Annotated in this window: 49 protein-coding genes and 2 pseudogenes (1 of these 51 only partly in view); 26 read left to right on the forward strand and 25 right to left on the reverse strand. The window is 61.8% G+C overall.

The annotated features are described in order from the left end of the window. Positions 1 to 60: 60 nt before the first annotated feature. Both VSP_RS04955 and VSP_RS04960 read right to left on the reverse strand, forming a co-directional pair. Complete coding sequence (locus VSP_RS04955; RefSeq protein ID WP_009959158.1) at positions 61 to 975, reverse strand: thioredoxin fold domain-containing protein; 915 nt, start codon at positions 973 to 975, stop codon at positions 61 to 63. Positions 976 to 1,033: 58 nt separating this feature from the next. Then, complete coding sequence (locus tag VSP_RS04960; protein WP_009959160.1) at positions 1,034 to 1,528, reverse strand: hypothetical protein; 495 nt, start codon at positions 1,526 to 1,528, stop codon at positions 1,034 to 1,036. A 194-nt stretch (positions 1,529 to 1,722) separates the two neighbouring features. Here VSP_RS04960 and VSP_RS04965 point away from each other — a divergent pair, with 194 nt between their 5' ends. The 4 genes from VSP_RS04965 to VSP_RS40655 all read left to right on the forward strand — a co-directional run bounded on the left by VSP_RS04965 (position 1,723) and on the right by VSP_RS40655 (position 7,506). Further along, on the forward strand, positions 1,723 to 2,976 hold the full coding sequence (locus tag VSP_RS04965; RefSeq protein WP_009959161.1) for a valine--pyruvate transaminase: 1,254 nt from the start codon (positions 1,723 to 1,725) through the stop codon (positions 2,974 to 2,976). A gap of 707 nt (positions 2,977 to 3,683) precedes the next feature. Beyond that, the gene (locus VSP_RS04975; RefSeq protein ID WP_029190190.1) at positions 3,684 to 4,352 is read left to right on the forward strand and encodes a bifunctional 4-hydroxy-2-oxoglutarate aldolase/2-dehydro-3-deoxy-phosphogluconate aldolase; all 669 of its coding nucleotides are present in this window, start codon (positions 3,684 to 3,686) and stop codon (positions 4,350 to 4,352) included. Beyond that, the gene (locus VSP_RS04980; RefSeq protein ID WP_009959164.1) at positions 4,349 to 5,428 is read left to right on the forward strand and encodes a sugar kinase; all 1,080 of its coding nucleotides are present in this window, start codon (positions 4,349 to 4,351) and stop codon (positions 5,426 to 5,428) included. Before VSP_RS04975 ends, VSP_RS04980 begins: the two co-directional genes overlap by 4 nt. 125 nt (positions 5,429 to 5,553) lie before the next feature. Continuing rightward, complete coding sequence (locus VSP_RS40655; protein ID WP_009959165.1) at positions 5,554 to 7,506, forward strand: sialate O-acetylesterase; 1,953 nt, start codon at positions 5,554 to 5,556, stop codon at positions 7,504 to 7,506. Between the two features lie 925 nt (positions 7,507 to 8,431). Here VSP_RS40655 and holA read toward each other — a convergent pair. Next, positions 8,432 to 9,580 (reverse strand): DNA polymerase III subunit delta, encoded by a 1,149-nt coding sequence (gene holA, locus VSP_RS04995; protein WP_009959166.1) that lies wholly within the window; start codon positions 9,578 to 9,580, stop codon positions 8,432 to 8,434. 144 nt (positions 9,581 to 9,724) lie between these two features. Between holA and VSP_RS38925 the strand changes: the two are divergent. Then, positions 9,725 to 10,867: pseudogene (locus VSP_RS38925) on the forward strand (ISAs1 family transposase). A 130-nt stretch (positions 10,868 to 10,997) separates the two neighbouring features. Beyond that, positions 10,998 to 12,986 (forward strand): DEAD/DEAH box helicase, encoded by a 1,989-nt coding sequence (locus VSP_RS05010; RefSeq protein ID WP_232289547.1) that lies wholly within the window; start codon positions 10,998 to 11,000, stop codon positions 12,984 to 12,986. Positions 12,987 to 13,829: 843 nt separating this feature from the next. Here the strand turns inward: VSP_RS05010 and typA are convergent. The 4 genes from typA to VSP_RS05030 form a co-directional block, all read right to left on the reverse strand. Continuing rightward, the gene (gene typA / locus VSP_RS05015; protein WP_009959171.1) at positions 13,830 to 15,668 is read right to left on the reverse strand and encodes a translational GTPase TypA; all 1,839 of its coding nucleotides are present in this window, start codon (positions 15,666 to 15,668) and stop codon (positions 13,830 to 13,832) included. 362 nt (positions 15,669 to 16,030) lie between these two features. After that, the gene (rph, locus tag VSP_RS05020; protein ID WP_009959172.1) at positions 16,031 to 16,840 is read right to left on the reverse strand and encodes a ribonuclease PH; all 810 of its coding nucleotides are present in this window, start codon (positions 16,838 to 16,840) and stop codon (positions 16,031 to 16,033) included. 291 nt (positions 16,841 to 17,131) lie between these two features. Beyond that, complete coding sequence (locus VSP_RS05025) at positions 17,132 to 18,274, reverse strand: ISAs1-like element ISVsp7 family transposase (protein ID WP_053332309.1); 1,143 nt, start codon at positions 18,272 to 18,274, stop codon at positions 17,132 to 17,134. Between the two features lie 109 nt (positions 18,275 to 18,383). Further along, positions 18,384 to 18,839, reverse strand: a complete 456-nt coding sequence (locus tag VSP_RS05030; RefSeq protein ID WP_009959176.1) for a GAF domain-containing protein — start codon at positions 18,837 to 18,839, stop codon at positions 18,384 to 18,386. A gap of 148 nt (positions 18,840 to 18,987) precedes the next feature. On the opposite strand from VSP_RS05030, the pseudogene VSP_RS40660 reads away from it, so the two are divergent. Further along, positions 18,988 to 19,683, forward strand: a pseudogene (locus VSP_RS40660) (ISAs1 family transposase); the annotation flags it as partial. A 99-nt stretch (positions 19,684 to 19,782) separates the two neighbouring features. Here VSP_RS40660 and VSP_RS42910 read toward each other — a convergent pair. From VSP_RS42910 to trmD, 4 genes are all read right to left on the reverse strand, one after another. Further along, entirely contained in the window at positions 19,783 to 21,030 is a 1,248-nt protein-coding gene (locus VSP_RS42910; protein WP_198141457.1) for a glycoside hydrolase family 99 protein, read from the reverse strand. A gap of 74 nt (positions 21,031 to 21,104) precedes the next feature. Then, a complete protein-coding gene (locus VSP_RS38930; protein WP_009959179.1) occupies positions 21,105 to 21,662 on the reverse strand; it encodes a hypothetical protein in 558 nt (185 codons plus the stop codon). A gap of 231 nt (positions 21,663 to 21,893) precedes the next feature. Next, complete coding sequence (locus VSP_RS05055) at positions 21,894 to 22,271, reverse strand: VOC family protein (protein ID WP_009959181.1); 378 nt, start codon at positions 22,269 to 22,271, stop codon at positions 21,894 to 21,896. Between the two features lie 23 nt (positions 22,272 to 22,294). After that, positions 22,295 to 22,981: a tRNA (guanosine(37)-N1)-methyltransferase TrmD gene (gene trmD, locus VSP_RS38935; RefSeq protein ID WP_009959182.1), complete on the reverse strand. Its 687-nt coding sequence runs from the start codon at positions 22,979 to 22,981 to the stop codon at positions 22,295 to 22,297. Here trmD and VSP_RS41940 point away from each other — a divergent pair. Next, positions 22,980 to 23,243, forward strand: coding sequence for a hypothetical protein (locus VSP_RS41940; RefSeq protein WP_157210743.1), 264 nt, complete (start codon positions 22,980 to 22,982; stop codon positions 23,241 to 23,243). The two genes, trmD and VSP_RS41940, sit on opposite strands and share 2 nt — an antisense overlap. Before the next feature lie 644 nt (positions 23,244 to 23,887). Here the strand turns inward: VSP_RS41940 and VSP_RS05070 are convergent. The 3 genes from VSP_RS05070 to VSP_RS33945 form a co-directional block, all read right to left on the reverse strand. After that, positions 23,888 to 24,517 (reverse strand): hypothetical protein, encoded by a 630-nt coding sequence (locus VSP_RS05070; RefSeq protein ID WP_009959183.1) that lies wholly within the window; start codon positions 24,515 to 24,517, stop codon positions 23,888 to 23,890. A 149-nt stretch (positions 24,518 to 24,666) separates the two neighbouring features. After that, positions 24,667 to 25,792 (reverse strand): peptide chain release factor 2 gene (prfB, locus tag VSP_RS05075; RefSeq protein ID WP_157211205.1). Its coding sequence is split into 2 segments (ribosomal slippage): positions 24,667 to 25,728 and positions 25,730 to 25,792, totalling 1,125 coding nucleotides; the frame shifts between segments, so codons are not numbered across the junction. Positions 25,793 to 25,862: 70 nt separating this feature from the next. Further along, entirely contained in the window at positions 25,863 to 26,273 is a 411-nt protein-coding gene (locus VSP_RS33945; RefSeq protein ID WP_009959187.1) for a cupin domain-containing protein, read from the reverse strand. Between the two features lie 159 nt (positions 26,274 to 26,432). Between VSP_RS33945 and recO the strand changes: the two genes are divergently transcribed. From recO to VSP_RS05125, 8 genes are all read left to right on the forward strand, one after another. Beyond that, positions 26,433 to 27,011 (forward strand): DNA repair protein RecO, encoded by a 579-nt coding sequence (recO, locus tag VSP_RS05090; RefSeq protein ID WP_157210744.1) that lies wholly within the window; start codon positions 26,433 to 26,435, stop codon positions 27,009 to 27,011. A 63-nt stretch (positions 27,012 to 27,074) separates the two neighbouring features. Beyond that, on the forward strand, positions 27,075 to 27,959 hold the full coding sequence (locus VSP_RS05095) for a tetratricopeptide repeat protein (RefSeq protein WP_009959189.1): 885 nt from the start codon (positions 27,075 to 27,077) through the stop codon (positions 27,957 to 27,959). A gap of 91 nt (positions 27,960 to 28,050) precedes the next feature. Beyond that, a complete protein-coding gene (locus tag VSP_RS33950; RefSeq protein ID WP_157210745.1) occupies positions 28,051 to 28,773 on the forward strand; it encodes a phosphodiester glycosidase family protein in 723 nt (240 codons plus the stop codon). Between the two features lie 133 nt (positions 28,774 to 28,906). After that, positions 28,907 to 30,049, forward strand: a complete 1,143-nt coding sequence (locus VSP_RS33955; RefSeq protein ID WP_198141317.1) for a glycosyltransferase family 4 protein — start codon at positions 28,907 to 28,909, stop codon at positions 30,047 to 30,049. A gap of 78 nt (positions 30,050 to 30,127) precedes the next feature. Next, positions 30,128 to 30,973 (forward strand): UDP-2,3-diacylglucosamine diphosphatase, encoded by an 846-nt coding sequence (locus tag VSP_RS33960; RefSeq protein ID WP_009959193.1) that lies wholly within the window; start codon positions 30,128 to 30,130, stop codon positions 30,971 to 30,973. Between the two features lie 194 nt (positions 30,974 to 31,167). Continuing rightward, positions 31,168 to 32,181 (forward strand): glycosyltransferase family 2 protein, encoded by a 1,014-nt coding sequence (locus VSP_RS33965; protein ID WP_009959194.1) that lies wholly within the window; start codon positions 31,168 to 31,170, stop codon positions 32,179 to 32,181. Further along, positions 32,178 to 33,602, forward strand: coding sequence for an NAD(P)/FAD-dependent oxidoreductase (locus tag VSP_RS05120; protein WP_029190193.1), 1,425 nt, complete (start codon positions 32,178 to 32,180; stop codon positions 33,600 to 33,602). Before VSP_RS33965 ends, VSP_RS05120 begins: the two co-directional genes overlap by 4 nt. After that, a complete protein-coding gene (locus VSP_RS05125; protein WP_009959197.1) occupies positions 33,599 to 34,765 on the forward strand; it encodes a glycosyltransferase family protein in 1,167 nt (388 codons plus the stop codon). The genes VSP_RS05120 and VSP_RS05125 overlap by 4 nt, the downstream gene beginning before the upstream one ends. Here VSP_RS05125 and VSP_RS05130 read toward each other — a convergent pair. The 8 genes from VSP_RS05130 to VSP_RS05165 form a co-directional block, all read right to left on the reverse strand. Next, positions 34,716 to 35,654, reverse strand: coding sequence for a glycosyltransferase family 2 protein (locus VSP_RS05130; RefSeq protein WP_009959198.1), 939 nt, complete (start codon positions 35,652 to 35,654; stop codon positions 34,716 to 34,718). The two genes, VSP_RS05125 and VSP_RS05130, sit on opposite strands and share 50 nt — an antisense overlap. A 12-nt stretch (positions 35,655 to 35,666) precedes the next feature. After that, entirely contained in the window at positions 35,667 to 36,545 is an 879-nt protein-coding gene (locus tag VSP_RS05135; RefSeq protein ID WP_009959200.1) for a GNAT family N-acetyltransferase, read from the reverse strand. A 6-nt stretch (positions 36,546 to 36,551) separates the two neighbouring features. Beyond that, positions 36,552 to 37,409 (reverse strand): glycosyltransferase family 2 protein, encoded by an 858-nt coding sequence (locus tag VSP_RS05140; protein ID WP_009959201.1) that lies wholly within the window; start codon positions 37,407 to 37,409, stop codon positions 36,552 to 36,554. A gap of 46 nt (positions 37,410 to 37,455) precedes the next feature. Beyond that, positions 37,456 to 38,358, reverse strand: coding sequence for an ROK family protein (locus VSP_RS05145; protein ID WP_009959202.1), 903 nt, complete (start codon positions 38,356 to 38,358; stop codon positions 37,456 to 37,458). Between the two features lie 107 nt (positions 38,359 to 38,465). After that, positions 38,466 to 39,368 carry a methylenetetrahydrofolate reductase [NAD(P)H] gene (metF, locus tag VSP_RS05150; protein ID WP_009959205.1) on the reverse strand — a complete coding sequence of 301 codons (903 nt, stop codon included), beginning with the start codon at positions 39,366 to 39,368 and terminating at the stop codon, positions 38,466 to 38,468. 72 nt (positions 39,369 to 39,440) lie between these two features. Beyond that, positions 39,441 to 39,878 carry an ester cyclase gene (locus VSP_RS41945; protein ID WP_044133990.1) on the reverse strand — a complete coding sequence of 146 codons (438 nt, stop codon included), beginning with the start codon at positions 39,876 to 39,878 and terminating at the stop codon, positions 39,441 to 39,443. 492 nt (positions 39,879 to 40,370) lie between these two features. After that, positions 40,371 to 41,045, reverse strand: coding sequence for an ATPase (locus VSP_RS33975; protein ID WP_009959207.1), 675 nt, complete (start codon positions 41,043 to 41,045; stop codon positions 40,371 to 40,373). Between the two features lie 67 nt (positions 41,046 to 41,112). Beyond that, a complete protein-coding gene (locus VSP_RS05165; RefSeq protein ID WP_009959209.1) occupies positions 41,113 to 41,340 on the reverse strand; it encodes a hypothetical protein in 228 nt (75 codons plus the stop codon). Positions 41,341 to 41,480: 140 nt separating this feature from the next. Here VSP_RS05165 and VSP_RS05170 point away from each other — a divergent pair, with 140 nt between their 5' ends. The 4 genes from VSP_RS05170 to VSP_RS05185 all read left to right on the forward strand — a co-directional run bounded on the left by VSP_RS05170 (position 41,481) and on the right by VSP_RS05185 (position 47,267). Continuing rightward, positions 41,481 to 43,472 carry an ABC-F family ATP-binding cassette domain-containing protein gene (locus tag VSP_RS05170; RefSeq protein WP_009959210.1) on the forward strand — a complete coding sequence of 664 codons (1,992 nt, stop codon included), beginning with the start codon at positions 41,481 to 41,483 and terminating at the stop codon, positions 43,470 to 43,472. Between the two features lie 33 nt (positions 43,473 to 43,505). Next, positions 43,506 to 44,141, forward strand: a complete 636-nt coding sequence (locus VSP_RS33980) for an ABC transporter ATP-binding protein (protein ID WP_009959211.1) — start codon at positions 43,506 to 43,508, stop codon at positions 44,139 to 44,141. Further along, positions 44,138 to 45,316 carry an ABC transporter permease gene (locus tag VSP_RS05180; protein WP_009959213.1) on the forward strand — a complete coding sequence of 393 codons (1,179 nt, stop codon included), beginning with the start codon at positions 44,138 to 44,140 and terminating at the stop codon, positions 45,314 to 45,316. Before VSP_RS33980 ends, VSP_RS05180 begins: the two co-directional genes overlap by 4 nt. Before the next feature lie 226 nt (positions 45,317 to 45,542). Next, the gene (locus VSP_RS05185) at positions 45,543 to 47,267 is read left to right on the forward strand and encodes a DUF4407 domain-containing protein (protein WP_009959214.1); all 1,725 of its coding nucleotides are present in this window, start codon (positions 45,543 to 45,545) and stop codon (positions 47,265 to 47,267) included. 405 nt (positions 47,268 to 47,672) lie between these two features. Here the strand turns inward: VSP_RS05185 and VSP_RS05190 are convergent, their stop codons facing one another. Next, positions 47,673 to 48,845, reverse strand: coding sequence for an LLM class flavin-dependent oxidoreductase (locus VSP_RS05190; RefSeq protein ID WP_009959215.1), 1,173 nt, complete (start codon positions 48,843 to 48,845; stop codon positions 47,673 to 47,675). A 114-nt stretch (positions 48,846 to 48,959) separates the two neighbouring features. Between VSP_RS05190 and VSP_RS05195 the strand changes: the two genes are divergently transcribed. The 6 genes from VSP_RS05195 (at position 48,960) to VSP_RS38940 (ending at position 55,143) form a co-directional block, all read left to right on the forward strand. Beyond that, positions 48,960 to 50,042 (forward strand): Gfo/Idh/MocA family protein, encoded by a 1,083-nt coding sequence (locus VSP_RS05195; protein ID WP_198141318.1) that lies wholly within the window; start codon positions 48,960 to 48,962, stop codon positions 50,040 to 50,042. Positions 50,043 to 50,059: 17 nt separating this feature from the next. Then, the gene (gene sorA, locus VSP_RS05200; RefSeq protein ID WP_009959217.1) at positions 50,060 to 51,268 is read left to right on the forward strand and encodes a SorA family sulfite dehydrogenase catalytic subunit; all 1,209 of its coding nucleotides are present in this window, start codon (positions 50,060 to 50,062) and stop codon (positions 51,266 to 51,268) included. 43 nt (positions 51,269 to 51,311) lie between these two features. After that, complete coding sequence (gene sorB / locus VSP_RS05205; RefSeq protein WP_009959219.1) at positions 51,312 to 51,632, forward strand: SorB family sulfite dehydrogenase c-type cytochrome subunit; 321 nt, start codon at positions 51,312 to 51,314, stop codon at positions 51,630 to 51,632. Beyond that, positions 51,616 to 52,911, forward strand: coding sequence for an MFS transporter (locus tag VSP_RS05210; RefSeq protein WP_009959221.1), 1,296 nt, complete (start codon positions 51,616 to 51,618; stop codon positions 52,909 to 52,911). Before sorB ends, VSP_RS05210 begins: the two co-directional genes overlap by 17 nt. Before the next feature lie 7 nt (positions 52,912 to 52,918). Further along, entirely contained in the window at positions 52,919 to 54,079 is a 1,161-nt protein-coding gene (locus VSP_RS05215; RefSeq protein ID WP_009959222.1) for an ROK family protein, read from the forward strand. Positions 54,080 to 54,309: 230 nt separating this feature from the next. Beyond that, on the forward strand, positions 54,310 to 55,143 hold the full coding sequence (locus tag VSP_RS38940; RefSeq protein WP_009959223.1) for a 4'-phosphopantetheinyl transferase family protein: 834 nt from the start codon (positions 54,310 to 54,312) through the stop codon (positions 55,141 to 55,143). A 237-nt stretch (positions 55,144 to 55,380) separates the two neighbouring features. On the opposite strand, the gene VSP_RS05225 is transcribed toward VSP_RS38940, so the two are convergent. Both VSP_RS05225 and VSP_RS05230 read right to left on the reverse strand, forming a co-directional pair. Next, complete coding sequence (locus VSP_RS05225; protein WP_029190197.1) at positions 55,381 to 57,045, reverse strand: glycoside hydrolase family 75 protein; 1,665 nt, start codon at positions 57,043 to 57,045, stop codon at positions 55,381 to 55,383. Between the two features lie 41 nt (positions 57,046 to 57,086). Then, positions 57,087 to 57,312 carry the final stretch of an SDR family NAD(P)-dependent oxidoreductase gene (locus VSP_RS05230; protein WP_009959224.1) on the reverse strand. Its footprint extends 665 nt past the window's final position, so only the last 226 of its 891 coding nucleotides appear in the window; its start codon lies beyond the right edge, outside the window — the gene reads right to left on this strand; it ends in the stop codon at positions 57,087 to 57,089.

A 57,312-nucleotide genomic window follows, 5' to 3' on the forward strand; every position in this document is an offset into this window, starting at 1 on the left:
TCGAGGTGGCTGCCGCTCTCTCTGATCGTCACCCCTTACCCCCTGAGGACATGTGTAGGCCTACGAGGCGTCCGGCTGCGCTGGCTGGCGCTTGGCCCGCTCGGACTCGATCCATGCCTGGTCCTCCGCGCTGAGGCGGTTCGTAAAGGTGGTGAAAGTCGTTCCCCACTCGGTCGTGAGGTGCAGCATGTTGGCGTCGGCTTTGTCGAGCTTGGCATACACCACCACGCCTTTTTTGTCCGTCCAGGCGCGATAGCCGCCGGGGAGCAGACGCTTGCGGCGGGCTTCGATGGCCCTTTGGCTGGAAGCCACGCTTTCTCGCAGCTTGAGCATGTAGGCCACCTCGTTTTCGTTTTTGTAGCCGCTGAGGCGCATCACTTCCACACCATCTGGCAGTGTGACCAGCACGGTGGGGTAGCCGCGGACGTTCAGCCGGTCTTTGAAGGCCTGGTAGAAGTCACTGTCCGCCGTGGCTTTGTCGGAGAAGTCCATGTAGAGCGGCACATAGTTCTCCTCCGTGAGTTTTTTGAACTCAGGTTGGAGCACCAGCGTGCTCTCGATGGACTGGCCGGGCGGGCTGTTGCGGTTGTTGACGAGGATCAAGAGGGGCTTGCCAGTGCGACGGGCCTGCTCGGTGGCATCCATGGCGCTGCGGATCCACTGGATGCGGCTGGTGGACTGGGTGCTGTTCGCAGTGACGCTGGAGAAGTCGAACAGGCCACCGCCCTCCGCTGAGGCGGGTGCCATGCCCGAGGCTGCGGCACCCGGGGCCATCGGGCTGATGGAGGCGGAACCGGTCACCTTGGGATCGGTCAAGAGGCCCCAGCCTCGTGAGGCGGGCAGGTCGGGCTTGCCCTTGTCACCATCCGCGTGCCGATGGGAAGGCAGGAGCGTGCAGGACGACAGCAGGAGCACCGCTCCACGGAGGGAGGCTGTCTGGAGAGTCTTGAGAACTGCGTGGCAAGGCGTTCGCATGGGGGGAGGGCAAATCACAGCGGAAGTACGGGTGCATCTCCCAGCGCCGGCATCCGGTTTACCGGGAGGCTGCCTGCCCTGCCATCATGCCGGGGGTGAAGCCGTGCCACATGCCGCCCATCGGAGTGCCCAGCGGGTTGTTGTAGTTCATCCCGAAGCCGCTGCCCACCTGGCCGTAGGGCTTGTAGAAGCTTTCTGAGCCCGCAGAACTGGGGACGGATACTTCCTGAGGCCGGTCGCCCGTGGGAATGCCCAGGGCTCGCTTCTGGCTGTCCGCCAGTTCATGGCGGGCCCAGGCCATTTCATTGGCGCGCTGTCCCACGCTGTTCTGCACGTAGGTGACGCGCTGGTCGTACTGCTCCTGGGTGAGCCTGCCTGCGGCCTTTTCCCTGTCCAGCACTGCGATCTGCTCCTGGGCCATTTCTTCCGCCCGCTTGTAGAAGCGGTCCATGTCCGACGCATTGGGCTTCGTGTTGGACGGCAGTCCCCCACAGGAGGCCAGCAGGCACATCAACGCAGGGGCCAGGAGAAGGGGCAGGATCTGAAATTTCATCAAGCAACGAATGTTACGGAGTCTCGGCGGGGATTTCAATGAAAAGCACGATGCCGCACGGCTGGTGGGGACGTGAGACAGCGCCGTGGCGATCCGGCTCAATCTGCGGCTGGTGTGAGGTTTTCGTCCGGTTTTGGTGATGTGAGCAATAATCCTCTTTCCCGGGAGGGCAATCTCCCTTCATTGTGGGAATCATGACGCCTCCATTTTCAGACGTGGGTTTGCGGCTCTCCGGCTCCAGCGGCATCCAGGAGCTGATGGATGACCTGGGCATCTCGCTGACCACGCACCCCGATATGCGCATGCTCGGCGGCGGGCAGCCTGCAGCCATTCCTGCGGTGCAGGCTCTGTGGCGGGAGCGCATGGAGGAAATGGTGGCAGACGGCACCGCCCTGGACCGCATGCTGCTGAACTATGATCCTCCCACGGGCAGTCCGCAGTTTCGGGAAGCCTTTGCGGGATTCCTGAAGCGGGAGTGTGGCTGGCAGGTGACGCATGAAAACATCGCCGTGCTGCCCAGCAGCCAGACGGCGTTTTTCCTGCTCTTCAATCTGCTGGCCGGGGATTCCGGCGGCACGAAGCGGCGCATTCTCTATCCTCTGGTGCCGGAGTACATCGGCTATGCCAACCAGGGGCTTTCAGACGGGATGCTGACGGCCTGCCGTTCCCGGCTGGAGGAGCATGGGGCCCATGAGTTCAAGTACCGGGTGGACTTTGACCGGCTCAAGATCACGCCCGACATCGCTGCCATCTGCATCTCGTGTCCGACGAACCCCACGGGCAACGTCCTGACGGCGGATGAGTTTGCCCGGCTCAAAGGGCTGGCGCGGCAGCATGGCATCCCGCTGATCGTGGACAATGCCTATGGGCACCCCTTCCCCGACGTGCTTTACACGGGCTTCGCACCGCAGTGGGAGGAGGGCATGATCTTCTCCATCAGCATGTCCAAGGTGGGGCTCCCCGGGGTGCGCACCGCCATGGTGGTGGCCTCGAAGGAGATCGTGCGTGCCTTGGGCAACATGAACGCCATCGTCTCCCTGGCGAACGGCAACACCGGGCAGGCGCTCATGACGCCGCTGCTGAAGGATGACACCCTGCCCCGCATCAGCCGGGAGCACATCCGCCCCTTTTACCGTCAGCGCTCGGACTTTGCGGTGGAGGTCTTGCAGGCCTCACTGGCTGACAAGGTGCCCTGGGCTCTGCATGCCCGGGAGGGTGCCTTCTTCCTCTGGCTCTGGTTCAAGGAGCTGCCCATTCCCGCTGCGGAGCTGTATCAGCGGTTGAAGGCCCGCAGGGTGCTCGTGATCCCCGGTCACTACTTTTTCTTTGGCCTGGATGAACCCTGGGAGCATGCGCACCAGTGTATGCGTCTGACCTTTTCCCAGCCGCAGTCAGTCGTGCAGGAGGGGTTGGAGATCCTGGCGGATGAGGTGAATGGACTGCATTGAGTCAGTGCGTCAGTGGGCGGGGGCCAGTGCGTCAGTGGGCAGTGCGTCAGTGGTCAAGGTGTTGGGGATGGCGGGGTTGAGGTGGACGGCGTTGGCTTGCGGGAGGGGATTGGCGTTTTGTGCGTTGAGGCTATGCTAGCGCAAATCCTTGTTCAGTTGCCTGACCGCAGCATGCTCTTGTCTGGACTCCAGCGCCTGTTCCAGACTAACGAGCCTTCGGATCCAGGCGTTGTACTGCGAATAGGCGTTTTCTGGCTGGGTGCGTCCGAGCAGTCGGTAGAGCCGGGTTTCGGCGTCAATCGAGCTTTTCGGAGCCGCAGGCGTGGGAAGCCGGACGCCAGCGCGGCTGAGCCTCGTGCGGCCATCTCAATCAGTAGCGAAGCCACTGATTCGCGGCCCGATTCAAGGTCTGCCAACCCTTCCCAGATAAATTCCGATCCAGGCAGGTCTGCGAATTGAACTGTCTGCTCGCGCTGGTGGCTCATTGATCTTCGGCGTTGCTGAATTTGACAGTGAATTGCAAGGCTCTGTCTGCAAAATTTATGGGTTAGAGGACAGAGATTAGAGCCTTGCCTTCAGCCCTTTGTGCCCTTCCCAGGAGCCCATTCTTTCCGCCCCATCAGGCACCGTTCGTAAATAACGATTAACGAACCACGACCAACTCTTGCACCAAGCGAGAGACGAGCCAACAGTGACGCTCCTCCCGCATGAACCCTCCGCCGACTGAAGAGCTTCACGAACGTTTGTACGGGGCTGGCGTGATCGCCGTCCTGATCCTGGATGATGTGGAGGCGGCGGTGCCAGTGGCGAAGGCGCTGGTGGCAGGTGGGGTGGACGCGATGGAGTTGACCCTGCGTACCCCGGTGGCGCTGGAGTGTCTGCGGCGCATCCGCAGAGAGGTGCCTGAAATGACGGCGGGAGTGGGCACGATCCTGACGACCGGCCAGGTGAATGAAGTGGTGGAGGCGGGAGCCGCCTTCGGCGTGGCGCCGGGCATGAACCCCCGCACGGTGGCAGAGGCGGCCCGGCTCCGGCTGCCCTTTGCCCCTGGCATCTGCACCCCCACGGATATCGAGCTCGCGGTGGAGGCGGGGTGCACGCTGCTGAAGTTCTTCCCTGCGGAGCCCTGCGGTGGCTTGAACTATCTGAAGAGCATCAGTGCGCCGTTTGCCCACCTGGGGTTGCGTTACATTCCTCTAGGCGGGGTGGCGCAGGACAATCTGGAGATGTGGCTGAATGAGCCGATGATCCATGCGGTGGGGGGCTCCTGGCTGGCCCCCAAGGAATTGATTCAGGCAGGTGACTGGGCGGGCATCACGGCCAGGGCCGCCGCCGCCCGTGCCACCGTCAACAAGGTTCGAGGAGAATGGAAATGAGCAGCGGATCACGAGTCGTCGCGTTTGGGGAGATCATGGGACGTCTGGCTGCCCCGGGGTACCAGCGCTTTCAGCAGGCCATGCCGGGCACGGTGGAGGTCACCTTTGCCGGGGCAGAGGCGAATGTCGCCATGTCCATCGCCCATCTGGGTGGGCAGGCCTCGTTTGTCACCGCCCTGCCGGAGCACGCAGTGGCAGATGCCTGTGTGGCAAACCTCCGCGCCGTGGGGGTGGACACCCGCCACATCCTGCGGACGCCGCAGGGGAGGCTGGGGCTTTATTTCCTTGAGACCGGCGTCAATCAACGCCCGGGAAATGTGATCTACGACCGGGAGAATTCCTCGATCTCGGTCACTCCGCCCAAGGACTATCCCTGGGAGGAGATCTTCCAGGGGGCGGGCTGGTTTCATATCTCCGGCATCACGCCGGCCATCTCAAAGAACGCCGCCGCGGTGGCCCTGCATGCGCTGCGGGAGGCTTCCTCCCGCGGTCTGCGCATCTCCTGTGACCTGAATTTCCGGTCCAAGCTGTGGACCTGGAAGGCGGGGCTGCGGCCGCATGAACTGGCCACCCTCGCCATGCGCGAACTGCTGCCCTATGTGCATGTGTTGATCGGAGGGCGGGAAGATGCCGCCGCGATGATGGGCATTCATGCTTCTCCTGGCAGCACGGATCCCGTGCTGGATGTCTCCCGCCAGATCAAGGCGCTGTATCCCCAGGTCACGCACGTGGCCATGACGCTGCGCAAGAGTCTCTCCGCCAATCATCACAACTGGGGCGGCATGTTGTACGATTCCACCCTGGACGAGGTGTTTCTTGCCCCGCTGAACGGCGACCGTTATCAGCCCTATGCGATCACGGACATTGTCGATCGCTTGGGCGGAGGCGATGCGTTTGCTGCGGGTCTTGTTTTTGCGCTGAACTCCCCGGATCTAGCGGAACCGCAAACCGCCTTGAGCTTTGCCGTGGCGGCCTCCTGCCTGGCCCACTCGATTCCCGGTGACTTCAACTTCTCCACGCGTGGTGAGGTGGAGGCCCTCATGGCCGGGAATTCGTCTGGCCGGGTGAACCGGTGAGGTCACAATGATAAATTAGGAATTAGGAATTAGGAATTAGGAATTGAGGTGGAGGCGGGGAGGTTGATCAGATGGAATAAGTGAGATCCGGGTGCGTTTAGCAGGAGTTGATTCTTCCTGCTGCCATGCGTCTGCCTCAATTCGTTTTCCGCTGGAGCCTGCCCTTGGTGGTGGGCATTTCCTCGATCCTGCCTGCTGTCGAGCCGCCGCAGGCCAATGTCATCAGCTCCCCGGGGGCTGCGTATTCTGAGACGGCCCGCGTCTGGCAGGGCATCCCCGGGATCGACCGCACGCCCAAGGGCCGGCTCTGGGCAGCCTGGTACAGCGGAGATGTCGGGGAGGGGAATCTGGGCAATTACGCGCTGGTGGCCACCAGCGGGAACGAGGGTATGTCCTGGTCGAAACCCGTGGCGGTGATCCAGGGCCCCGAGGGTACGGCCATTGCGGACCCCCTCCCGTGGGTGGATCCGCAGGGGAGGTTGTGGATCTTTTACAAGCAGGTGACGCCGAAGACGGCGGGCCAGGCGGAGTCCGGATTTGCGGGCACCTTTGCCATCCGTGCAGATGATCCGGAAAAGGCCGAGCCCCAGTGGACGGTTCCCCAGTTGATCGGTGAGGGCGGGACCCTGTTTGGGAAGCCGCTGGTGCTGCCGGACGGTCGCTGGCTGGCCCCGTTCTTCCTGAGCGCACGCTCCGCCTGGAGGGAGCAGATGGCGGGCAAGGAGACGGGTGTGATCGTCACCTCAGATGCCGGGGCCACCTGGGCCTGGCAGGGGGGCACGTCCATCGCCCCGGAGTTGCGCAACTTCAGTGAGGCCACGCTGGCCCCGCGCAGGGATGGATCGATCCTCATGGCGATCCGCACCCAGAAGGGGCTCTATGAAAGTACATCGCCGGATGCAGGCAAGACCTGGAGTGAGGCGGTGCCCATGGCGGGATTTTCGCCCGGTTCGGCCACGCGGGCCTGCCTGCTGCGGCTCAAGTCCGGTGCCTTCCTGCTGGTGTACCATGAACCTGAGACCACGGCCTCCGGGAAGTATCCGCGGGCGAAGCTGACCGCCTGGTTGTCGGATGATGAGGGCCGCACCTGGTCTCACAAACTGTTGTTGGATGAGCGGGCCCGGGTGTCGTACCCCGATGCGACCCAGGCACCTGACGGCCGCATCTTTATTACCTATGACCTGGGCCGCTATGAGCCTGCGGACAAGGCCATTTTGCTTTCGGTGATCAAGGAGGAGGACGTTCGGGCGGGCAAGCTCGTGAGCGCAGGATCGATGACCAAAAAGGTGATCAACCAGGCCTTCGGCTACGGGAACCACGGCGAGCTGCGTGATGAGGCCAGGGTGGCGGAGTCGATGCCGGAGAAGGAGACTTTTGACCTCTACCTGTTGATCGGCCAGTCCAACATGGCCGGGCGGGGACTGCTGCCGCTGGAGGACCGTCTTTCCCGGGAGCGGGTGCTGAAGTTCTCCGCCCGCAATGCGTGGGCTCCAGGCGTGGAACCGCTGCATACAGACAAGCCGGCGGTCGCCGGGGCTGGCCTGGGCATGAGCTTCGCCAGACAGATGGCGGAGGCGAAGCCCAAGGTGACGATTGGTCTCATCCCCTGCGCGGTGGGCGGCACGCCGCTGGATCGCTGGGTCAAAGGCGGCGATCTCTACGCGGCGGCGCTGGTGCGGGCGCGGGAGGCCATGAAGAGCGGCAACCTGAAGGGCATCCTGTGGCATCAGGGCGAGGCGGATTCCGGCTCGGAGGAAAAGGCCGGGAGCTATGCCCAGCGTCTCGCCGGGATGGTGAAGGATCTGCGAGCGGATCTGGGGGCGGGGGACGTGCCGTTTGTGGCCGGAGAACTGGGCGAGTTCCTGGAAAGAACCAACAAAGAGGGCAGGCCAAGTTTCTGGCCGGTGGTGAATGAGCAGCTGGCCACGTTGCCCGGGCTGGTGCCGAATGCCGACGTCGTGGATTCGGCAGGACTGAAGCACAAGGGCGATGGGGTGCACTTCGACACGCCTTCATTGCGGGAGTTCGGCGTGCGCTATGCGACGGCGATGAAGGGGTTGCAGGAAAAACAACACTGATCGAGTGGGCTGGCAGCATGAAGTTTACCGGGGCGCAGTTGCAGACGTATCGAGTGGGAGTGGGAGTGGGAGTTGGAATGGGAGTTGGAATGGGAGTTGGAATGGGAGTTGGAATGGGAGTTGGAATGGGAGTTGGAATGGGAGTTGGAATGGGAGGGAAGCTTGTGGATGCATTCGTGAGAATGCGTGGGTGCAAGCGGCCGGATGGGGTGGCTTGGTCCTGTGCTGTGCGAGCGACGTCCCTGACCGCGTTTTTACAAACGCAGCCACGAGCTGCCTCTGTGGAGGTGTGGGACGGGGAGGGAAGCTTGTGGATGCATTCGTGAGAATGCGTGGGTGCAAGCGGCCGGATGGGGTGGCTTGGTCTTTTGTCGTGCGGGCGACGCCCTGACCGCGTTTTTACAAACGCAGCCACGAGCTGCTTCTGTGGAGGTGTGGGACGGGGAGGGAAGCTTGTGGATGCATTCGTGAGAATGCGTGGGAGCAAGTGGCCGTGAGGGGTGGCTTGGTCTGTTGTCGTGCGGGCGACGCCCCTGACCGCGTTTTTACAAACGCAGCCACGAGCTGCTTCTGTGGAGGTGTGGGACGGGGAGGGAAGCTTGTGGATGCATTCGTGAGAATGCGTGGGTGCAAGCGGCCGGATGGGGCGGCTTGGTCTTTTTGTCGTGCGAGCGACGTCCCTGACCGCGTTTTGACAAACGCAGCCACGAGAACGCAGCCACGAGGGCCCAATCAGAACCGCGTGGGCTGCGCTTCAGGCACCCGCCTCTCAGCCTCCGCAGGCTGAAGCCTGAACTCCGTACAGCTCCGGACCCAACTCCTTGACGCACTGCCCACTGACGTACTGACGCACTGGAGCGCCGCAGGCTGAAGCTTGGACTCCGTACAGTTCCGTATCCAACTCCTTGACCACTGACGCACTGACCTACTGACGCACCGATTTCCCTGACTTCGTCAGTATCCCCACGAGCAGCCGTTCCAAGACAAGCTGGGGTTCGATGCTGGAGGTGACGAGTTTCAGGTTGGCATCCAGGCAGGCTTGCAGAGCCTGGCGCAGTTCTGCGGCGGTGAAGCGCTGGGTTTCGCCGAGGGCGAGGAAGATGGGATAGACATTGAGGCCGCTGCCGTCTTTTTTGCGAGGGAGGTGTGCGGTTTCCTGCTCGGGTAGCTTTTCCAGAAAGCTGCTAAAGGCGGGATAGCCGTTGCGGGGCAGGCGCGGGTGGCGTTGCATGAGATCCGCGGCCAGCAGCATGCCGCGGACGCGGGGCACAATGGCGGCGAGCAGGATGCCGATGGCGTTTTGGCCCTGATAGATGAGCGTGCGCACCAGTTCCAGGGCGCGGCGGAGGTCGCGTTTGCCAAGGGCGTTGCCCAGCTCAAACACCACGCCGGCGCGGTTCAAGGGAACCAACAGACGCACATCGTCCACGGAGACGCGGCGTCCATCGGTGTAGAGGCTCAGCTTTTCCACTTCGCTGTCGAGCTGGCGGGTGTCTTCACCGGCCAGTTGCACGAGCATTTCCAGTGCTTCGTTTTCAAAGCTCACGCCCAGTTCGCGGGCGCGGCGCTCGACCAGCGGGATGACCTCATCCTCCCAGCCGGTCTTGGAGGTGTCGGGCTTGTCGAAGACCCGCACGTCCGCCAGCTTGGTCAGGCGCTTGTAGGCAGAACGGCGCTTGTCCACCTGGGAGGCGCTGAGCAGGAACTTCACGTCGGGCGGGAGATGCTTCTCCACGTAGTCGATGATGGCCTCGATGCCCTCCACGGCGGCATTGGAGCGCCCCACCACACTGTCCGCCAGGAAGTTGGCGTTCTTCAACCAGACGAGCTTCTCCCCGCCAAAGAAGGGGAGGGTCTGCAGGGCATCCAGCACGCGGCGCACGATCTGGCCGCAGTGCTCGGCGCTCTCGGCGATGCCTTCGATCATGTCCACGCCGAAGTCGCCGGCGTCGGCAGGGGTTTGCTCGCGGGAGAGCTTCAGCGCGGCCTCTTTCATCCGGGCATCGTCCGTGCCCATCACGACGGTGAAGTTCGTGGCGGCTGCGGCGGAGGCGGCTTTCTTGGAGGGCGGCATGAGCGGCCCATTTTGGAGGGGAATTCCGGCTCTGGCAACTGCTCGCCTCCCCGGAACAGGGCTTACGCATGAATGGGGTGAGGAAGTTTAAGGTTTGTTAATTATGTGATTTTTACGAGACTCTCCCTGCTGTAAGAGGGGAGGATGAGTTCCCAGCTCCCTATTCCGGGCGCTTTGCAAGCTTTGCGGGCCAAGTTTTCCACGCTTGCGGACCATCGCCACGCTGGCAAGGTTCGCCATCGGCTTGATGAAGTGCTGCTCATTGCTTTTTGCAGCACGTTGTGTGATGGCGAAAGCTATCTGGACATGGAGGACTTCGCCCGGACCCAGTTGGACTGGCTTCGCACCTTCCTGCCCCTGGCGCATGGAGCTCCTTCTCATGATGTGTTTCGCAATGTGCTCATGGGCCTTGCCCCACAAGCCTTGCTGTAGGTGCTCACCAGTTGGTGTGGAGAGCTCAGAGGCAAGCACATAGCCATTGATGGCAAGGCGCTGCGGGGAACCCACAGTGCCGAAGCCGGCAAAAATCTGGTGCACCTGCTCCGGGCTTGGGTGGATGATTACCACCTCAATGCCGGTCAGCTGGTTTGTGAGCAGAAGAGCAACGAGATCGAAGCCATTCCGCGACTGCTGGAAAGCCTGCAGCTCCAGGGAGCCGCCGTGACCATTGATGCCATGGGGACACAAGGTCACATTGCCGAGCAGATCATTGAGGCAGGGGCCGATTATGTCTTGGCCCTCAAAGCCAACCACCCCAACGCCCTTCAAGCCGTGAGCGCCCACTTCAAGGAAGCTGAGTCAAGAGAGCTCAAGAGCCCACGGCATCCCAAGAGTGTGACCTTGGAACTCTCCCATGGTCGTTGCGAGAAGCGCGAATATACCCTGGTGGAGGATCTCAGCTGGTATCACAAGAGCTGGAAATGGGCAGGCTTGCAGAGCGTGGCCCAGGTGCGCCGTGAGGTGCAGCGTGACTATGAGGGCCCCCCTGTAGAGGAAGTGCATTACTTCCTGTGCAGCTTCAAAGCCGATGTGGAACGACTCGCCAGCCTGGTGCGGGAGCACTGGAGCGTTGAAAACCGCTGCCACTGGGTGCTGGATGTGACCTTCAATGAGGACCACTGCCAGGTGAGGGACCGCAACGCGGCCCACAACCTCACCATCCTGCGCGAAATGGTCATCACCACCCTGCACCGGCACCCAGCAAAAGTCAGCCTGCGCAGGAAGCGCAAACTCGCCACCATGGACCCGGCCTTCAGGCTCCAAATGCTAGGCCTCCTTCATGCGTAAGCCCTGCTGGAGAAGTCCTGCGCAGCAGGGTTTAGCTTGCCTTTCCCCGCATTTGTGAGATCCTTCGAACCCCCAAATACCAAGGGGGTATTTGAATATGGATCAGAACCCGTTCCCCGATTCCAGCCCTGTGGCTGAGACGTTGCCGCCGATGGATGCCCCCCTCATGTCGGAGGCTCCCGTTGCGCCCGTGGCAGACGTCCCCCCCACCCGTCCGGCCGGGGACCGGAAACTCTTTACCGAGCTGGGCCTCGCCCCAGACATTCTCAAGGCCATGACGGCCCTGGGCTTTGAGCAGCCTTCTCCCATTCAAGAAAAAGGCATCCCCCCCGCACTCGAAGGCCGCGACGTCGTCGGCCAGTCCCAGACCGGCTCCGGCAAGACCATGGCCTTCGCCATCCCGGTCGTGCAGAAGATCGATCCCCGTGACCGCGGCGTGCGCGCCCTCATCATGTGCCCCACACGTGAGCTCGCCATGCAGGTCTGTGAAGAGGTGGCCAAGCTCACCGTCCACAAGCCCGGCCTCAAGGCCCTCCCCATCTACGGCGGTGCCACCTATGACCGCCAGATCCGCGGCCTCCGCGACGGCGCGCAGATCGTCGTCGGCACCCCCGGCCGTATCCTGGACTTCCTTGAGCGCGGCATGCTCCGCCTCGACGCCCTCCAGACCCTCGTCTTCGATGAAGCAGACGAAATGCTCGACATGGGCTTCCGTGAGGACATCGACTCCCTCATGGCCCTCGTGCCGGAGAACCGCCAGACCCTCTTCTTCTCCGCCACCCTCGCCGGACCCATCCGCCATCTGGTGGAGAGCTACACGAAGAACGCCGCGCTCATCACCATCGAGCACAAGGCACTCACCGTGCCGACCATCGAACAGCGCTACTACGAAGTAAACAGCCGCTCCAAGATCGAGGTGCTCTGCCGCCTGCTCGACATCGAGAACCCGCGCCTCGCCATCGTATTCGCGAACACGAAGAAGGCCGTGGACGACATCACTGATGCCCTCATGGCCCGCAGCTATGGGGTGGACCGCCTGCACGGCGACCTCAACCAGACGATGCGCGACCGCGTCATGAAGAACTTCCGCGCCGGCAATGTGGAAGTGCTCGCCGCCACCGACGTGGCCGCCCGTGGCCTGGACGTGGATGACGTGGATCTGGTCGTCAACTTCGACCTCCCCTATGACGAAGAAGACTACGTGCACCGCATCGGCCGTACTGGTCGTGCAGGCCGCAGCGGCAAGGCGATGAGCCTCGTCAGCGGACGCGACATCTTCCTCCTCCAGCGCATCCAGCGCTACGCCAAGGTCAACATCGCGCGCCACAAGGTGCCGACCCGTGAAGAAGTGGACGGCAAGCGGGTGGACACCCACTTCGCCAAGCTGCAAGCCACGCTGGAAGAAGGCAAGTTCACCTCCCACGAGAGCACCGTCCAGCGTCTCCTGGACGCCGGCCACAGCAGCACGGACATCGCCAGCGCCCTGCTCCACCTGCTCCTCTCCGACTCCGCCCGCGAGTCCGAGGAAATTCTCGAGGACCGTCCCAAGCCCGAGCGCAAGCCGCGCCGCGAAGACCGCCAGGACTACGAACGCTCCGGCCCGCCGCAGCAGCGCTTTGAACAGCGCGAAGGCGGCCGTGAATTCCGCCCGCCCGGCCCGCGCCCCCAGGCCACCCAGGAAGGCTACACCCGCCTCTTCATCAATGTAGGTGCCATGGACGAGGTGACCCCGCGCGAGATCTCCGGCGCCATCTACCGCACCGCCAACCTCCCTCAAGGCTCCCTCGGCCGCATCGAGATCTTCTCCAAGTGCAGCTACGTGGGCGTGCCCACAGAATTCGTCCAGCAGGTGCTCAGCGGCATCGAGGGCTCCTCCCTGCGCGGGCGCAGCCTCCGCATGGACATGGCCGACCAGCAGGAAGCCCAAGGCGGCGGTGCTGGCGCAGGTGCTGGTGGCGGTTACCAGGGCGGTGGCCAGCAGGATCGCCCCCGCTTCCCCCGGCGTGAAGGCGGCCCCGAACGCCGCTCCTACGGCGGCGGCGGCACCAGCAGCGGGTACAGCGGCGGCCAGGGCGGTGGCTTCAAAAAACGCCGCCCCTTCGGCAACCGCGAAGAGTAGTCTGCAGCACATGAAGTGATTCCTGAAACCCCGTCAGCCCAGGCTGGCGGGGTTTTTTGTTTGTTCTCACAACATCGCAAGCTCCCGGGCCCGCATACAGTCCATCCCACAGGTTTCCTGAGCCGGATGAAGTCCAATGCCATCAGGGAAAGCCGGCGAGGCCGATGATCGCCCTTTGGGGCTCGTGCTGAGGGCTGAAAGCCCGGCGTGATGGCAGCCTTGGGCAACGCCCAAGGCTGGCGTTGGTTTTAGAGGCTGAGGGCTGAAAGCCCGGCGTCATTCAGGAAGGCTCGCCATGGACAGATTGATGAGGCATACCGCGCTACACTGAGAGCCAACGGCATGCCGCAAAAACCCCTTGGGCCAGCAACCGAAGCGGTCGCCCTACAACCCAGGGACGTTGTGCGCTGGCCGTGTTGAACCGCACCCTGACGCCGCACACGGCCTGGCACCTTTCCGCAATCCAGCGCACCCCTCTCCGCTCCCACTACCGACGGGGACCGTCGGACTACTCCCCACGCCCCGCCACAGGGTTGGAATACCGTCCCGCATGCGGGACCAACGCCAACAGGGACAAATGGGTGAGGCCGATGATCGCCCTTTGGGGCTCGTGCTGAGGGCTGAAAGCCCGGCGTGATGGCAGCCTTGGGCAACGCCCAAGGTTGGCGTTGGTTTTAGAGGCTGAGGGCTGAAAGCCCGGCGTCATTCAGGAAGGCTCGTTGTGAGCTCTCCCACCAATGAAAAAGCCCCAACCGGCTGATCACAGCCAGTTGGAGCCAATGCGTTAGTTTCCTAAAACTTATCCCTTATCCCTAACCCCTCTTCCCTTATCCCTCTCCGGCCTTACACCGCTTCCATCTCGGCCTCGAGCTTCTTCTTCTCGCGGGCCCGGACGGTGGAGTCCAGCGTGCGCTTGCGCAGGCGGATGCTCTTGGGGGTGGCTTCCACCAGTTCATCCGGGGCGACATACTCGATGGCGCGCTCCAGGGAGAAGCGGATGGGAGGAGGCAGCGCCGCGCTCTTGTCGTTGCCAGCGGCACGGAAGTTCGTGAGCTGCTTGGAGCGGGTGGGGTTCACCGGCAGGTCGTCCATGCGGGGGTTCTCCCCGATGATCATGCCGTCATAAATCTGGTCGCCAGGAGCCACGAAGAGCTTTCCGCGAACCTGGATGGTGTCCAGCGCATAAGTGGTGGCTTCGCCGGACTCCGTGCTGATGAGGGTGCCGGTGCTGCGGGTCTGCATGGGGCCGGCGTGCGGTGCGTACTCCTTGAAGAGGTGGCTGTGAATGCCGTGACCGCTGGAAAGGTTCATCAGTTCGAACTCGAAGCCGATCAGGCCGCGGGTGGGCACGGTGGCCACCAGGGTGCTGCCATGAGCGTGGGTCTTCATGTCCTCAATGCGCCCCTTGCGCTCGGCCAGGGACTTCATGACGCCGCCGACGTAGTCTTCCGGCACTTCCACATAGAGCGTTTCAAACGGCTCGCAGAGCACGCCGTCCACACGCTTCGTGATGACCATCGGACGGGAAATAACCACCTCGAATCCTTCACGACGCATCTGCTCCACGAGCACCGCGATCTGCATGGCACCACGGGCGCTGACGTTGAACACACCGGCGAGGTCCGTGTCTTCGATGGAGATGGAGACGTTCATCTTCGCCTCCTTGAAGAGACGCTCGCGGATCTTGCGGGAGGTCACGTGTTCACCTTCACGACCAGCCAGGGGGCCGTCGTTCACGGCGAACTGCATGACGATCGTCGGAGGATCAATGGCCACGAAGGGCAGACCTTCCGCATCAGCGGAGCCAGCCACGGTCTGGCCGATATCCACGTCTTCAAAGCCGCTGATGCCCACAATGTCACCGGCGGTGCCTTCGGCGTTTTCACTCACACCCAGGCCCGTGTACTGGAACACCTTGGTCACCTTGATCGCCTTGGCGGACTCTTCCGGCGTCTTGCCCAGGAGGTACACGCGGTCGCCCATCTTCACGCTGCCACGGGTCACCTTGCCGATGGCCACACGACCCACGAAGTTGTCCCAGTCGATGTTGGACACCAGCATTTCGAAGGAGCCTTCGGGTTCAGCCTTGGGAGGGGAGATGTGCTTGACGATCTTCTCCAGGAGGAACTCCATGGCATGATGCTCACCTTCGGGTGAGTCGCTCACCCAGCCCGCACGGGCGCTGCCGTACAGGAACACGGCGTTGAACTGCTCTTCGCTGGCTTCCAGCTCAAGGAAGAGCTCCAAAACGTTGTCATGCACCTTCTCCGGCTGGATGTGCGGCCGGTCCATCTTGTTGATCAGCACGATGGGGGTCAGGCCCTGTTGAAGCGCCTTGCGCAGCACGAAGCGGGTCTGGGCCTGAGGGCCTTCATACGCATCCACCACCAGCATCACCCCGTCCACCATCTTCATCACGCGCTCCACTTCCCCGCCGAAGTCGGCGTGGCCGGGAGTATCCACAATGTTGATGATGTGGTCGTTCCAGTGAACGGAGGTGTTCTTGGCCTTGATGGTGATGCCTTTTTCCCGCTCCAGGTCCATGGAGTCCATCGCGCGCTCAGCGATCTGCTGGTTCTCGCGGAAGTTGCCGCTGGCGCGGAGCAAGGTGTCCACGAGCGTGGTTTTGCCATGGTCAACGTGGGCGATGATGGCGAGGTTACGGATGTTTGCGGGTGACATGGGTGGGCTGGAGGGGGCGGAAGAACAGTCCGCTTGGCTGGGCTAACAGGCGGTCGGAAGGCCCCGCCCGCGCAAAAAGGGTGGGCATAGTACCCGGAAACGTGAGAAACGCAAGTGAGGACGACGTCACGTGGTGATCCAGAGGCCCTGTTCCCAGCGGAAAAGCCCCCTGCACCGCAAGGGGATTTTTGCACACAACCGCTGACTTTGCGCACTTGCCGGGTGCAGGTGTCGGACCCTTTTCGTGCGTCGCCACCTCCCTATCACGCCTCTACAGACGGAGAATGGCGGGAGCAGTTCCCCTGACCTCAAGTCTTGAGTCTGGAGATCGTAAGTCTTCTGTCTCCCGCGCAGCCGAGGGGCTACATCTTCTTGAAGGCGTCTTCCAGGCTCGGGGCCTTCAGGCTGACCGAAGCGGGGGCCGGATCAGCCACCTTGGATTTAACCGCGGAGTTGATCACCTCCGCCTGGAGCTTGCAGAGTTCTACAATGCCCTTTTTGCCCAGGGTGAGCATGGCACTGAGCTGGGCCTCGCTGAAGGTGGACTCCTCCCCGCTGCCCTGAATTTCCACAAACTGGCCGTCTTCGGTCATCACCAGGTTGCAGTCCACATCGGCATCGCGGTCCTCTTCATAGCAAAGGTCCAGGAGCGCCTGATTGCGGAAGATGCCCACGCTGATGGCGGCCACCTTCTTCTTCAAGGGCTGTTGACGCAGCACGCCTTTTTCCAGCAGGCGGTTGAAAGCGATGGCTGACGCCACACAAGCCCCGGTGATGGAGGCCGTGCGGGTGCCCCCGTCGGCCTGGAGCACATCGCAATCGATCCAGAGCGTGCGCGGCCCGAGCTTCTCAAGATCGACCACCGCGCGCAGGCTGCGGCCAATGAGCCGCTGGATCTCCTGGCTGCGGCCGTCCAGTTTGCCCTTGCTGATGTCGCGGTCTTTACGGTCCAGCGTGGAGTACGGGAGCATGGAGTACTCCGCCGTGAGCCAGCCGCCAGAGACGCCCTGAGCCTTCATCCAGCGGGGCACCTCCTCCTGAATCGTCGCCGCGCAGATCACCTTCGTATTGCCGAAGGATACCAGCACCGAACCCGTGGCATGGGGGGCGATGTCGAGCTGGAAAGAGACGTTGCGGAGCTGGTCGGGGGTACGTTGATCAGAACGAGGCATCCGGCGAGATAGCACAGGCGGGCGATCTGCAAACGCCAAAAGACCAATTTCCTCCGCTGGGACGGGGGCAGACTACGGTAGTCCGATGGTCTCCATCGGCTCAGTCGCCGCAAGGACGCGCGATCAAATCCCCACCTCCCTCTAGCTCGGCTTCGGGACCAGCCTCCCCTTGGCAACGGAGAGGAAGCTTTTCATGGCCGTGCGAAGCGGGAAGCGATTTTCCCGCAGCATAGCCAAAAAGAACCCAAAATATCAATACACCGTCTGTTAAACGGCGACCAAACATAGGGCTTACGCATGAAGGAGGCCTAGCATTTGGAGCCTGAAGGCCGGGTCCATGGTGGCGAGTTTGCGCTTTCTGCGCAGGCTGACTTTTGCTGGGTGCCGGTGCAGGGTGGTGATGACCATTTCGCGCAGGATGGTGAGGTTGTGGGCCGCGTTGCGGTCCCTCACCTGGCAGTGGTCCTCATTGAAGGTCACATCCAGCACCCAGTGGCAGCGGTTTTCAACACTCCAGTGTCCGCGCACCAGTTTGGCAAGGCGTTCCACATCGGCTTTGAAGCTGCACAGGAAGTAGTGCACCTCTTCCAACGGCGGCCCATCGTGGCTGCGCTGCACCTGGCGGCGCACCTGTGCCACGCTTTGCAGTCCGGCCCATTTCCAGCTCTTGTGGTACCAGTCAAGTTCCTCAGTGATGGTGTACTCACGTCTTTCACAGCGCCCGTGGGAGAGTTCCAGCGTCACGCTTTTGCGATGGTGGGAGGGGCTGAGGTCCAGGCGCTCGGCTTCCGTGAAGTGCTTTCTTACAGTCTCATGAGCCCTTGGGTGGTTGGCCTTGAGTGCCAGGACATAATCGGCCCCTGCCCCGGTGATTTGCTCGGCAATGTGAGCTTGGGTGCCCATGGCATCAATGGTGACGGTGGCCCCTTTGAGTTGCAGGCTTTCCAGCAGACGGGGAATGGCCTCAATTTCGTTGCTCTTCTCATGGCAGGTGATCTGCCCGGCGCTGAGGTGGTAGTCGTCCACCCAGGCCCGTAGTAAATGGACCAAGTGCCTGCCGGTTTCAGCGTTGTGAGTGCCGCGCAGAGCTTTGCCATCTATGGCAATATGTCTGCCCTCAAGGTCGCCACACCAGCCCGTGAGCACCTCAAGCAGGGCCTGCGGTTGTATGGCCATGAGCACATTGCGAAACACGTCGTGGGACGGAGCCCCATGCTTCAGAGGAAGAAAGCTTTGCAGCCACGACAGCTGGCTCTGGGCAAAATCCCCCATATCCAAATAGCTTTCGCCATCGCAGAGAGTCGAACAGAAAGCGATGATGAGCACCTCATCAATGCGATGACGTACTTTGCCAGCCTGGCGGGGATCATGAATCTGGGCAAATTTGGCCCGGAGGGCTTCCAAAGTGCCTTGAGGAGGAAGGGAGTGGGTCACTCTCCCAGCTTAAACAGCGGTGCCCTGTAGAAAAATCATATCGTTAAGAGATGTTAAGTTTTCTCACTCTGTTCATACGTAAGCCCTGGACCAAACATAGGCAATTCACTTACACAATCCGCTCCGCGATCTCGCTGGCAATGGCCAGCAGGTTCTCCTTTTCCTCGTGGGTAAAATCATACGGCACCATCTTGCCAATGCCCAGCGTGCCGCGCAGTTCCCCGCCCGACAGTGTGGGAACAGCGATGGAGCCCTGCACGTTGGTCTGCCGCGCGCCCTCCTTGGCCACACCGCCCAGATCCGCCTGCAGGTTGCAGAGTTCCACCGGTTCACGCCGCTCCGCTGCCGCGCCCGCGATTCCCTTGCCCACAGGAATCGTCTCTACCACCGGCAGAAGCTGGGGAGGGATGCCTTTCTGCGCCACCAGCTTCAACAACCCATCTGCCGGGTCTAGGCGGTGCAGCGTCCCGGTGGTGCAGCCGAATTCCGCAATCACGGCCTCCAGCACGGCCTGCCAGTCTGGGGAGTCGGTCTCAAGCAGAGGAAGAAGAAAGGGGGTGGACATGCGGCACCTTAGCCCCACTCCCGCCAGAACGGCAAGGAACAAGCTGAGGCTGCTGCCGGGCAGGGCTTACGCATGAATGGGGTGAGGAAGTTTAAGGTTTGTTAATTATGTGATTTTTACGAGACTCTCCCTGCTGTAAGAGGGGAGGATGAGTTCCCAGCTCCCTATTCCGGGCGCTTTGCAAGCTTTGCGGGCCAAGTTTTCCACGCTTGCGGACCATCGCCACGCTGGCAAGGTTCGCCATCGGCTTGATGAAGTGCTGCTCATTGCTTTTTGCAGCACGTTGTGTGATGGCGAAAGCTATCTGGACATGGAGGACTTCGCCCGGACCCAGTTGGACTGGCTTCGCACCTTCCTGCCCCTGGCGCATGGAGCTCCTTCTCATGATGTGTTTCGCAATGTGCTCATGGGCCTTGCCCCACAAGCCTTGCTGTAGGTGCTCACCAGTTGGTGTGGAGAGCTCAGAGGCAAGCACATAGCCATTGATGGCAAGGCGCTGCGGGGAACCCACAGTGCCGAAGCCGGCAAAAATCTGGTGCACCTGCTCCGGGCTTGGGTGGATGATTACCACCTCAATGCCGGTCAGCTGGTTTGTGAGCAGAAGAGCAACGAGATCGAAGCCATTCCGCGACTGCTGGAAAGCCTGCAGCTCCAGGGAGCCGCCGTGACCATTGATGCCATGGGGACACAAGGTCACATTGCCGAGCAGATCATTGAGGCAGGGGCCGATTATGTCTTGGCCCTCAAAGCCAACCACCCCAACGCCCTTCAAGCCGTGAGCGCCCACTTCAAGGAAGCTGAGTCAAGAGAGCTCAAGAGCCCACGGCATCCCAAGAGTGTGACGTTTTCAGCGAGGGCGAATGATGCCGATTGCCAATCGGCGGCACAGCAGATTGCCAATCTGCGCTACGCTTCTGAGGCCGTGGCAGCGCGTGGACTTGCTTCACTTCGCGCGCACGGGCATCGCTGTGCCATCGCCGGGCAGCTCGCCACGCAGCATCTTCCCGGCCTGGCCAGTGAGCCAGAGGTAGTGATCCTCCGCCACACCGGGCTCGGTGGCGAAGGGGCTTTCCCCCACGGGCGGGTCCTGACGGGTCTTGAAGATGGCGGTGCCTTCGTCGAGCTCATCAAACATGGCCACGTACTGCATCCGCAGGCCAAGTTTCTTCGTCTGGGCAAACTGGGACCAGATGAACTCACCTCCCAGCCGTGGGATGGCGTTGACCGGAGCTTCTTTGCCGCGGCCTTTCTGCAGATTGTGCCAGCTGAATCCCGGGAAGGCCACGGGCAGGTAGTCGAGGTTTCTTTCCTTGCACCAGGCCACATCCCCGCTGGCGGTCTTTTCAAAGTGCGAGGCCGCGTTTTTGGGGTTGTTGTAGCGGCCGATGGTCCAGGGGCTGACAACGTCCGCTTTGGCAATGAGGTTGTGCAGTTCGGGATCCGCAATGCTGTCGCGGGTCAGCGTGCGCCAGTAGGCGGGCACGCCGAGCATGAGGGAGACGTTGCCGTAGCGCGGATCGTTCTTGAAGAACTCGATGAGTTGTTTCCATTCATCCAGCATGGGGGCGCGGTCGGAGAAGCCGAGGCCCCAGAGGGCGACGAGGGGTTTGCCGCGGTGCCGGAGGTAGGCTGGGTTTTCTTTGGCATCGGCAAAGTGACAGATGTCCACGAGACGTTTCCAGTCGTTGATCAGGAGCTGGGTCTCGCCAGGCTTGATACCGGAGAGGTCATACATGAGCACCCACTCCCGCCCGTGGTCGCGGGCGGCGGTGCGAGTAGTTTCCAGAACCAAGTCCTGGGCCTTGGCATGGCGCGGGTCCTTGGTGGAGACGACGAAGCGCTGGAGGAAGACGCCATCGATGCCGTACTCCTTCATCCACTGGTGATGGAGATTGATGACGGAGGGCTTCACCGAGCTATACACGTCCGCTGGGGTGCCGTCGGCGAATTTGAAGGGCGTGGGGGTCCGGTCGGCTGCGGGGATCTCGCGGACGTCTGGCCAGAGGTCGATGCTGCAAGCTCCGGGGCCGAAGTTCCGGCCGCCATAGTGATGCCAGCCGGTGTTGGTGCCGTCATCGGGCGTGCGAAACCAGCCCTGGTAGCCGCACATGATTTTGCCGTCCAGGCCTTCTGCCCAGGTGGAGGTGGCGAAGACTAGAGTGCAGAGGAGGAGGAGCAGGGCAGAATTCATGAGATGGCGCGTTGGTCCATTCACCAACCCACCTGCCTTCGTCAATCTTGCGGGAGTAGTCCGAATGGTCTGCTTCAGACCGGTGCCCGGGTGGCTGTCGCACCAGTGGACACATCGATGAAATGTTCCTGGCCGGCGTCGTCGGTGACGATGACGGATTCGCCTTGGGCTTCGAGCGGACCGGTAAAAGGGGATTCGCCGACGGCCTGCCACACGAGGGACCCGTCGAAATTGATGCGTGCAATGGCCAGCTCCCCGTGGGTGATGAGGCAGTGATGGATGGGATTGTGATGCACGCCGAAGCAGGTCAGTTCGTCCACCAAGGTCGTCCACATCAACTGCAAATCCGGGAGATGGAGCGCGGTGACTGAGGCACCGCAGGCGATGAAGAGAGTGTCGTCTGCCACGACGGCGGACTGGTCGTGAACTCCGGTTTCCCCTTTGGAGGTTTGCAGTTGGGCCTGGGCCACGGGCTGGGATTCCTGAAGGACCTCAATCCGGTGGCAGGAGGTGGGCTGAGTCGGGATGTCATCCAGAAGAATGAGCCCTGCATTTGGCTGGGAGGGGTCAATTGCCTGGGGGAAGCCTTCGCGCAACTGGATGGTGTACGGGGGGCTGGAGAGGGTGACCATGGGGAGGGGGAAGGGTGGCGGCACGAATGCGCGTGGAGCAACCGCCGCGCAAGTGATCGTGTGGGATATTGGCGGAGATGACGGGGCAGACTTTCAAGATGCTCCGTGCCCGCTGAATGAGGCCGGGCTTTCAGCCCTCAAATATCTCTCTGTTTCCGAAACCTGGGGCGCTGCCCCAGGCTGGGATGAAGCCGGGCCTTTGGCCCTCAGCTTCTGCTGCATCGATGTGCTTTAGCGTCCAATGATCACAGCCTCGATGCGGTAGCCGTCGGGATCGATGACAAACGCGGCGTAGTAGCCGGGGCCGTACTCTTTGCAGAGTTCCGGAGGCCCGTTGTCTGTGCCGCCGTGTTGCAAGGCGGCCTCATAGAAGGCGGTGACGGCCTCACTCGAAGGCGCTGAGAACGCCACGTGAAAGCCGTCGCCCGCCACCGTCTGATGATCCGGCCGGAGGCGGATGGCAAACTTGTCCTGGCCCTTGATGGTGCCGTAGCCTACGGCGGTGTCGTCGCTCCAGACGCGGCTGTACCCCAGAGGGGCCAGCGCGGCATCATAGAATTTCGCGGAACGGGCCAGATCCGCCACGGCAAAGGAAAGGTGATGAAGCATGGTGGGCGGGAGTTTGCCCGGCGCTAGGGTTTCTGCTCCGGTGGCAGGAGGTCCGGGCGGTTCTTGCGGGTCCGCTCTTTGGCCTGTTCCTTCCGCCATTTGGCGATCTTCCCGTGGTCGCCGGAGAGGAGAATGTCGGGCACTTTTTGCCCCTGCCACTCGGCGGGGCGGGTGTAGTGAGGGTGGTCCAGGAGGTCGGATTCGGTGAAGCTTTCCTGGATGGCGGATTCGTCATCGCCGAGCACACCGGGCACGAGGCGCACGATGGCATCGACCACCACCGCCGCGGCAATGGCCCCGTTGGTGAGGACGTAGTCACCGAGGCTGATTTCCTCGTCCACGCAGGTGTCCACGATGCGCTGGTCCACACCTTCGTAGTGGCCGCAGAGGAAGATGAGATGCGGCTCGGTGCTGAGCCGGCGCGCAGTGGCCTGGTCGAAGGGTTTGCCCTGTGGGGTCATGAAGATGACCTTGCTCTGTGGGGTGCGGACTTCGTCGAGCATGGCCGCGATGGGCTCCGGCCTCATCACCATGCCAGGGCCGCCGCCAAAGGGGGCGTCGTCCACCTGGCGGTACTTGCCCATGCCATGCTTGCGCAGGTCGTGCACCCGGAGGTCCAGCACGCCTTTTTCCCGGGCACGCCCCATGATGCTCGCGCCCAGCGGCACCGTGACGACTTCGGGGAACAGCGTGATGACATCGACTTGCATGGCCGCGCAAGGTAGGGAGACAGGGGCGCGGTGCAAGGGGCGCGGGGCGGGGAGTGGTGGAGTGGTGGAGTGGTGGAGTGGTGGAGTGGTGGAGTGGTGGAGTGGTGGAGTGGTGGAGTGGTGTGGCGACCGTTCCGGCGTCCCTCCGGGACTGGTGGTCGATGGACCGAGGGGCGTGAATGGCGGATTGGCGTCAGGGGTGGGCAACACGATGGGCCTACCGCTCCGCGGTAGCGAGAGGACGTGTTCCTTCCACGGGTAGCCCTCGTTATACTCGGTCGACCCGTGGCTACTCATGGTGAACCCTCCGGGTTCGGCTGCAGGTGGGTGATGGCGTGCTTGGATAGTCGGGAATCCGCGCTGTAGTGCACGGGTGTCGCACTCGGGATCGGGCGGGGGATGCGAAAGGGAATGCGATGTTCGGGCGGCTTGAGACGCTGATGGGACGTGCGACTGAAGTTCCCGGCAGGATGCCGGGAACGGCACGCAAGGATGCGTGCGGTCCCCCAGTTTCCCGGTCACAGCGCTTCAGAGTCAGTGGGGAGCGCGCGCTTCCAGCGTGCTGGCTTTCTGCATCTTGCAGAAGCCTTCAGTCGAACGTCCTCTGGCACTGCAAGCTCCTCGACGTTCCCCAACCCAATACTTCCAACACCTGGCGGCGCAGCCGCTTTGGGACTGCGGTGAGAATCACCGCTTTTGGGATGGCTTGTGAGGTTCTATCGAGGTGAGGACGTCAGCGGAGGCTTGTTCCTCCGGTCGGGCTGCATCGTTGTCTGCCTGACACAGGACTCCCCAAAGCGGCAATGCTTGCCGCACTCCCAAAATCCCGCAAGCGGGATCAGGTGTAGGACGTCCTAGTTCGTTTGGGGCTTCTTTGGGCCTCCGGTATTGGAGGCTGGCTTCAAATCACCTAGGGGCAAAGGGACTGAGTGAGTCAGGCGACTTGGCATTCTTCTCCAGCACCGACACCTTCACGGGCGTGAGCTTCACGGTGCCATCTGGATAGTCACTCAAGCTCGCTTCCAGATTGCGGCCATCGTCGGTCAGACCTCGGGTTTCCCAGTCCACCCGGTAGGTACGGTCCACGGCTTCTCTTCCATCTGCTGCAGGGGCTTCGGCACGGATGGTTTCGATGCGGATGGGCTGGTCGAGGTGATTGTGCCAGGTCGCGTAGTAGCGGCCCTGAGCGTTGCTGAAGCGGATGCCCAACTTGTCGATCTCCTCTTTGGGGAGTTCTTTCCATGAGGTGGATTCGGAGGTTGTCTCTGTCGATGGGGCGATCAGTTGCTGTGCCTGTTGGCCTGCCTGGAACGCCTCGGATGCAGCGCTATCTTTGGCATCCTCTGCTTCGGACAGGCGATTCGCATCGAACGAGGAGACGAAGACCTCCTTTGCCTCGCCGGTGAATCGGTTGATCTGCACGAGGCGTTCACTTCCCGTACCGATCCCCTGCTTAACCAACTGCTGGGTGAACCCAAAGTAAACGGCTGCGGCACCGAGAACGGCACCGCCGAGGAGGGCGAAGAGAGTTTTCATGGCCTGATCTGAGGTGAGATGGTGATTCGAATGACAACACCAAAGACGCAAACGGCCAATCTCTATTCGATGTTCCGAAGCGAAAAAGGGGGCCCACCTTTCAGCGGGCCCTCTCAATCACAAATCAAAATTCCAAATTCCAAAATGGTCTATACGTCCTCGTCGTCATCGCCGTCGCCTGCCTTGCGGCCGCGGAGCTTGGCTTCGATAAAGGCATCCAGATCACCGTCCATGACATTGCCCACGTTGCCGGTTTTTTCCCCGGTGCGGTGGTCTTTGACCATCTGGTAGGGCTGGAAGACGTAGGAACGGATCTGGCTGCCCCAGGCGACGTCGCCCTTCTCGCCGTACTGGCGTTCCATCTCTGTCTTCTTCTTGTCCTGCTCGAGCTGGTACAGCTTGGCCTTGAGCATGTTCATGGCCATCTCCCGGTTTTTGCCCTGGGAGCGCTGCACCTGGCAGTTCACGATGATGCCGGTGGGTTCGTGGATGAGCCGGACGGCGGTCTCCACCTTGTTCACGTTCTGGCCGCCTTTGCCGCCGGAACGATAGGTCTCGAACTTGATGTCGGCCTCGTTGAGCTCGATGCCGATGTCCTCATCGACTTCCGGAGTGACATCCACGCTGGCGAAGCTGGTGTGGCGACGCTTGGCGGAGTCGAAGGGGGAGATTCGTACCAGGCGGTGCACGCCGCGTTCGCAGTTAAGCTTGCCGAAGGCGTAGTCTCCCGTGACGCGGAAGACGGCGCTGCGCACGCCCACTTCTTCACCAGGGGCGAAGTCCACCATCTCGGTCTTGTAGCCGCTGCGCTCGCACCAGCGTTGGTACATGCGCAGGAGCATGTCGGCCCAGTCGCAGGACTCCGTGCCGCCGGCACCGCAGTGAATGGTGACGAAGGCGCCCTTCTTGTCCAGCTCACCGGTCAGGAGCATGGCCAGCTCGAAGTCGCTGAGCGCCTTCTCCATGGCGTGATATTCCTTCTCGACCTCCGTCCAGGAGGCGAGGTCGTTCTCATGCTGGGCAATCTCACCCAAGACGAAGAAGTCCTCCAGACGTCGCTCTAGCTCTTCGAGAGGGAGAATCCTGTTCTTAAGATTGTTGACGGTGTCGATCGTCTTGCGCGCACGTTCCTGGTTGTCCCAGAACTCAGGGCGGGCCAGCTCGTCTTCCAGCGTCTCGAGGTCGGATTTTAGTTTCCCGACGTCAAAGATACCTCCGGAGCCCGCCAAGGCGGCCCTTGAGGCTCTCCGTGTCGAACGCTTGCAGATCGGTGATGACGGTTTTGGCCTTGTCCATGAGGGTTTAATAAACCCGCGGGCCGGGGAGGCAAGCGAAACTCAAACGATCATGAAGCAGGGGGAACGGTGAAGCCAGAGGGGGTGTCGCCCACAAAGTACACATCCCGATCTGGCCGGGAGCCGGGGGCGTGGATGTCCAGCATGAGGAGCGGCTCCTCCCCGGTGATGAAGCCGTGGGTGGTGCCGGGAGGCAGTCGGAGGAAATCACCCATCTCCAGCGGATAAGGGGTCCCATTGAGGATGGCGGTGCCGCGACCAGACAGGACGTAGTAGTACTCTTCCGCGATCTTGTGATAACTCACGCTGGTGGTCTGATGGGGCTCAATACGGACGCGGTAGGCGGTGCCGGCTCCTTCGTCAGCCAGGGGGATGAGGGACTCTATTTCATAAGGCCCGAGCTTGGCGCGAGAGGAGGGGGTGCCCGCGTGATGGTGGAGGATCTGGAGCGGCTGGGACATGGTCGGGATAAGAAACGGCCAACAATGTGCTGAGAAAAAAACATCCTGCCTCCGTTTTCCGCCGCATCATACATGGCAGGTGGAGGTTCCGGTGGCAGATGGAGAGGGGACGTGTATGGAACCGCCAGCCCAGCCGTAAGACAGAACCCTGCAACCCACGTGGAAAGCGCGACTGCGATCCTGATCAACCGTCATCGACTGACGGAAAGCAGCCTTATTGTGCACTGGTGTTCTCCCGAGCAGGGGTTGTTCAAGACGGTGGCCAAGGGGGCGCTGCGTCCACAGTCTGCCTTTGCGGGGCGGCTGGACTTGTTCGTCACGTGTGAGGTGGTCTTCCTGCCCAGCACGAAGAGCGATCTGCACTCCCTGAAGGAAGTTCATCTGGTGCAGCCGCGGCTCCAGATGAGAAACAGCTATGCCAGGGTGCTGGCGGGCACTTATTTCTCAAAACTCGTGGAGCTCGTGGTGGAGCGGGAGACGCCGCTGGGGGGGGTGCACGAGCTGTTACAAAAAAGCCTGGACTATCTGGAAGGGCACGAGCCCAGCACCCGGCTGGTGCACCGGTTCGAGAACAAGCTGTGCGAAGAACTCGGCCTGGGCCAGGTGTTGGCCGGGGCTGCGGGGCTCTTGCACGAGACCTTTCACCGCCCGCTTCCACTACAGCGGGCACAACTGCTGGAGGTGCTGGAAGAGGCGGATGGTGCAGATGCTGCTGTTCCCCGCCACGATTTTACTTGATGCGGGCGGGGTCCTGCCTTGTTATGTCCAGTGCCCTAGGGCACTGCTGGTTGCTTTTATCATATGTCTTCAGAGAATCTCAACGCGCTGCTGGAAGGGCATGTGGCCAGCCTGTACGAGGCTGGCAAGCTGGACGACGCGTTGCGGGTGGCGGGAACGGCGCTGCGCAACGCACGTCAGGCCGTGGAGGATGATGAGGCCAACTACCCCGTGCTGGTCAATGCACTGGAGATCCTGGCCAACCTCAACCGTCAGGCTGGAGAATTTGCCAAGTCGGAGTCTCTCTATCAGGAAGGGTTGGAATCGGCGGCCAAGTGCCGGGTTCCGCAGGATCAGCTGGCGCGGCTGCGCAGTGGTCTGGCCATGCTCTACGATTTCAGCCAGCGGGAAGAGGCTGCCATACCTCTGTATGATCAGGCCATTCAGGACTATGAGTCGATCACGCCGCCGCGGGCCAAAGAGGCTGCCGAGCTGCGGAACAATCTGGCTATGATCTACAAGAGCCTGGGCCGCTATGCCCTGGCGGAGCAGCATTATCTGATGTCGCTGGAGTCCCTGGAGCGTCTTTATGGTCGCGAAAGCGAGCGGGTCGCTGCGGTCTTTAACAACCTGGGCAGCCTCTACTACACCGCCGGGTTCCCGGAGCAGGCCAAGGAGATGCATGTAGAGGCGCTGGACATCCGCCAGCAGGTGCTGGGAGCCGAGCATGCAGAGGTGGCCCAGAGCTACACGAACCTGGCCACCGCCTGCTATGATCTGGAGGACGATGCCGGGGTGCAGGAGAACTACGAGAAGAGCCTGCGGATTCTGGAGCAGCATCTGGACACCCACAGAGACTCCTATGAGCAAACGGGGGAGGATTACATCGCTGTGCTGGAGAATCTGGGTGAGCCCAAGAAGGCAGCATCCCTGCGCAAGCGCATGGAGAAGGTGCTGGGCCGCAATTGACCGGTGATTTTGTCCCTTCATCCAACGTATGAAGGGGATGTGCCGTCTTTCCAGAGGTCGTGTGCTGGGGTGGTTAGCCTCGGTCTTGGGGGTGTCATTCAGCCATGTGGGGCACACCGCGAACCTGGAACGCATCGAATTTGAGGGGGCGATCTATCACGTGCTGCGGGTGGACCGGGCAGACTTCTCCCGCCTGGATTTGCGTTGGCTGGGGCAGGATGGCAAGCCGCTCGGCAGTTTTGGCCCGCTCCTGCAGGAAGCGGCCAGGCAAGGGCGACGGATCGAATTTGCGACCAATGCGGGCATCTACGAACGCGGGCCGAAGCCCTGTGGGCTGACGATTGCTGGTGGCAAGGAACTTGTGCCGCTGAATCTGGCCAAAGGGGAGGGGAACTTCTACCTGCACCCCAATGGCGTGTTCTATCTGGATGATCAAACAGGGGCGGGGGTGATGACGGGGGCGGAATATGGCCAGAGTGGGCTGCAACCGCGTCTGGCCACGCAGAGCGGGCCAATCCTGCTGCGGCAGGGGAAAATTCATCCCGCCTTCAACTTCAATTCACCCAACCGGCGCTTGCGCAATGCGGTGGGGGTGCGAGCCTCAGATGGGCAGGTCGTGTTTGTCATGTCCGATCGCGAAGACCGGGTCAAGGGGCGGGTGACCTTTCACCAACTGTCCCGGTTCTTCCTGCACTTGGGCTGTCAGGATGCTCTGTTTCTGGATGGTGACATCTCGGATTTCCTCTTCCATCCACCCGCAGGAGCCGCGGTGACACCCAACACCTTTGCGGGCATGTTTGTGCTTTGGAAATGATGCAGGGGGAGAAATTTCCCCATCTGCTGGCAGAAAAGTGAGGGATGGTGTGGGTTACGGAAAAGTCACCACCTGCGGATTTTGCCGCGGCGAATCGGGAATACTCTGAGGAAGGCCCTGCCGGATGAAATTCATGATCATCTCAGACACGTTCCCACCGGACATCAACGGTGTGGCACGGACACTCCAAACCTTGGCCCGCGGTCTTGCCCGACGCGGTCATCAGGTCTCTGTGCTGACGACTACGGAAGGCGCGGGCGGTGAGAACCTGAGCCACGGTGTGGAGGTGAAGGCCGTCAACTCTCTCCCGGTGCCAGGATATGCGGGCATCCGCATGGGGCTGGCCACGCGGCGGTTCTTCAGCCGGAGAATCGGCGACTTCAAGCCAGACGGGATCTACGTGGCAGTGGAGACGCTCATGGGTTGCAATGCGATTCGCGCCGCCCACCAGTGTGCCAAGCGGGTGGTGTCCGGGTTTCACACCAACTTTCACAGCTACTCAGACGACTATCGTCTGCCCTTCTTCAAGCGGGCGGCGATGTGGTACCTCCAGTGGATCCACAACCGCACGGCGCGGACATTGACCCCGTCCGAGAGCACTGCGGAGCAGTTGCGTGGCCTGGGCATCAAAAACGTGGGAGTGCTGGGGCGCGGGGTGGATACGGATCTTTTCAATCCCGAACGGCGGGATGCTGAGTTGCGTCGCTCCTGGGGTGCGGACGAAGCCACTCCCGTGGCCCTGTTTGTCGGGCGCGTCGCGGCGGAGAAGAATCTGCCGCTCGCGGTAAGAGCGTTTCAGAGGATTCAGGAACTCCAGCCCAAGGCGCGTGCTGTGTTCGTGGGTGATGGGCCCAAGGCCGCCTGGCTGAAGCAGCGGCATCCGGAGTTCATCCATGCAGGCGCGCGCACGGGTGAGGACCTCGCCCGCCACTACGCCAGTGCGGATCTGTTTGTCTTTCCCAGTCTGTCCGAGACCTTTGGCAATGTGCTGACGGAGGCCCTGGCCAGCCGTCTGGTCACTGTGAGCTACGACTATGCGGCCGCCCGCCAGGTGGTCCGGCACGGGGTGAATGGCTTTGTGGCACCAGAGAAGGATGAGGCCGCTTTTCTGGCGGCGACAGAACTGGCCCTGCAACACTGGAATGATGGCGCGCTACGCACGGCGGCCCATGCCACCGCCTTGAGACTTTCCTGGAACGCCATCATAGAGCAGTTCGAACAAGAGCTGCTCGGCACGGTGCCAGCGCCGCCTAGTGGCACTGAGGCTCGTCTTTGATCCCTTTGTTTCCTCTTTCCCCCCAAGCCCACCACACCACACCCGACCCATTACGCAACAGGCTCCGGCCGACCCATCATGAAACGAAAACTACGCTTCAAGACCATCTTCATCTCAGATGTCCACTTGGGGGTTCAGGAGTGCAAAGCGGCCCAGGTGAGCCATTTTCTGAGAAACTCGATCTGCGAGAAGCTGGTGCTCAACGGCGACATCATTGACGCCTGGGCGCTGCAACGGGATGGCAAGTGGACGAAGGCGCACACGCACTTCGTCCGGACCGTGCTGCGGAAGATGGAGAAGGAGAACGTGGAGGTGATCTACACCCGCGGCAATCATGACGATGTGCTGGAGCGCTTCCTGCCCATCTCGCTGGACAACTTCAGCATCATGTTTGAGCACGTGCACGAGTCTCCGCACGGGAAGTATCTGGTGGTGCACGGGGATGGCTTTGACCACGTGACCACGAACCACAAGTGGATGGCCGAGGTGGGAGCGGTGGGGTACAACACCCTGCTCAAGCTGAACCGGGCCTACAACGCCTACCGCCACTGGCGTGGCAAGGAGCCTTTCTCGTTTGCCAAATGGGTGAAGGCCAAGGTGAAGGGTGCCGTGAGCTTTGTGGGCAAGTACGAGGAGCAACTTCAGCAGCTGGCCCACAGCAAGGGCTGCAAGGGCATCATCTGCGGCCACATTCACACCCCGGCAGACAAGCAGGTGGGGGATGTGCACTACCTGAACTCCGGCGACTGGGTGGAATCCATGACGGCCGTGGTGGAGCACCTGGACCGCACCTTCGAGGTCATCACGTATGAAGACTGGTGCCGCCGGGCGAATCGCGAACCAAAGGGGCTGCTGCTGAACACGCCAACGGCACCGGAACTGGAGGAAGATGCGGAGCTGTCTTTGTCCGGGGCGGCGGTGTGAGCCGACGGCCTATTCTCGATCCCGGTCCGGCAACTTCTGTGCATTTTTCGTTTACTGCCTCAGCGGGAGGCGGTAAAGCGAGTCACAATGCGGATTTGCTTGCAAGGTGTTGTTGAATCATTGCGAGGTGGCGCTGCTTCAGCCCAAAGCACGGTCAGGGATGGCCGGGTTTCAGTATTCTGCATGGCTACCTTATGAGTCCGGGGCTGAGCATCGTCGTCCCGTGTGCCGTATTTGATGACAGGGCCCTTGCCTGCCTGGAGGCGCTGTTGCAGCAACTAGGCGTGAAGGACGAAGTGCTTTTGGTTCTGGACGGCACAGTGCTTGACCCCGGTGTGAGACTGGACGTTCGGGTGTTGCATTTGACCCATCAGCGCGGACCTGCTGCGGCGCGGAATGCTGGGGCGGCGGAAGCAAGGGGCGAAGTGCTGCTCTTTGTGGATGCGGATGTGGTGTTGTTATCCGGCATGGTGGAACGGGTGCGAAGCTTCTTTAGCCGGAACCTGGGCGAGGCCGTGTTCGGATGCTATGATGATGCCCCTGCGGCTCCTGGTCTGGTCTCGCAGTATCGGAATCTTCAACATCACTTTGTGCATCTCACGAACGCCGGGCCCGCCTCCACTTTCTGGGCGGGGTGTGGTGCCGTTTTGCAAAAAGTGTTTAAGGACGTGGGCGGATTTAGTGAAGATTTCCGGCATCCTTCGGTTGAGGATATCGAGCTGGGAATGCGGCTGACTTCGGCGGGACATCGGATTGTCCTGGATGCGAATTTACGGGGCAAGCACCTGAAGAGCTGGTCACTGCCGGGCATGTGGGTTAACGACTTCCAGTGCCGGGCCGTTCCGTGGTCCCGTCTTATCCTCGCCGGGGGGGCGATGCCCGCTGGGCTCAATACGGGCTGGGCTTCGCGTCTGGCCGTGGTCGCCCAGGGGCTTTCCCTGGTAGGCATCACACTCATTCCTCTCCATGCGGCCTTTCTGGGGGTTGCGCTGGCCTTGGAGCTGCTGGCACTGCTGGCCCACGGCCCTTTGCTTTGTTTCCTCGCCCGGAAGCGGGGTCTGGGGTTCGCCCTGCGATGTGTCCCGTTGGTCATGGCCTACATCGTCGTCAGCGGTGCCGGATTTGCCTGGGCATGGGGTGCCTGGGCTGGCCAGAGACGGAGGAAGACTTTCCTGGCTGCACGGATGCCCATGGGGGATATCGCATGAAGATTGACGCTCTGATCATTGGCGGTGGCCCGGCGGGGCTCACCGCTGCAGACGAGTTCTTGCGCCACGGCGTGAGGCCCTTGGTAATCGAGGCTTCGACGCAGTGGGGCGGCATCGCCCGTACGGTGCGCTGGCAGGGGCATCGCGTGGACATTGGCGGGCATCGATTTTTTACCAAGGACGCATCCATCCAGGGGCGCTGGCAGGAGTGGCTTGGCAAAGACCTCCTGGAGGTCCCACGCTTGTCACGAATCTTCTACCGAGGGAAGTACTACCCTTATCCATTAAAGTTGCCGGAGACTGTGGCCAACTTCGGCCTGGGGCAGAGCGTTGTGGCCCTGACAAGCTACTTGTGGGCCAAGGCGAGGCCGGTCCGTCCAGAGAGGTCGTTTGAAGACTGGGTCACGAACCGCTTCGGCAGGCACCTCTACCTCACCTTTTTTAAGGCCTATACGGAGAAGGTCTGGGGCATGCCTTGCTCGGAGATCAGTGCCGACTGGGCGGCCCAGCGCATTCACGGGCTCAGCCTCACGTCAGCCGTTCTCGGGAGTCTTTCGTCGACACAAGGCGTCAAGTCGCTCATCAAGACGTTCCATTACCCCCGCCTTGGCCCGGGAATGATGTGGGAAAAGGTAGCGCAGCTCGTGCAGGAAACGGGCGGGGAAACGTGGCAGAACTCCACCGTGGCGGAGGTCAGGCATGCGGCGGGCAGGGTCACCCAAGTGTTGGCCCAGCGCGCCGGTCGCGCCATCAGCCTCCGGCCTGAGCGGCTGGTCTCCACCATGCCACTCGGCTCGCTCGTCCGGGCGCTGGTACCCAGTGCTCCGCCTCACGTCCTTCAGGCCGCACAATCGCTCCGCCACCGGGACTTCCTCATCGTGACCCTGGTAGTGCGGGCCAAGGAAATATTTCCCGACAACTGGCTCTACATCCATGATCCGCAATTTCGCGTTGGCCGGGTGCAGAACTTCCGTAACTGGTCAGTGGAGATGGTTGCAGATCCAGAGCTCACGACCTTGGGCATGGAGTATTTTTGCTCCCGCGGAGATGAACTGTGGGAGCTCAAGGACGACGCTCTCATCCGCCTTGCCACGCGGGAGATGGTATCACTTGGCTTTGCGCCGGAGACCCAGGTGGAGGGCGGGTTCGTCATCCGGCAGCCCAATGCCTACCCTGTGTATGACGACGACTACGCCGGGCATGTGTCGGTGGTGCGGGACTATCTGGCAGGGTTTGAAAATCTCGCCACTGTGGGCCGCAGCGGCATGCATCGTTATAACAACCAGGACCATTCGATGATTAGCGCCATGAGCGCCGTGCATCAGCTTTTGGGGAAAGGGGCTGCGTGTCCCTGGACGGTAAACACCGAAAAGTCGGGGCACGAGGAGCGGGCGCAGGAACCTTGCGTGCGGGAGCGATGAAACTTCTCCAGCGTTACGGATTTGCCCTGGCAGTCAGCGCGCTAGCGTTGCTCTTGGTCGCGTACATTCTTGTTTATGTCTCGTTCCCCGATGAGCGGAGGCTCTTTGATCTGAGGGAGCGGCACGAGCAGTTGCGGTGCCTGGATGTGGGGCTCTACCCCAACATCCGCCTGCATGCTCCCGGTGTGATCCCTCGTGCAGCCCACTCGGTGTATCCGCCCACCTCCCTGGTTCAGCTCTGGCTGGTATCGCCCTTTGCTTCGTTCAAGGCGAACGCAGCCTTCTTCTTCCTGCTCACGGGCGTGGCTTTCGCAATCCTCAGCGTTCACGCATGGAGGGTGGGCTGCGTCGCGGGGCGGTGGGGAGGGTTGCTGGCAGTGGCGGGGTTGTGGTGCATGTCTGCTAGCTTTATGTCCGTGAAGGCCGGCCAGCCAGCCTTGCTCATCAATGCGATCCTGGTGCTCATGAGCGGTGCTGTGATGAGGAACCGGCAGGAGTGGGCTGGCTGCGCCTGGATTGCCGCCATGATGAAGCCTCACACCAGTCTTCCGTTTTTCGCTATGCTCGTGGCGAAGCGAAGGTGGTATGCCTGCTTCGTTGGGGCCGTGCTCCTGGGAGCCTTGGGTTGGGGGGTGTCTTCGTTTACGGGGCATACACTGTTGGAAGTGCTGTATGCGAGCTATGGTCAGTCGCCCATGACATATGCCTCTATAGGGGACACCCTGGTGCAGCCCCTGATGAGTCTGTTGGGCATTGGCCACCGGCCTGCAGTCTTGATCACGGCCCTGCTCGCGATGGGCCTGCTGCTGCCGTTTGTCTTTCGCCCGCTCGCATCATTGCCGTCCCTTGTGCATCTGGCCGCGGCAGGGGTGGCAGGCAGGCTCGGCTTTTACCACCGCCATTATGACGATGTGATGCTGGCCTTTCTGCTCCTGGCGCTCACCGAGGAGGCGCTGCGCAGTCGTGGCACCGCCGCTTGGATGATGTTGGCAATTACCGGGCTCACTCTATGGGTGCCATACCCCCTGCTGGCGCAGTTTTCTGGAACCTCCTGGCGCATCGTAATCTGGGCATCGGCTCTTGTTTATCTGACACGGACGGCTCTCAAACGAGTCAGCGTTTCCACCAATAGCGCTCCAGGGGAGCAAGTATCCGTCGGTTGAGGATGGAGTCGCTCTTGATCCCCAGCCTCCGGTGCAGGGAATCCGGGTATGCCACCATCCTGTGGGCTACCGCCCATCGCTGCTGGCTTTGCAGGACGGGTTGAGCGCCTTGAAGACGCCACTTCCCGATAAACCGGTTGATCCCGCGCTGTATCCAGTCATCACTCCAGCGCGTGAGGTAAAAGGCAATGTCCTCCTTATGCACGACCTCAGGCAGAAGCACCGTCACCCGGGCTTTGGGCTCAATCCAGATCGCTTCACCCGCGGCCAGCAGTGTGAGGCAGAAGTCGGCATTCTCCGGGATGCTGGGAATCTGCGGGTCAAAAAGGGGCAAGCGTTGCAGGAGCGAGTTGCGCACGAGGAGGGCGTGCATTTCTATGTGTTCCGTGCGCCACCGCCCGCCGGTGGTAGAGGGTGGATCCCCTTTTCTTTGATCGTGAGATACCACGATCTTCCGGTGTCCGCCGCCTTCGAGGATCCGGCACTGGCCGCCCAGCATGTGCAGTTTTTCCACTGGCCCCATCTTTTCGAGATAGAGCGGTGCCACGGCCCCGGCTCCGGTCTCTTCGGCAGCAGCTATTAACGCCTGCAGCCAGCCAGGATGAACCAGCACATCATTGTCGAGAAAGGCCGCGAACTCGGTTTTAATGAAAGGGAGAGCCATGCATTTGGCTTCGTTGGGCGCCAGAATTCGATCCTCGCGCAGCAGCTGAAACCCCCAGTGGGTGGAAAGCCGTCGTAAAGCGTTCTGCACCTTTGGGGGCGAGCCCCCGTCCACATAGATGAGGTTTACCGGACAAGGAGTGTGGCGCAGCACATTTTCCAGACTGGTCACACTCAGAGCGTAGGTGTCGCGTTGGGTGATGATGATTGTTACATGGGGCAGCATGATCGTCGCAGTTCAAAGCAGGCGGGTCTCCGCTGCCACTTCAAATACTTCAGAATTCATCAGCAGCGGCCATCGGCGTCCTGCACGTTCACGCAACAGGCGGAATGATCTGCGCGACCACGGGTGGGTGAGGATCGGAGCGGCAACGGGGTGGAGCACCACGCCCATGCGGCAAGGTTCGCGGACAAAACCTGCGTGGCATTTGAAGCGGTCCACGGCCGCCATGGCGGGAGCGGTCTGCCTCCCGACAGACACTGCCAGCACCTCGCTTCGTGCCATCTGTGTCCGCACATTCTCATAGTACAGGGCGTGGGTGGGATGTTCCTGCCGGAAGGTCTCTGACCACGCCATCTGCAGGCCGTGGCTCACTCCGGCATGCAGCCAGGTGACCATGTAGGCCGCCATTTCTCCGCCTACGAAGCAACCCATGACCTCAAGTCCTGGCACCTGGGAGGCGGCGTCACAGTAGCGGCTCCAGAGCTGTCGCTCCGTAAGCCATGGGTTGACCTTCTGCCTCCGGCGTAAAGTTGCCTGGTTCACCGGCAGTGCCAGCCGGGGCATTTCCGACCACGCAAGCGGCCGGCAGTGGCATGCCTTCTGGGCGTGGCGGAGCTGCTGGCGAAACTGCCTTTGCAGGGAGTGCTCGCCGTACGCGCGGTCCCGGATGACAAAGGCATCCACCATCCGGCCTGTGCTGTGACCGCACCCAAACACTGCCGCCATTTTGCCCTTTTGTCGGAGAAGCCCTGCCAGATCCTTCGCGCTGGGGCGCAAGGGCACCATGCCGGGGATGCTCATGAGACTGAGGCTGGTCTCCTCTGACCAGACACCCCCCGCCAGAATCTCGCCCGTGCGGCCCGTCCGTTGGTAGAACTCTGCCAGCTTCTGCATACGAGTTCAGGCGTTGCGTCCACGCCCTTGCCAGGCGTAGCCCACGGTGGACATGATTTGGGAGAGGATGATCAGCAATGAAAGGCGCAGGCCCCTCCATCCCCCAGGGGACAGGAGAGGGTGGGTAAGCATGCCAGCATAGTAGCCTGCCGGTTCAAGGCCTCTGGCAGGCCCTTGTTTTGCCCTGTGAAACTGCCGGGCTCCTTTGCCATAGGCATAGTGCTGGCGGCAGAAGCCTAGCAGGTCCATATGATGGGCATGGTCCACCACTGCCTGCCGGGCCACGTGGATCTTTCCGCCACCGGCAAGCCACCGTGAGCAAAAATCCCGGTCCTCGGCCCCCATCCCAGCGTAGGAAGGGTCAAAGCCGCCTGTTTCCCAGAAGCGGTGGCGGGCCAGAGCGAGGTTTGAGGAAGTGACAAACCTGGCTCCTGCCCCTGCTGGGTTGTAGTATCGATCCACGTAGTCCAGGAGCGTCTGGCTCGCTTCGGCAAAAGGGTTGTGTACCAGGGCATTCACCACCTGTCCACCCACCAGGGAGCGATCATCCGCCTCGCAGGTGCGGAGCATTTCATCAAACCAGCCAGGCCGTGCCAGGCAGTCGTCATCCAGAAACAGGATGCAGTGGCCTCGTGCCAGCCTTGCCCCGTGGTTTCTGGCGGCTCCGGCTCCTTGGTTCGACTGTTGCACGAGGATCACATTTTGCCGCGACCTGCAAACAGCCGCTGTATCATCTTGGGAGCCATCGTCCACCACCAGGACTTCGCAGTCCTGTCGCAGTGCCATTTCACGGCTCAAATGGTCGAGGCAATGGGTGAGGGACTGCGAGCGGTTGAAGGTGGGGATGACGACGGAAGCTCGCATCAACGCTCGGCAATGAAGAGGGCTGTCTGGGCCAGGATCACCTTGCCTACTGCTGGGCCTGTATGCCCAGGGCCATGGCACCGAGCAATCCTGAGTCGTCACCCAATCCAGGAGAGGTGATGTAGCTCTCAATGTCCTCGATCAACTCGCGGGTCTGGATGTAGCCATTCAGCAGGCGCTGCACCTCCTCCCGGATCATGGGGAAAAGGTGGTACTGGTGCATGACGCCGCCGCCCAGGATGATGCGCTGGGGGGAGAGGGTGAGGATCAGGTTCGAAAGGCCCAGAGCCATGAGGGTGGAAAACTCGCCCCAGCAGGCATGATCGGGGGCGAAAGTGTCTGCCGGGAATCCCCAGCGGGCGGCGATGGCGGGCCCGCTGATGAGCCCTTCCAGGCAGCTGCCGTGGTAGGGGCAGATGCCATCGGGTTCGGGGGCGTCGGACATGATGGCCGGAATGAGCAGATGGCCAATCTCCGGGTGCAGGGCACCATGCAGGGGCTTGCCATTGATGAGCACGCCACCACCGATCCCGGTGCCGACGGTGATGTAGATGAGCGGCTCACAGGCGCGGCCATGCCCCCAGGTGTACTCGCCCAGCGCGGCGGCGTTCACATCCGTGTCAAACCCGACGGGGACGTGGAAGATCTCACCCAGGGATCCGAGCAGGTCCGTGTATTTCCAGCCGGGTTTGGGCGTGGTGGTGATGTAGCCGTAGGTATCACTGCCGCGGTTCAGATCCACCGGGCCAAAGGAGCCAACGCCGATGGCGCTGAACCTGCCCACCTGCTTGGATGCCTGGTCCAGGAAAGCAAAGACCTCGCGCAAGGTTTCGGTGGGATCCGTGGTCTCGATGCGCGTGCGCATGCGGATGTCATCGGGTCCGGTTCCGACCGCGCAATTGAACTTGGTTCCTCCGGCTTCGATGGCGGCGATCAGATCAGACTTCATGCAGGCGTGGGTCAGGGAGTTGCGTTGGGAGTTTGGATGGAAAGACGACTTGCAGAGAATCGGAACGCCGCTCCGGGATGGTTTGAATCTTTCGATTCAGACCGATTTCAAACCGACCGGGAGTCTTTCAGCCCCAGACTGGCGTAAATCTCCCGTGTCGCACGGCTCTTGTTGAGCGTGTAGAAATGGAATCCATCTGCCTGATGATCCAAAAGATCTGCACACTGCTCTGTGGCGTAATGGATGCCCACGCGCTCCACGGCGGCTTCATCGCCATTGCAGCGGGAGATCGCCTTCAGCAGCTTGGCTGGGAAACGGGCACCTGCGGCCAGCTCGGCCATGCGCTTCATGCCGGAGGCGCTGCTGATGGGCATGATGCCGGCGATGATGGGGACATTGATGCCAGCCAGATGGCAGCGGTCGCGGAAGTCGAGGAAATCTCGGTTGTCGAAGAAGAGCTGGGTGCAGATGTAGTCCGCCCCGGCGTCCACCTTGGCCTTGAGGTAGTCCATCTCCAGCAGGCGGTTCGGCGTGGCGGGGTGCCCTTCCGGGAAGCCGGCGATGCCGATGCCAAAGCCGCGGTTGTCGGGATGGCCGGAGAAATTGCGGATGAAGCGAACCAGATCTGAAGCGTGCTGGAAGGCGTCCTTGGCCTTTTCATAGTTGGCCAGACCGCGCGGGGGATCCCCGCCGAGGGCGAGAATGTTGCTTACCCCGGCCTCAGCATAGCGCTCCAGGATGCCGCCGATGTCCTCCTCACTGTGACACACGCAGGTGAGGTGGGGAATGGGGTCCAGGGACGTGGTTTGCTTGATGCGCACCACCAGATCATGGGTCAGCTCACGCGTCGTTCCGCCTGCACCGTAGGTCACGCTGACGAAGTCCGGCTTGAAGGCTTCCAACTCGCTGATGGTTTCATAGAGTGCCTGGGAGGTTTCGGCAGTCTTGGGCGGGAAGAACTCAAAGGAGAACGTCGGGCGGCGTTGGGCGAAGATGTCGCGAATATGCATGGTGCGGAGCGGTACCCGTCACTCAACCCGGCTGAGGGGTAGTTGCAACCCGGGATGTCAGGAAAGGCGGTCTCAGCAGCCGGCCTCCACCTGGATGGTGGCGCATCCAGACCCCCCTGTCAGGGCGGTGACCAGTCCATTGAAGTTCCAGTGATCCCAGCCTTCGATGATGAGGCCGTCTTTGTACTTGAGCCAGGACATGCCGTGGATGGTCACTTTCCGTCCACTGGCGGGGATGCCCAAGTCATCGCCCGTATGGGTGCCCACGGCGGACCAGCGGACGACGGCATCGGAGTCCAGGGCAATGACATCGTCCACTGAGACCTTGATGTCTGGGAATGCACCCAGAAACGGGCGGTGAAACATCGCGATGAACTCCTCGGGGCCCCTCATGTCGCCGCCTTCGGTGTGTCCCACGGCGTCCGGGGCCAGCAGGGCACGAATCGCATCGGGATTGCGCTCATTCCAGACTTCGTGGTACCAGCGGGTGGCAAGGGCTCGAAGGGGCATGAGAGACATGTTAGGGCACGGAGTGGGGAAAACCAAGTTTTTTCGATGGAGAGTGCGCCCGTTTTTCAGTTTTCCGGGAGGCTGGGCAGCGCCTTGAGCCAGGCGAGATTGAAGACGGGGCGGACGAGAGGGGGCGGACGAGACGGGGCCTTGCGGGGGTGGGCGGGTACGTGGAGACAACGGAGGACTTTGCTGGAACAGGGCGGGTATGGAGGGCGAGGGGGGTGCCGCATATAATCCCTGCTCGGGATGCGGGGGTGTTTGAATGTCATCGGGGCCACGAAAGCGGCGCTTCACGCACGCACCCCATCCCGACGCGTCGGGACGAGCGGGGCCAGGTGTTGGGGGTGCTTTGGTTGAGGTTCTCCAAAGAGCTTTACACATCGTCGTTCCCGGCAAGATGCCGAGAACAGCATTCAAAGCATTTGGGGAGCGCAGTCGGACATTGATGTCGGGTCTGTGCTCGGAGAGGCGTGCGCGACCAATCGATTCTTAATGAGGAACCAGTTTGTCCAGCACTTCGCGTTGGAACCAGGCGGGAATTACATCAATCTTGAGCTCCAAATCGGTGCCGCGAGTGATTTCTGCCAACCAAGTTTGGCTGTGTGCGTCGTCCGAGTTGTCGAAGATGTAGGCGCGATTTGTAAGTTTGATGGCGTCTAGCAGCAGAGCCAAGGATCGATAATAACGCTCAACGATCTTGTCTTGCGGTACTGGATGTCCCCCAAGCCGGACTCTGTTCGCCACACGGGAGATGTTGATCAAAGGATCATCGGTGGCGATGTAGTAGAGGTAAGTGCGGTAGCCCAGGTTCTGAGCCTCCCTCAACAATTCCACCTTCCCGACGTGCGACATGACGGTCTCAAACGTAAAGGTTCGCCGAGCTTTCAGCAGCTGATGTCTGAGAAAGTCCGCTATCACTGATGCCAAATAGGAGTTGGCTGGCATCTCACCAAGATCAAGACGGCCACCAGCGATGGTCAGGGACTCGATCCACGAACCAAAATGCGATGAGCAAAGGAATGAGGACTTCCGGATAAACTCTAATGCTTCTACTGCGGCGTCGTTCAAGCCGTAGTCACTGAGATTCAAGCTGCTGCTTTCTCTGCAAGCCTTCTCAATCTCGTCGGGATTGATGTAGATTCCCAGCAAATCCGGTTGGAGCACGACTTCAATGAACTCTTTCCCGAACCGTTTGGGCCGGCGAACATACGCATGCGAGCCATATTCTCGCTCACGGAATCCTGAATTTGGAGCCCCGTTTAACGGGAATCGGTTTGGCGATTCTCTTCACCTCGCGGCGTGACCCGTTGGGAAACACTTCGTAAATCACTCCCGACTCCGCTTGGAGGACGCTGAGCCCTGCCGCCAAGGTCTTTTCGCGCTCCCGGGAAAACGCAAGACTGGAGAGGAAGGGGAATTCCGCCTCCAACTTGTCGATCTCCAGTTCCTTGGTGTTCATGGGTACAGGGGAGAGCATACTCCAATTCGCTGTCCCGACAACCCCGGTTTTCATCGCTCACCCGGAACTGACCCTCCCCTGCCGGAAATTTACCTCCGGCCTTTGCATCCCCCTCCACCTCATGGCATGGGTGCTCTCCCATGCTTGCCGCAGAAAACCTTGGTATCTCATATGGCCCCCGCCGTCTGTTTGGAGAATTGAACTTCACCATCCGGGCCGGGGAGCGCTTTTCCCTGGCCGGGCCCAACGGGGCGGGCAAGTCCACGTTGATGAAGATCATTGCGGGGATCGAGCAGCAGGACGAGGGGAAGATCATCAAGGCGAAGTCGGTGACGGTGGGGTACCTGCCCCAGGAAGGGGTGGAGGTGAAGGGGCGCACCCTGATGGCGGAGGCGGAGACGGCGTTTGAGGACGCGATGGAGCTGCAGCGCCAGTTTGACGAGGCAAGCGAGGCTCTGGGGACCTACGACACGTCCTCCAGCGAGTACATCGACGCTCTTGAGGTCTTTGGGGACCTCCAGATCCGCCTGGAGCACCACGACCTCTCGAAAATGAAGCCGCGCATCGAGCGCGTGCTGATGGGCTTGGGCTTTTCCCACAAGGATCTGGACCGGCTCACGGATGAATTCAGCGGCGGCTGGCAGATGCGCATCGCCCTGGCCAAGCTGCTCCTCGCAGAGCCCAGCGTGCTGCTGCTGGATGAACCGACGAACCACCTGGACATCGAGACGGTGGTCTGGCTGGAAGACTATCTGAAGAACTACCCCGGTGCGATCATCCTGATCAGCCACGACCGGCGTCTCCTCGACAACCTGACCAACCGTACCCTGGCCTTCGAGCCGGGCGCCCGGGCCACCCAGTACCAGGGCAACTACTCCTTCTTTGTCCGGGAGAGCGCGGCTCGCCGCGAGCAGCTGGAGCGGGCCAAGAAGAACCAGGACCGCGAGATCGCCAAGACGCAGCAGTTCATCGACCGTTTCCGCGCCCAGGCCAACAAGGCGTCCATGGTGCAGAGCCGCATCAAGGCGCTCGACAAGGTGGAACGGATCGAGCTGGAAGTGGAGGCGGACGAGATCGGCTTCAAGTTCCCGCAACCTCCGGCGAGTGGTCACACGGTGATGCGCATGGAGGGGATCGCCAAGAGTTATGACGGCGTGCGTTATGTCCTGAAGCCCTTCGACTTTGAAATCAACAAGGGCGACCGGCTGGCGATTGTGGGGGTGAACGGCGCGGGGAAGACCACGTTCAGCAAGATCCTGGCCGGGGTGGAAAAGGCCACGGGCGGCACCCGGGAGCTGGGGCACAACGTGCGGGTGGGCTACTATTCGCAGGACCACGCCGATGCGCTCGACGGTGCCAAGACGGTGCTGGAAACGATTGAGAAATCCGCAAAGGGCATGTCCGAGGCGCAGCTCCGCACCCTGCTGGGATGTTTCCTCTTCCGCGGGGATGACGTATTCAAGCTGGTGAAGGTGCTGAGTGGTGGGGAGCGCGGACGCCTGGCCCTGGCCAACATGCTGCTCACGCCCTCCAACTTCCTGGTGCTGGACGAACCGACCAACCACCTGGACATGCGCTCCCAGTCGGTACTGCAGCAGGCGCTGCTGGACTACTCTGGCAGCTACGCCATCGTCTCTCACAATCGTGATTTCCTTGATCCCGTGGTGACGAAGACGCTGGAGTTCCGCGTGGGCGAGTCCCCCCGGCTCTTTCATGGCAACCTGAGCTACTATCTGGAAAAGAAGGCGGAGGAGAAGGCGAAGCTGGCCTCGACCAGCATCAGTTTCAGCAGCCCCGCCGCAGTCGCCAAACCCGCGGCCATGCCGGTGGAGATCGACAACAACTCCAAGGAGCGCCGCCGGATCGAGGCGCAGAAGCGCCAGCAACGGGCGCACATCTTGAAGCCGCTGCAGGAGAAGCTGGAGGCGGTGGAGGGGCAGATCGCGAGCCTGGAGCAGGACAAGACGGAGCTGGTGAAGAAGATGAACAGCGCCTCGTTTGGCACCGATGCCGGGGAGGTGATGGAGACGACAAGCCGCTTCTCATCCATCGAAAGCGCACTGGAAAAGGCCTTCTCCCAATGGTCGGAAGTGAGCGAGGCCATTGAGAGTGCGGAGAAGGAGCTCGGCTGACGCGGCCGTAGAAACCTCGAACCTGAATGCCCCATGCTCGAAGTCCGCGACCTCCGTTTTGCTTATGGCGGGGGCGGCTTTTCCCTGCACATCCCGGAGCTCATCCTGAGACCGGGCCAGAGTCTGGGTCTGGGTGGGCCGAGCGGGGCGGGGAAGACGACCGTGCTCAAGCTGCTTGCCGGCATTCTGGCAGCGCAGGGCGGTCGCGTGCAGATTGAGGGGGCCGTGCCGGACCGGGCGGTCCGTCTGGCCCGAATGGGACTTGTTTTTCAGGACTTTGCCCTGGTGGAATACCTGACGTCCTGGGACAACGTGCTGCTGCCGCTCCGGCTCACGGGTCGTCTGCAAAAGGATCACGAGGTGCGGGCAGCATCTCTGTTGGAAGCGGTTGAGATGGCAGGGCATCGCGACCATCTGGTCTCCCGGCTCTCCCAGGGGGAGCGGCAGCGCATCGCCGTGGTGCGGGCTTTGTTGCATCGTCCGGCCTTGCTGCTGGCGGATGAGCCGACTTCTGCGCTGGACACCCGGCGGCGCAATCTGGTGGCGGGGTTGCTGCAAAAGGAACTGCACGAGCACGGGACGATGCTGGTGCTGGTGACGCACGACCTGGAGCTCCACGAGCAGGCCCAGCAGAAGATCAGTGTGGAGGCGTGGTGCCAGCCGTCATGAAAGGGCCCCTGCACCTCGCCTGGCAGTACGTGGCGCACTACCGCGTGCGCACGCTGTTGTTGAGCCTTGCACTGGGGCTGACGCTGGCGCTGCCGCTGGCCGTGCGCGGCCTCGTACAGATCGCCCAGACAGAGATGCGCTCACGTGCGGTGGCGACACCCCTGGTGCTGGGTGCAAAGGGCAGCCCGCTGGAACTGGTGCTCAATGCCCTCTATTTTCGCCGAAGGGGCGCGGGGGAGATCCCTCAGAAACAAGTGCAGGTGATCCGGTCCAGCGGCCTGGCGTCGGCCATCCCGCTGTACGTGCGTTATCATGCCCAGCAGGCCCCCATTGTGGGCACGAGCCTGGAATACTTTGACTATCGGGGACTGCGCATCGCGCAAGGACGCACGCTGGGCCGGCTGGGAGACTGCGTGGTGGGGGCGCGCGTGGCCCGGGAGCGCGGCTGGCAGGTGGGGGGCAAGGTGAACTCCTCGCCCGAGCAGGTGTTTGATCTGGCGGGCATTTACCCTCTGCGCATGACCATCACCGGAGTGCTGGCGGAGTCGGGGACGGCTGATGACCAGGCGGTCTTCGTGGATGTGAAAACGGCATGGTTGATTGAGGGCAAGGCCCACGGTCATGAGGACTTGGTGAAGGCCGAGGACCCGAACGCGGTGCTGTCCCGCACGGATCAGAATGTGGTGGGGAGCAAGGCGGTGCGGATGTTCAGCGAGGTCACGGCCGAGAATCTGAAGTCGTTTCACTTTCACGGGAATCCGGACGATTTCCCGCTCACCGCCATCCTCGTGGTGCCGGAGGATGAGAAGGCGCAGGCCATCCTGCTGGGGCGCTATCAAAAGCCGGATGCCGCCCATCAGTTGGTGCAGCCGGGCGTGGAAATGGATGCGCTGCTGGCCACCTTGGTGCAGGCAGAACGATTCACCGTGGTGCTGCTGGTGGTGTTGGGGGTGGTGGTGGTCTTGATCTCCACGCTGGTGTTTGCCCTCTCCTTCAAGATGCGGCGGCGGGAGTTTGCCACGCTGGAGGATCTGGGGATCAGCCGCTGGCGCATTGCGACGGTGAAGACGGCGGAGGTGGTCATGGTGGGCCTGCTGGCAGCGGGGCTGGCCGGGGGCATCACCGCGCTGGTCTGGTGGTTGGGGGCCGGGCTGGTCCGCATGAGTTTAAATTGAATCTGGCGCCCCTCTCCGGCGTTTGTCCAGACTCAAAACGCCTCGCAACCCACCCAGCGCTTTTATCCAAACAGGTTCTGAGGGTTCGCATCTTCTTGCAGGGGTCCTCCCGGGCGGGTATAACTGGCCTGCGCAGGACCCTGCGTGCGGGCGGAGGCACCCCCGGACAGCCTTCCTCGATAACACCCCGCCTGCGGGCCTATTTGACCTCTTGTCGTCTCCTACCATGAACCAGCCAGGTTTCTTTGCCCGTGTCTTTATCTGGCTTTCCGGCGCCAGTGATGTGAACCTGCGCGAGTGCCCACCATGGGAGGTGCGCAAGTATGTGGCCTTTGGGGCGACGGTGCTGGTGCCGTGCGTGTTCGCCTTTATCGCGGCGGCGTACGCCATCTCCACTCTCACGACGGACTGGAACGTCATCTTCGGCGTGGCGGGGGTGTGGGCCTTCATCATTCTCACGGTGGACCGGGCCCTGCTGGCCACGTACCGCGCCTACCAGTCTTTCTTCCGGAAGGTCAGCCAGTTTTTCCTCCGCCTCGTGGTGGCGGGGCTCATGGGCATTACCATCTCCCACCCGCTGACCCTGCTGCTCTTCAAGGACACCATTGCCTCAGTGATCGAGAAAGATCGCGAGATCGAGCTCAACGCCGTGCGGACGACTGCGGTGGAACAGAAGAAGGTGGTGGAGGAAAAGATCACCGCGCTGGACGGAGAGATTGCCAAGGCGCGGCAGAAGTGGGACGAGAGCTTCAGTGCCAAGTTCCTGGTGGGTGACGAGACCAACGGGGAGAAGAAACCGCTCACGGATGAGGAGAGGCGCGCCAAGGCGGAACTGGAGAAGCAGATCGCCGAGGCCAAGGCCCCCACGGTGGAAAAGCTGAAGGCGGCGGAAAAGGAAATAACGGATCTCACCACCCAGTCCGTCCGTTTGCAGTCGGAGCTGGATTTTTGGCAGAAGGAGTTCGAGCGGGAGCTGAACGGTCAGCGGAGCGGCATCATCGGCCTGGGGCCGCGCGCCAAGAGCATCCAGAGTGACCAGCTGGCGTGGCGGCGTGACGAAAGCAAGCGTGTGGCAGGCATGCTGGAGGCACGCACCCTGGAGCGCACGCAGTTGCAGGCGGAGTCGCTGAGCATCGAGCAGACCCTGACGGCGGCGGCCGAGGTGAAGGCCATGGAGCAGGCGGCCAGGGTGAAGCAGGAACAGGCCCGGATCGAAGGCCTGCGCCAGCAGGTGCAGCAGCAGCAGGCGGACCAGTTTGTGGATCAGCAGAACCAGATGCGCGCCACGCTCAAGACCCAGATTGACACCCGGCTGGAGCAGATGGAGCAAATGCAAAAGGAGCTGACGAAGATCGGCGAGGATGAGCGCGCGCGCATGGACAAGATCCGCGATGAACCGCGCCGCGACATTCTGAAGCAGACGCTCGCGCTGCACCGGGTGTTCCGCGAGGGATCCGAAGGCGGCCAGTTCGCGCTCACCGCGTATGTTGTTTTGTCCCTGCTCTTCATGCTGGTGGACACCATCCCGCTGATGGTGAAATTCTTTGCCAAGGCAGGGCCCTATGACACGCTGGTGGATTGTGATGAGGTGCGGTTTGACAAAGAGCGTGAGGCCTTCCTGAAAAGCTACCATCGGTACATGGATGAGCTGGCCAACGGCCGGTTGTTGCACCTGACGCGGAACAAGCCGCTGGAGCAGGCGCTGATTGAGGGGGTGGACCGCTCCAAGGCAGCCAAGGAGTTCCTGGAAACTCTCATGGACCTGGAGCAGACTTTTCAGGAGCGCATGCGCTCACAGGAGGAGACCATGGCAGGAGCCAGCGCGCATTTCTCCAGTGCGGAACGTCAGGCAATGCTGCGGCACATGGCCGACACGTTCTATGGCGATCTGCGTGGACGCATGGAGCAGTTCTTTGATCAGGGGGCGAGCAAGTCAGCGAGTTCGGTGTGACCCGCTGCGCAGGAGACAGAAGACTGGAAGACACAAGACACAAGACCTGAGGTCTGGGGTGGGTGTGCGCGGGCAGCGCAGATTGGCAATCTGCTGCGCCGCGGATTGGTAATCGGCAGTAGGTGGGGTGATGCGGGAGACGGAATATTCTCACACGAAGGCACAAAGGCACAAAGGTTTGAGGATCGAGGCGAAGGTGCAAGGGACGGTGCAGGCTGTGCGAGGAGTGTTGTCGGCAGGCAAAAGCAGCTCTTCACGCACGCACTCCACAGCGACTTCGTCGCCAGGCGTTGGGGGTGGTGAGGGAAGCTTCAAGCATCCGACGTCCGCAAGCTGAGGCCCGTGCTCCGACCAAAGATGGCTTCAACACCTTGTCCACTGCCTACTGCCTGCTGCCCACTGGATTCACGCCATCGCGAGATGCTCGTCCTGCACGCGGGGCAGCCGGCCGTTCACCTCATTCAACCGGCAGGTCTGGAGGCGGGGGAGGACGTACTTGGCGAAGAGATCACACTCGTGCAGGTGGGGATACCCGCTGAGGATGAAGGAGCGCATGCCCAGATCCATGTACTGTTGGAGCTTGGCATAGACTTGGTCAGGATCGCCGACGATGGCGCTGCCACAGCCGCTGCGCCCGCGACCGATGCCGCTCCACAGGTGGTCTTCGATGTAGCCTTCATCATCGGCATGAGCGCGGAGGGCATCCTGGCGGAGGACGCCGGCGGACTGGTGGTCCAGTGACCGGCATTTCGTCTCGCGGGCGCGGGCGTCGTCCAGTCGTGAGATGAGTTTGCGGGCGGCATCCCGCGCTTGGGACTCGGTCTCACGAACGATAACGTGAATCCGGAGCCCAAAGTCGAGAGCCCGGCCAAATCCAGAGGCCTGCCGGGAGAGGGAGCGCATGGTCTCGGCAAGTTGTGGCAGGGTCTCGGGCCACATCAGGAAGACATCGCAGAAGCGGGCGCAGAGCTCCTGGGCACGCGGTGAGATGCCACCGAAGTAGAGCAGGGGGCCGCCGTTCTGCTGGAAGGGCCGGGCGGCATCGGTACGGATGCGGGCGATGTCGTAGAAGTCGCCTTTGAAAGCGAGCTCGTTCTGAGTCCAGCACTGCTTGAGGATCTGCAGCACCTCCGCGCTGCGGGCGTAGCGGGCCTCGTTATCCTGGTCCATGCCCGGGAGGTTGGAGGAGATGATGTTCAGGGCCAGACGGCCACGGGCAATGTGGTCCAGAGTGGCAATGGCGCGGGCCAGCATGGGCGGGTGCACCTCACCCATGCGCAGGGCCACGAGTTGGTGGATCTGCCGGGTGAGCACGGCCATGGAGAAGGCGAAGCCGAGGGCGTCCTGCCCCTCGGTCCAGCCAGAGGACAGGAGCACGTTTTGATAGCCATGCTCATCGGCCCGGCGGACAATCTCCGAACAATGCTCAAAACTGCTCCGGTGATGCGGTGCCGGGTCGCCCAGGAATTCGCAGTCGTCTGAGCACAGTGCTCCAAACCACGCAATCTCGGCCTGACGGCGGCGAGTTCGAATCCGGATTCCTTGCGCAGGATCGACAGGTGTATGAGGAGGCACCATGGCGATGGGATTATGGTTTTTCAAAAATAACCCGATTTATTCCCTTCACAAAGAATTTTCCTTTCGGCTGACCAATTGGTTAGGCTGGGTGGAATGCCGTTGAGAGAACATAAAGTGAGATTTGGCCTCGTTGGATACGGTGCCTGGGGCCGGCACCACGCGCAGGTCATCGCTGCCCACCCGGAAGCGGAACTGGCGGGGGTGGTGACTCCCTCTGAGGCATCGCGTGCGGAGGCGCGGGCGCGCTTTCCGGGGGTGGGGGTGTTTGAGACGGCGCAACAGATGCTGGAAACGCTCGCCCTGGAGGTGGTGGACGTAGTGGCCCCCAATCATGTGCATTTCCCCATCGCAGCGGCGGCCCTGAAGGCGGGCTGTCATGTGCTGCTGGAGAAGCCGATGGCGACGACACTAGCCGATTGCCACGCGCTCATGGCGCTGGCGGAGCAGGCGGGGCGGCAGATCCTGGTGGGGCATGAGTTGCGGCTGTCCTCCCAGTGGGGGCGCATCAAGGAGATTATCGATCAGGGAGGCATCGGCGTACCGTGGAACGTGCTGGTGGAGCTGTCCCGTCGGCCCTACCGCCTGGGCTCTGACGGCTGGAGGTATGACCCGGACCGGGTGGGGGACTGGATGCTGGAGGAGCCGGTGCACTTCTTTGACCTGGCGCGTTGGTACCTGGAGCAACACGGAGAGCCAGCCACCATCTATGCCTCTGCCAATGCCGTGGACGACGCCCGCCCCTCCCTGCACGACAACGTGACCGCCATCGTGCGCCATGCGACGGGGGCGCAGGCGACTATTTGCCAGACGCTGGCAGCCTTTGGTCATCATCAGACGGTGAAAGTGACGGGCAGCAAGGGGGCCATCTGGGCCAGCTGGAGCGGGGCCACGGACCGCGTGCCGGACCCCGTCTGCACCCTGCGGGTTTACGATGGCCAGACGGTGGAGGATCTGGAGCTGCATAGGCCCTCTGGGGAACTGATCGAACTCCAGGCAGAGATCGCCCACTGCATCCGGATGGTGAAGGAGGGGGTCCCGCCTGCGGTGAATGCGAACGACGGCCTGTGGAGTGTGGGGCTTTGTCTGGCGGCAGGGGCCTCCACCCAATCGAGGGGAATGATCGAACTGGAGGACTTCCTCCATGGTGGTACCCCCTATCCACCTATGAGGAGGGAAATCCCTAAAACCAGCCTGTGATTGAGCGTTCCCGTCTTATGCACTCCACCACCCCCACTCGACGTCACTTTCTCCAAAAAGCAGGACTTGCCACCCTGGGCCTCGCTGGCACGCTGGGTGCGGCGGACAGTGTGGTGCTGCCGTTTGAGAACGGGGAGCGCAGGCTGGTGAAGTTTCCCCAGAAGCGGCCGCTCATCCTTCTGACGCACCGCCCTCCGCAGCTGGAGACGCCGTTTGAGGTGTTCAAGGACGTGATCACGCCCAATGATGCGTTCTTTGTGCGGTACCATCTGTCCAACATCCCCCGCACGGTGGATGAGCAAGCGTTCCGGCTGGAAGTGAAAGGGCTGGTGAATGCGCCACTGAAGCTGTCTCTGGAGGAGCTCAAAAAAGACTTTGAGCAGGCGGAGGTTGTTGCCGTGAACCAATGCTCCGGGAACAGCCGTGGTTTCTTCAAACCCCGCGTGGGCGGCGGCCAGCTCGGCCATGGAGCGATGGGCAATGCACGCTGGAAAGGGGTGCGGCTGAAGGATGTGTTGCAGAAAGCAGGAGTGCAGGCCGGGGCCAGACAAGTGGTGTGCAACGGACTGGACACGCCGCCTGTGCCGCAGACGCCGGATTTCATCAAGGCGCTGGAGATGGATCACGCTCTGGATGGTGAAGTCCTGCTGGCATGGGAGATGAACGGTGAACCGCTGCCGCTGCTGAATGGCTACCCGCTGCGCCTGGTGGTGCCGGGCTATTACGGCACGTACTGGGTCAAGCACGTGAATGAGCTCACGGTGGTGAAAGACGTGTTTGACGGCTTCTTCATGGCCACGGGCTACCGCATCCCAGCCAACGCGGGTGGTTGCGTGGAGCCCGGCACGACGCCGGCGAGCACGATCCCGATCAACAAGTTCACCATCCGCTCCTTCATCACCAGTCTGGCGGACGGGGCAACGGTGACAGCCGGGCAGGCCACGGTGGTGCAGGGCATCGCGTTTGATGGCGGCGAGGGCATCACGGAGGTGACCTTCTCTGATGACGGGGGGCGCACCTGGAGGGGGGCCGAGCTGGGCAAGGATCATGGAAAGTACTCCTTCCGCCCGTGGAGCTTTGCCTGGACCCCGCCGAAGAAGGGGGCCTGGGAGCTGCGCTGCCGGGCGGCCAACCGCGTGGGCCAGACCCAGCCGATGGAGCCGCTGTGGAACCCGGCTGGGTACCTCCGCAATGTGGTGGAGACTGTGAAGGTCTCCGCGGCCTGAGCTGATGATTCACTGTTTCATATAACCCCATTTTCCCCTTCCCATGAAGCTTTCCCATCTGGCTCTTCCTTTCGCTCTGCTTGGCACCGCATTTCTCGTCCCCGGCACTGCTGCGCCGCTGCCGAAGGAGGAGGACTGGCCTGCGGAAACCGGCACCTACAAAGCCGGACCGGGCGTGGAGCTGGCGCAGTCCCTTTGCATCACCTGCCACTCGGTGGAGTATGTCTCCACCCAGCCGCCCCTCCCGCGGAAGTTCTGGGACGGGGTGGTGAAGAAGATGAAAGACAAGTATGGCGCTCCGCTGCCGGATGAGACCACCGCACTGGTGGATTATCTGACCACGACCTATGGCTCAGGCAAGTGACGCCCTGAATGTCCCGCATCATTGGTGGCATGGTGTGAGCCGCTACCAATGGATGGTGCTTCTCATCGCCTCGGCGGGATGGGTGTTCGACGCGTTTGAAGGGCAACTCTTCAACGTGACCCGGGCTGACATGCTGCCGGCGATCCTGGGAACGGGGGAGCCGGAGGCGGTCAAGCTGTGGGGGGAACGGTTCTTGGGCATCTTCCTCATTGGGGGTACCGTGGGTGGCTGGCTCTTTGGCTCGCTGGCGGACCGCTGGGGGCGGCGGCCGGTGATGATCCTGACCATTCTGTTTTACTCAGTCTTCTCGGGGTTGATGTTCTTTGCCACCGAGCTCTGGCAGGTGGGAGTGCTGAGATTCCTGGTCGCCATGGGCGTGGCCGGGGAGTGGGCGGTGGGGGCCGCGCTGGTGGCAGAGGTCTTCCCCCAGGAGTCCCGCGCCCGGGCGGCGGGCATTTACCATTCCTCCAGTGTCATTGGTCTGTGGCTCGCCGCTGTGGTGGGTATTGTGGTGGGGACAGACTGGCGGCTGGCTTACCTGGTGGGCATTGTGCCCGCGTTGCTCGTCATCTGGGTGCGCGCTGGCATTCGCGAGCCGGAGCCGTGGCAGCAGGCCCGCATGAAGCGGCAGGGGCGTCTGGGCAGCTTTAGCGAGCTCTTGTTGGATCCCTTCTGCAGAAAGAGAGCCCTGCTGGGTGCCTGTCTGGCGATGGTGGGCCTGGCCACCTTCTGGGGGGTGGTCATTGCGGGGCAGGATCTGGCAAGAGAGCTTCTCCTGGCTCAAGGGCATGCGTCAGGCGAGGCTGCAACTGAGGCAAAGTTTGCCTACGGATTTATCCAGACTCTGGGTGCGGCTTTGGGCATGCTTTCGTTCGGCCCTTTGAGTGTAAAGCTGGGTCGGAGAGGAGCATTTGCGCTAATGCATGTTGGCGCGATCATCATCACGCCTGCGGTGTGCTGGCTGCCTCAGGCGTACGACAGCTATCCGCTGCTGCTGTGTCTGCTTCCTGTCTTTGGCTTCTTCACACTGGGCATGCACTCTGGCTATGCCGTGTATTTCCCGGAGTTGTTCCCCACACATCTGCGCGCCACGGGCGCTGGCTTTTGCTTCAACACGGGAAGAATTTTGGCCGCGCCAGTGCTGTTTTGGCTGTCTGGCGGGCTCAAAGCTGCCTTCGCTCTTTCTACGGCTATTTCAATCTTATCTGGATTTTTTCTGGTCGGATTATTGATTCTGGTATTTCTTCCTGAAACCAAAGGGGAAGAACTACCGGATTAATAAGGTTATGCTGGGATTGAAAGTTCAGGACAACGCGGATTTTGGTGCCGAAATTATTCGGAAGGTGAGGGAACACAGCGGCCTGTCGCGAGTGGAGCTTGCACGTGTCATTGGCGTGGCCGCATCGACCATCGGACGGCATGTGGATGCACTGGTGGCCACAGGCTACTTTACGGAAAGTGTGGAGCCCACGAAGGAGGCGGGGCGCCCGCCTACCCGGCTGCGGCCCAATCCCGCCCGGGGATGTTTCCTGGGTGTGGATTTCTATGCGGACATGATGTTCGCCACCGCCGTGAACTTTGCGCAGGAAACGATTGCACAGCGAAAGGTGCCCCTGCAGGGGCAGATGGGTGTGGAGTCGGTGTTGAGAGAGATCACGGCCGCACTCGCTGAACTGACCCGGGAGACCCACCTGCCGCTGCTGGCGGTGGGGCTGGCTGTCCCGGGACGCGTGGATACCCGCCGCGGTGTGGGGCTGAAGTACGTGCATGTGCCGGGATGGGAGAACGTGCCGCTGTCATCCATCATCAGTGACGCCGTGAACGCCCCGGTGTACATCGAGAACAACATCCGCACCATGTCCCTCGCGGAGCGGTGGTTTGGTGAAGGGCGCGGTTGCCAGGATCTGGTCTGCCTCGGCGTTCGCTATGGCATCGCCGCTGGGGTGATCCGTGATGGCCAGTTGGCCACCGGGCACCAGGAGCTGGGTGGGGAAATCCGCGGCTGGAACTGCCCGGTGTACAATGCTATGGAGGAAAAGTGGGAGTGGCGCTCCGGGGGCACGTTCGAAAAATACGCCTCGGTGACGGCGGCCCTGACCCGTTACAACACTCTGAGTGGATCCGACCTCGAACTGGAGGGTTTTCTGGAGAAGGCGCAGCAGGGTGACCAGCATGCTCTGACGGCTGTGCGTGAGGTGGCGGCGGTGCACGGCTGGGCGATTGCCCAGATGGTGCAGCTCATCGACCCTGAAATCGTTGTCGTGGCCGGCCCGTTGACGGCGCTCGGAGATCTCTATCTCGACTCGGTGCGCAACTTTGCCCTGCAATTCGAGAGCGACTACCATCCCAGCGTGCCGATCTTGATCTCAGAGCTCGGTGAGTTCGCCGGTGCGGTGGGGGCAGCGGCTCTGGCGCTGGAGAAATGGCGCCCCGCGGATGTGGGCTGATCGCCTGCGGGTTATTTGCAGATTTAGATAAAAAGGACGGGGGCCCCATGGGGCCCCGTTCTTTTTTATAATAACCATCCAATGAACGCGGCATTGCCTGGGATTCGCACAGGGGTATGCGAGCGTGCACCAAACCAGTGCGGACTTTTTGAAAAATTTTTGAGGATTTGTCGGCCAAAGGATGTCCAAGGCTCGATACCTGTTAGACCCGGCTGAAAATGGGTTTCTCCATGATCCGCCGTCTGGCACGAAAATGGCTCCTCAAACCCGCAAAGGGGAACTTCCGCATGACGTCCACGACCACTCACGAGACCTCGGAAACAGCCAACGGGCGGTTTAGCATGATGCTCGCCCACTTCGCGCTCGGCAGGCGGTCCGCTTCGATGGAGGAGCGATCCGTGCTCTGCCGGATCCTTGATGGAAGAGACCTCGATGAGGTCTGCCCGGTTGACTCCGCCGTGCTCACGCTGGAGGAAAGGGCTCACTACCACGCCACCTTGAGGGATCGCCGAACGTGTGCGCTGGCGGTTCGCACCAGGGCGGAACTGCGACGCATGCTGGGCCGGGAGATCGGCCTGCCGCCGAACCTGGTGCCGCTGCGGATGGATGTGCATGGCAAGCCGCGCTGTATGCATCCCCTGGCGAGTGATCTGGACTTCAGCGTGGCGCACGCAGAGGAGTGTGCGCTGATCATCCTGGGGGAAGCGGCGGGCATCGGGGTGGATGTCGAGGAAATAGACGAGCATGAGCCGTCTGATGAGCATTTGGAGATCGCTTTCACCGAGGATGAGCATCTGGCTTGGTCCTGTCTGCCCGCGGAGTTGCGGCGGCGTGCCTTTGCGGAGGCCTGGACCATCAAAGAGGCTTCACTGAAAGCGATGGGCGTCGGGCTGGATGGCTCTCCCCATGAGATTCAGGTGCACTTTGATGCCGCAGGCAATGCATGGCCCATTTTCCCCGGACCGGGCTGGGCCTTTGAGCGGATCCGCTTCTGCCCGCGGCACGTGGCAAGCTTTGTCGCGATGCTGACGCCGGCCTGCTTCGCAGGAGACAGAAGACTTTAAGACAAAAGACGAAAGACTTGAGGTCTTGGGTGGTTGGTGGTGGGGTTGTGCTGATTGGTCATTGGCACCTCGGAGCGGCAGGGAGGGAAGGCGTCTTGTGGACGAGTGAGTCTCCAGGGGGCTGCGGCGGAGCCGGGTGGCACATCCGGACTACGCCCGAGGCAACGCTTCGGGAGGAGTCCGACGGTCCCCGTCGGTTCGGTCGCCGCAGGGAGCACGGCCCGTTTGTCCCCCCGGCTACGAGGTGGGCGTTGACTTCGTGGCGGGAATGACCGTCTCGGCGGGCTTCAACGGTGCGGACACCGGGGAAGATGGCGGGCTCACTGGCAGGGGGGTGCTGGAGGCGGGGGACCCTGGCACCGGGGACGAGGTGGCGGCGGGTGGCGTGGTGCCGGGAGGGGTTGTGGCCAGCGGCGGTGCCGCGGGCAGGGTGGTGGCCGGGGGCGGTGGGGTGACCGTGGCGGGGGCTGGGAAGGGGTTCTCCCAGGTGTGGAGCACGTAGCCATCACCCACGCCGCCTACGTCGGTCAGGTAGGCATTCACCTTCTCACGCCACTTCTGGAGGTCGGGAGGGCCAAAGGGGCGCTCCGCCGTGCCGGGGAAGATGAGGTAGGTCACCTTCAGGTCACTCTCGGGCCGATTGTAGGGGGTGGACTTTTCGTTGATCTTCTTGGCCACCATGAGGGAGGCCTCGCCCATCTTCATGGTGGGGCCGTAGTCGCCGCAGATGGCGGGCAGGATCTGGTTGCCGTGGATGATCGCAGCGTAGTCACCGATACTGGGCGCATGGGGGTGGACCTTGGGGTAGTCCCGGAAGAGCAGGGAGATGACAATGAAGGGGTCCTTCTCAGCAATGAGGCTGCTGCGGCTCTTCAGCGCTTTGACGATGCGCTCAGCCTCATCCATCTCGGACTTGAACTCGGCCTTCTTGGCACTGGAGAGGCCTTTTTTGCCGTACTCAGCCTTGGCGGACTCGAACCGGCCCTGCCAGCGGGGCAGGAGGGGGTTCGTGGTAGAGCTTCTCTTGGCCCATTCGTAGGTGGTGAAGGGCTGGTAGTAGTCACTGTTGTAGATGTCCGCGCTCATGACCGGCATGCGGTCGCCATCGGAACCGTCGGCCACGACGTCCATCTCGCTCTGAATGAGGAGGACGTTGCGCTTGGAGACGGGGTGGGTGAGTTCGAGGATGGTCTCGCAGTCGAAGAAGTTGTGCCGGTCCAGGATCTTGTTCAGGCGGGTCAGGTTCTGCTGTACCATGCTGGCCTTGCGCTCATAGAGCTTGTGGTAGAAGCCGGAGACTTTGGCGTTGTTGTCCAGCATGGACTTGAGTCCGGGCAGGGCCTTGGGCAGCTCGGGATTGATGCGGGCCAGTTCATCCAGGGACTCGTTTGGCTTGGGGATGCGGATCTTGAGCTGGAAGTCCACGGTGTAGGCGTCCTTGTCCGTGCGCTCGATGCTGGCAAACTTGCCTTCCTCCGTCTGGAGGGTGGTCTGGATGGTGAGGCCGTTGAAGAGGGTGGCGGCATCCACCTCCTTGCGTGCGATGAACTTGGACGGCAGCGGGGGGGGCGGAGCGGGCACCTCCACCTCCACGATTTTTTCCACCGTCTTCTCCTTGAATACGGGGACTTCCTTCGTGACGTCGCGCACGACGACCTTGCCGCTGCGGGCCTTCTCCACGATCTCGATCAAGGAGCGCTTGATCTTGCCAGCATAGGGCGTGAAGGGCAGGACGAGGGCCAGGAGCAGTGTGGTGAAAAAGACAAAACGGGTCAGGGTTCCCCAGAAGCCGCGACGCCGCGGGTGCCAGCGCTCGGGCAGATTTTGTTCGTCATCAGGGGGCGGGAGGTCGGAACCACGACCGGAGCGCTTGGCGGACTTTGGGGTGTTTTTTTCGGCCATCGGGGAGAAGCGGAGAAAAAGGACGGGCAGGGGGCGCAGCGTCAGGGCTGGTGTTGGGCGCGACGATAGCGGCGCGTCAAAATGAATCGGACGATGAGCTTGGGAAGGAGTTCAAAAACCAACGCTGCCAAGCGAACGCGCTTTCCGGGGAAGACGCGGATTTTGTTCTCAGCCAGGCCACCCAGAGCGGCGGCGACCACGCGGTCGGGCGTGACGACCAGGAGGTTCTGGCCACTGCGGTCGATATCGCGGTCATCCGCACGACGG

Origin of the sequence: Verrucomicrobium spinosum DSM 4136 = JCM 18804 (assembly GCF_000172155.1) — a bacterium.
GTDB classification, from domain to species: Bacteria; Verrucomicrobiota; Verrucomicrobiia; order Verrucomicrobiales; family Verrucomicrobiaceae; genus Verrucomicrobium; species Verrucomicrobium spinosum.

Coding starts and splice junctions, on each gene's coding strand:
- VSP_RS41940 (WP_157210743.1), top strand. CDS start 22,980: ATGGCCGCGCAAGGTAGGGAGACAGGGGCGCGGTGCAAGGGGCGCGGG.
- VSP_RS33965 (WP_009959194.1), top strand. CDS start 31,168: ATGAGTCCGGGGCTGAGCATCGTCGTCCCGTGTGCCGTATTTGATGAC.
- VSP_RS41945 (WP_044133990.1), bottom strand. CDS start 39,878: ATGCCCCTTCGAGCCCTTGCCACCCGCTGGTACCACGAAGTCTGGAAT.
- VSP_RS42910 (WP_198141457.1), bottom strand. CDS start 21,030: ATGAATTCTGCCCTGCTCCTCCTCCTCTGCACTCTAGTCTTCGCCACC.
- VSP_RS33955 (WP_198141317.1), top strand. CDS start 28,907: ATGATCATCTCAGACACGTTCCCACCGGACATCAACGGTGTGGCACGG.
- VSP_RS04965 (WP_009959161.1), top strand. CDS start 1,723: ATGACGCCTCCATTTTCAGACGTGGGTTTGCGGCTCTCCGGCTCCAGC.
- VSP_RS04960 (WP_009959160.1), bottom strand. CDS start 1,528: ATGAAATTTCAGATCCTGCCCCTTCTCCTGGCCCCTGCGTTGATGTGC.
- VSP_RS05030 (WP_009959176.1), bottom strand. CDS start 18,839: ATGTCCACCCCCTTTCTTCTTCCTCTGCTTGAGACCGACTCCCCAGAC.
- VSP_RS05180 (WP_009959213.1), top strand. CDS start 44,138: ATGAAAGGGCCCCTGCACCTCGCCTGGCAGTACGTGGCGCACTACCGC.
- trmD (WP_009959182.1), bottom strand. CDS start 22,981: ATGCAAGTCGATGTCATCACGCTGTTCCCCGAAGTCGTCACGGTGCCG.
- VSP_RS38930 (WP_009959179.1), bottom strand. CDS start 21,662: ATGGTCACCCTCTCCAGCCCCCCGTACACCATCCAGTTGCGCGAAGGC.
- VSP_RS05190 (WP_009959215.1), bottom strand. CDS start 48,845: ATGGTGCCTCCTCATACACCTGTCGATCCTGCGCAAGGAATCCGGATT.
- sorB (WP_009959219.1), top strand. CDS start 51,312: ATGAAGCTTTCCCATCTGGCTCTTCCTTTCGCTCTGCTTGGCACCGCA.
- typA (WP_009959171.1), bottom strand. CDS start 15,668: ATGTCACCCGCAAACATCCGTAACCTCGCCATCATCGCCCACGTTGAC.
- holA (WP_009959166.1), bottom strand. CDS start 9,580: ATGCCGCCCTCCAAGAAAGCCGCCTCCGCCGCAGCCGCCACGAACTTC.
- VSP_RS04980 (WP_009959164.1), top strand. CDS start 4,349: ATGAGCAGCGGATCACGAGTCGTCGCGTTTGGGGAGATCATGGGACGT.
- VSP_RS05185 (WP_009959214.1), top strand. CDS start 45,543: ATGAACCAGCCAGGTTTCTTTGCCCGTGTCTTTATCTGGCTTTCCGGC.
- VSP_RS05225 (WP_029190197.1), bottom strand. CDS start 57,045: ATGGCCGAAAAAAACACCCCAAAGTCCGCCAAGCGCTCCGGTCGTGGT.
- VSP_RS05135 (WP_009959200.1), bottom strand. CDS start 36,545: ATGCAGAAGCTGGCAGAGTTCTACCAACGGACGGGCCGCACGGGCGAG.
- VSP_RS05210 (WP_009959221.1), top strand. CDS start 51,616: ATGGCTCAGGCAAGTGACGCCCTGAATGTCCCGCATCATTGGTGGCAT.
- VSP_RS33945 (WP_009959187.1), bottom strand. CDS start 26,273: ATGTCCCAGCCGCTCCAGATCCTCCACCATCACGCGGGCACCCCCTCC.
- VSP_RS38940 (WP_009959223.1), top strand. CDS start 54,310: ATGATCCGCCGTCTGGCACGAAAATGGCTCCTCAAACCCGCAAAGGGG.
- VSP_RS33960 (WP_009959193.1), top strand. CDS start 30,128: ATGAAACGAAAACTACGCTTCAAGACCATCTTCATCTCAGATGTCCAC.
- VSP_RS05070 (WP_009959183.1), bottom strand. CDS start 24,517: ATGAAAACTCTCTTCGCCCTCCTCGGCGGTGCCGTTCTCGGTGCCGCA.
- VSP_RS05145 (WP_009959202.1), bottom strand. CDS start 38,358: ATGAAGTCTGATCTGATCGCCGCCATCGAAGCCGGAGGAACCAAGTTC.
- VSP_RS05140 (WP_009959201.1), bottom strand. CDS start 37,409: ATGCGAGCTTCCGTCGTCATCCCCACCTTCAACCGCTCGCAGTCCCTC.
- VSP_RS05120 (WP_029190193.1), top strand. CDS start 32,178: ATGAAGATTGACGCTCTGATCATTGGCGGTGGCCCGGCGGGGCTCACC.
- VSP_RS04955 (WP_009959158.1), bottom strand. CDS start 975: ATGCGAACGCCTTGCCACGCAGTTCTCAAGACTCTCCAGACAGCCTCC.
- VSP_RS05215 (WP_009959222.1), top strand. CDS start 52,919: ATGCTGGGATTGAAAGTTCAGGACAACGCGGATTTTGGTGCCGAAATT.
- sorA (WP_009959217.1), top strand. CDS start 50,060: ATGCACTCCACCACCCCCACTCGACGTCACTTTCTCCAAAAAGCAGGA.
- VSP_RS40655 (WP_009959165.1), top strand. CDS start 5,554: ATGCGTCTGCCTCAATTCGTTTTCCGCTGGAGCCTGCCCTTGGTGGTG.
- VSP_RS04975 (WP_029190190.1), top strand. CDS start 3,684: ATGAACCCTCCGCCGACTGAAGAGCTTCACGAACGTTTGTACGGGGCT.
- VSP_RS33980 (WP_009959211.1), top strand. CDS start 43,506: ATGCTCGAAGTCCGCGACCTCCGTTTTGCTTATGGCGGGGGCGGCTTT.
- VSP_RS05095 (WP_009959189.1), top strand. CDS start 27,075: ATGTCTTCAGAGAATCTCAACGCGCTGCTGGAAGGGCATGTGGCCAGC.
- VSP_RS05055 (WP_009959181.1), bottom strand. CDS start 22,271: ATGCTTCATCACCTTTCCTTTGCCGTGGCGGATCTGGCCCGTTCCGCG.
- VSP_RS05130 (WP_009959198.1), bottom strand. CDS start 35,654: ATGCTGCCCCATGTAACAATCATCATCACCCAACGCGACACCTACGCT.
- VSP_RS05170 (WP_009959210.1), top strand. CDS start 41,481: ATGCTTGCCGCAGAAAACCTTGGTATCTCATATGGCCCCCGCCGTCTG.
- rph (WP_009959172.1), bottom strand. CDS start 16,840: ATGCCTCGTTCTGATCAACGTACCCCCGACCAGCTCCGCAACGTCTCT.
- metF (WP_009959205.1), bottom strand. CDS start 39,368: ATGCATATTCGCGACATCTTCGCCCAACGCCGCCCGACGTTCTCCTTT.
- VSP_RS05125 (WP_009959197.1), top strand. CDS start 33,599: ATGAAACTTCTCCAGCGTTACGGATTTGCCCTGGCAGTCAGCGCGCTA.
- VSP_RS05165 (WP_009959209.1), bottom strand. CDS start 41,340: ATGAACACCAAGGAACTGGAGATCGACAAGTTGGAGGCGGAATTCCCC.